At 72.5% G+C, this 55,247-nt stretch carries 49 protein-coding genes, 1 tRNA gene and 2 pseudogenes (1 of these 52 only partly in view); 34 read left to right on the top strand and 18 right to left on the bottom strand.

Translation table 11 applies throughout. The features are described 5' to 3' along the window. Nucleotides 1–181: 181 nt before the first annotated feature. Both IAI58_RS03235 and IAI58_RS03230 read right to left on the bottom strand, forming a co-directional pair. Nucleotides 182–832, bottom strand: coding sequence for a CoA transferase subunit B (locus IAI58_RS03235; RefSeq protein WP_208776014.1), 651 nt, complete (start codon nt 830–832; stop codon nt 182–184). A gap of 12 nt (nt 833–844) precedes the next feature. Continuing rightward, nucleotides 845–1,582: a CoA transferase subunit A gene (locus IAI58_RS03230; RefSeq protein WP_207451575.1), complete on the bottom strand. Its 738-nt coding sequence runs from the start codon at nt 1,580–1,582 to the stop codon at nt 845–847. A gap of 169 nt (nt 1,583–1,751) precedes the next feature. On the opposite strand from IAI58_RS03230, the gene IAI58_RS03225 reads away from it, so the two are divergent. The 5 genes from IAI58_RS03225 (at nt 1,752) to aptA (ending at nt 6,959) form a co-directional block, all read left to right on the top strand. After that, a tRNA-Ala gene (locus tag IAI58_RS03225) sits at nt 1,752–1,827 on the top strand. Between the two features lie 67 nt (nt 1,828–1,894). Continuing rightward, entirely contained in the window at nt 1,895–3,670 is a 1,776-nt protein-coding gene (locus tag IAI58_RS03220) for an adenine deaminase (RefSeq protein ID WP_207451531.1), read from the top strand. A gap of 148 nt (nt 3,671–3,818) precedes the next feature. Then, entirely contained in the window at nt 3,819–4,640 is an 822-nt protein-coding gene (locus IAI58_RS03215; protein WP_208776004.1) for an IS5 family transposase, read from the top strand. 33 nt (nt 4,641–4,673) lie between these two features. Continuing rightward, nucleotides 4,674–5,558 carry a diacylglycerol/lipid kinase family protein gene (locus IAI58_RS03210; RefSeq protein WP_207450656.1) on the top strand — a complete coding sequence of 295 codons (885 nt, stop codon included), beginning with the start codon at nt 4,674–4,676 and terminating at the stop codon, nt 5,556–5,558. A 72-nt stretch (nt 5,559–5,630) separates the two neighbouring features. Then, on the top strand, nt 5,631–6,959 hold the full coding sequence (gene aptA, locus IAI58_RS03205) for an omega-aminotransferase AptA (RefSeq protein WP_207450659.1): 1,329 nt from the start codon (nt 5,631–5,633) through the stop codon (nt 6,957–6,959). 223 nt (nt 6,960–7,182) lie between these two features. Here aptA and IAI58_RS03200 read toward each other — a convergent pair whose 3' ends face one another. From IAI58_RS03200 to IAI58_RS03190, 3 genes are all read right to left on the bottom strand, one after another. Then, nucleotides 7,183–7,701 (bottom strand): chromate transporter, encoded by a 519-nt coding sequence (locus IAI58_RS03200; protein WP_207450661.1) that lies wholly within the window; start codon nt 7,699–7,701, stop codon nt 7,183–7,185. Beyond that, nucleotides 7,698–8,273, bottom strand: coding sequence for a chromate transporter (locus IAI58_RS03195; RefSeq protein ID WP_207450663.1), 576 nt, complete (start codon nt 8,271–8,273; stop codon nt 7,698–7,700). The genes IAI58_RS03200 and IAI58_RS03195 overlap by 4 nt, the downstream gene beginning before the upstream one ends. A gap of 79 nt (nt 8,274–8,352) precedes the next feature. Then, entirely contained in the window at nt 8,353–11,109 is a 2,757-nt protein-coding gene (locus IAI58_RS03190; protein WP_237182659.1) for an SLBB domain-containing protein, read from the bottom strand. Between the two features lie 87 nt (nt 11,110–11,196). Between IAI58_RS03190 and IAI58_RS03185 the strand changes: the two genes are divergently transcribed. From IAI58_RS03185 to IAI58_RS03135, 11 genes are all read left to right on the top strand, one after another. Next, nucleotides 11,197–12,909 carry a heparinase II/III family protein gene (locus IAI58_RS03185; RefSeq protein ID WP_237182660.1) on the top strand — a complete coding sequence of 571 codons (1,713 nt, stop codon included), beginning with the start codon at nt 11,197–11,199 and terminating at the stop codon, nt 12,907–12,909. After that, the gene (locus tag IAI58_RS03180) at nt 12,909–13,895 is read left to right on the top strand and encodes a hypothetical protein (protein ID WP_207450667.1); all 987 of its coding nucleotides are present in this window, start codon (nt 12,909–12,911) and stop codon (nt 13,893–13,895) included. Before IAI58_RS03185 ends, IAI58_RS03180 begins: the two co-directional genes overlap by 1 nt. Continuing rightward, a complete protein-coding gene (locus tag IAI58_RS03175) occupies nt 13,892–15,115 on the top strand; it encodes an O-antigen ligase family protein (RefSeq protein WP_207450669.1) in 1,224 nt (407 codons plus the stop codon). The genes IAI58_RS03180 and IAI58_RS03175 overlap by 4 nt, the downstream gene beginning before the upstream one ends. Continuing rightward, nucleotides 15,108–15,716, top strand: coding sequence for a sugar transferase (locus IAI58_RS03170; RefSeq protein WP_207450671.1), 609 nt, complete (start codon nt 15,108–15,110; stop codon nt 15,714–15,716). The genes IAI58_RS03175 and IAI58_RS03170 overlap by 8 nt, the downstream gene beginning before the upstream one ends. A 96-nt stretch (nt 15,717–15,812) precedes the next feature. Beyond that, entirely contained in the window at nt 15,813–17,033 is a 1,221-nt protein-coding gene (locus IAI58_RS03165) for a DegT/DnrJ/EryC1/StrS family aminotransferase (protein ID WP_207450673.1), read from the top strand. A gap of 8 nt (nt 17,034–17,041) precedes the next feature. After that, a complete protein-coding gene (locus IAI58_RS03160) occupies nt 17,042–18,289 on the top strand; it encodes a glycosyltransferase family 4 protein (protein WP_237182898.1) in 1,248 nt (415 codons plus the stop codon). After that, nucleotides 18,290–19,411, top strand: coding sequence for a non-hydrolyzing UDP-N-acetylglucosamine 2-epimerase (gene wecB, locus IAI58_RS03155; protein WP_207450677.1), 1,122 nt, complete (start codon nt 18,290–18,292; stop codon nt 19,409–19,411). After that, a complete protein-coding gene (locus IAI58_RS03150; protein ID WP_207450679.1) occupies nt 19,411–20,634 on the top strand; it encodes a glycosyltransferase in 1,224 nt (407 codons plus the stop codon). The genes wecB and IAI58_RS03150 overlap by 1 nt, the downstream gene beginning before the upstream one ends. 80 nt (nt 20,635–20,714) lie before the next feature. Continuing rightward, nucleotides 20,715–22,640, top strand: coding sequence for a polysaccharide biosynthesis protein (locus IAI58_RS03145; RefSeq protein WP_207450681.1), 1,926 nt, complete (start codon nt 20,715–20,717; stop codon nt 22,638–22,640). A 5-nt stretch (nt 22,641–22,645) separates the two neighbouring features. Further along, nucleotides 22,646–24,022: a nucleotide sugar dehydrogenase gene (locus IAI58_RS03140; RefSeq protein ID WP_207450689.1), complete on the top strand. Its 1,377-nt coding sequence runs from the start codon at nt 22,646–22,648 to the stop codon at nt 24,020–24,022. A gap of 57 nt (nt 24,023–24,079) precedes the next feature. Then, nucleotides 24,080–25,240: a DegT/DnrJ/EryC1/StrS family aminotransferase gene (locus tag IAI58_RS03135; RefSeq protein WP_207450691.1), complete on the top strand. Its 1,161-nt coding sequence runs from the start codon at nt 24,080–24,082 to the stop codon at nt 25,238–25,240. Between the two features lie 45 nt (nt 25,241–25,285). Here IAI58_RS03135 and IAI58_RS03130 read toward each other — a convergent pair whose 3' ends face one another. Continuing rightward, nucleotides 25,286–25,462 carry a hypothetical protein gene (locus tag IAI58_RS03130; RefSeq protein WP_207450693.1) on the bottom strand — a complete coding sequence of 59 codons (177 nt, stop codon included), beginning with the start codon at nt 25,460–25,462 and terminating at the stop codon, nt 25,286–25,288. Further along, nucleotides 25,459–25,692 carry a hypothetical protein gene (locus IAI58_RS03125; RefSeq protein ID WP_207450695.1) on the bottom strand — a complete coding sequence of 78 codons (234 nt, stop codon included), beginning with the start codon at nt 25,690–25,692 and terminating at the stop codon, nt 25,459–25,461. The genes IAI58_RS03130 and IAI58_RS03125 overlap by 4 nt, the downstream gene beginning before the upstream one ends. A gap of 270 nt (nt 25,693–25,962) precedes the next feature. Between IAI58_RS03125 and hrcA the strand changes: the two genes are divergently transcribed. Continuing rightward, nucleotides 25,963–26,991 (top strand): heat-inducible transcriptional repressor HrcA, encoded by a 1,029-nt coding sequence (hrcA, locus tag IAI58_RS03120; protein ID WP_207450703.1) that lies wholly within the window; start codon nt 25,963–25,965, stop codon nt 26,989–26,991. A gap of 17 nt (nt 26,992–27,008) precedes the next feature. After that, nucleotides 27,009–27,641, top strand: coding sequence for a glutathione S-transferase family protein (locus IAI58_RS03115; RefSeq protein ID WP_207450696.1), 633 nt, complete (start codon nt 27,009–27,011; stop codon nt 27,639–27,641). Between the two features lie 181 nt (nt 27,642–27,822). On the opposite strand, the gene IAI58_RS03110 is transcribed toward IAI58_RS03115, so the two are convergent. After that, a complete protein-coding gene (locus IAI58_RS03110) occupies nt 27,823–29,415 on the bottom strand; it encodes a hypothetical protein (protein ID WP_207450697.1) in 1,593 nt (530 codons plus the stop codon). 298 nt (nt 29,416–29,713) lie between these two features. Between IAI58_RS03110 and IAI58_RS03105 the strand changes: the two genes are divergently transcribed. From IAI58_RS03105 to IAI58_RS03080, 6 genes and pseudogenes are all read left to right on the top strand, one after another. Then, nucleotides 29,714–30,691: a CobW family GTP-binding protein gene (locus IAI58_RS03105; protein WP_207450698.1), complete on the top strand. Its 978-nt coding sequence runs from the start codon at nt 29,714–29,716 to the stop codon at nt 30,689–30,691. Further along, nucleotides 30,688–31,728 carry a WD40 repeat domain-containing protein gene (locus IAI58_RS03100; protein ID WP_207450699.1) on the top strand — a complete coding sequence of 347 codons (1,041 nt, stop codon included), beginning with the start codon at nt 30,688–30,690 and terminating at the stop codon, nt 31,726–31,728. Before IAI58_RS03105 ends, IAI58_RS03100 begins: the two co-directional genes overlap by 4 nt. Nucleotides 31,729–31,736: 8 nt before the next feature. Next, a complete protein-coding gene (locus IAI58_RS03095) occupies nt 31,737–32,567 on the top strand; it encodes an aldo/keto reductase (protein ID WP_207450700.1) in 831 nt (276 codons plus the stop codon). 196 nt (nt 32,568–32,763) lie between these two features. After that, nucleotides 32,764–33,027, top strand: a complete 264-nt coding sequence (locus IAI58_RS03090) for a hypothetical protein (protein WP_208776013.1) — start codon at nt 32,764–32,766, stop codon at nt 33,025–33,027. A 60-nt stretch (nt 33,028–33,087) separates the two neighbouring features. After that, nucleotides 33,088–33,552 (top strand): annotated as a pseudogene (locus tag IAI58_RS03085) (IS5 family transposase); the annotation flags it as partial. A 104-nt stretch (nt 33,553–33,656) separates the two neighbouring features. Continuing rightward, nucleotides 33,657–34,003: pseudogene (locus IAI58_RS03080) on the top strand (transposase); the annotation flags it as partial. Between the two features lie 176 nt (nt 34,004–34,179). On the opposite strand, the gene IAI58_RS03075 reads toward IAI58_RS03080, so the two are convergent. Beyond that, nucleotides 34,180–34,824 carry a class I SAM-dependent methyltransferase gene (locus IAI58_RS03075; RefSeq protein WP_207447092.1) on the bottom strand — a complete coding sequence of 215 codons (645 nt, stop codon included), beginning with the start codon at nt 34,822–34,824 and terminating at the stop codon, nt 34,180–34,182. Continuing rightward, nucleotides 34,821–35,750 (bottom strand): 4-hydroxybenzoate octaprenyltransferase, encoded by a 930-nt coding sequence (gene ubiA, locus IAI58_RS03070; RefSeq protein ID WP_207447095.1) that lies wholly within the window; start codon nt 35,748–35,750, stop codon nt 34,821–34,823. The genes IAI58_RS03075 and ubiA overlap by 4 nt, the downstream gene beginning before the upstream one ends. Here ubiA and IAI58_RS03065 point away from each other — a divergent pair. Together IAI58_RS03065 and IAI58_RS03060 are read left to right on the top strand one after the other, a co-directional pair. Then, entirely contained in the window at nt 35,749–36,477 is a 729-nt protein-coding gene (locus tag IAI58_RS03065; protein ID WP_207447097.1) for a 16S rRNA (uracil(1498)-N(3))-methyltransferase, read from the top strand. The genes ubiA and IAI58_RS03065 overlap by 2 nt on opposite strands. A 67-nt stretch (nt 36,478–36,544) precedes the next feature. Further along, nucleotides 36,545–37,906 (top strand): glutamate--cysteine ligase, encoded by a 1,362-nt coding sequence (locus IAI58_RS03060; protein WP_207447099.1) that lies wholly within the window; start codon nt 36,545–36,547, stop codon nt 37,904–37,906. A 239-nt stretch (nt 37,907–38,145) separates the two neighbouring features. On the opposite strand, the gene IAI58_RS03055 is transcribed toward IAI58_RS03060, so the two are convergent. Next, nucleotides 38,146–39,243: an ABC transporter ATP-binding protein gene (locus IAI58_RS03055; protein ID WP_207447101.1), complete on the bottom strand. Its 1,098-nt coding sequence runs from the start codon at nt 39,241–39,243 to the stop codon at nt 38,146–38,148. A gap of 106 nt (nt 39,244–39,349) precedes the next feature. On the opposite strand from IAI58_RS03055, the gene IAI58_RS03050 reads away from it, so the two are divergent. After that, nucleotides 39,350–40,357 carry an enoyl-CoA hydratase/isomerase family protein gene (locus tag IAI58_RS03050; protein WP_207447103.1) on the top strand — a complete coding sequence of 336 codons (1,008 nt, stop codon included), beginning with the start codon at nt 39,350–39,352 and terminating at the stop codon, nt 40,355–40,357. Beyond that, the gene (locus IAI58_RS03045) at nt 40,354–41,736 is read left to right on the top strand and encodes a CoA transferase (RefSeq protein WP_207447105.1); all 1,383 of its coding nucleotides are present in this window, start codon (nt 40,354–40,356) and stop codon (nt 41,734–41,736) included. Before IAI58_RS03050 ends, IAI58_RS03045 begins: the two co-directional genes overlap by 4 nt. A 192-nt stretch (nt 41,737–41,928) precedes the next feature. Here the strand turns inward: IAI58_RS03045 and IAI58_RS03040 are convergent, their stop codons facing one another. Continuing rightward, the gene (locus tag IAI58_RS03040; RefSeq protein WP_207447107.1) at nt 41,929–43,020 is read right to left on the bottom strand and encodes a S1C family serine protease; all 1,092 of its coding nucleotides are present in this window, start codon (nt 43,018–43,020) and stop codon (nt 41,929–41,931) included. A gap of 84 nt (nt 43,021–43,104) precedes the next feature. After that, nucleotides 43,105–45,558, bottom strand: a complete 2,454-nt coding sequence (hrpB, locus tag IAI58_RS03035; RefSeq protein ID WP_207447109.1) for an ATP-dependent helicase HrpB — start codon at nt 45,556–45,558, stop codon at nt 43,105–43,107. A gap of 79 nt (nt 45,559–45,637) precedes the next feature. Here hrpB and IAI58_RS03030 point away from each other — a divergent pair, with 79 nt between their 5' ends. From IAI58_RS03030 to IAI58_RS03005, 6 genes are all read left to right on the top strand, one after another. Then, nucleotides 45,638–46,462: an isocitrate lyase/PEP mutase family protein gene (locus IAI58_RS03030; protein WP_207447111.1), complete on the top strand. Its 825-nt coding sequence runs from the start codon at nt 45,638–45,640 to the stop codon at nt 46,460–46,462. A gap of 97 nt (nt 46,463–46,559) precedes the next feature. Next, nucleotides 46,560–48,674 carry a protein-disulfide reductase DsbD family protein gene (locus IAI58_RS03025; protein WP_237182403.1) on the top strand — a complete coding sequence of 705 codons (2,115 nt, stop codon included), beginning with the start codon at nt 46,560–46,562 and terminating at the stop codon, nt 48,672–48,674. A gap of 38 nt (nt 48,675–48,712) precedes the next feature. Beyond that, on the top strand, nt 48,713–49,345 hold the full coding sequence (locus IAI58_RS03020; RefSeq protein ID WP_207447113.1) for a thioredoxin family protein: 633 nt from the start codon (nt 48,713–48,715) through the stop codon (nt 49,343–49,345). A 300-nt stretch (nt 49,346–49,645) separates the two neighbouring features. Next, nucleotides 49,646–50,263 (top strand): regulatory protein RecX, encoded by a 618-nt coding sequence (locus IAI58_RS03015; RefSeq protein ID WP_207447116.1) that lies wholly within the window; start codon nt 49,646–49,648, stop codon nt 50,261–50,263. After that, a complete protein-coding gene (locus IAI58_RS03010) occupies nt 50,256–50,963 on the top strand; it encodes an AzlC family ABC transporter permease (RefSeq protein WP_237182897.1) in 708 nt (235 codons plus the stop codon). The genes IAI58_RS03015 and IAI58_RS03010 overlap by 8 nt, the downstream gene beginning before the upstream one ends. Next, nucleotides 50,963–51,265 carry an AzlD family protein gene (locus IAI58_RS03005; protein ID WP_207447118.1) on the top strand — a complete coding sequence of 101 codons (303 nt, stop codon included), beginning with the start codon at nt 50,963–50,965 and terminating at the stop codon, nt 51,263–51,265. Before IAI58_RS03010 ends, IAI58_RS03005 begins: the two co-directional genes overlap by 1 nt. A gap of 7 nt (nt 51,266–51,272) precedes the next feature. Here the strand turns inward: IAI58_RS03005 and IAI58_RS03000 are convergent, their stop codons facing one another. The 5 genes from IAI58_RS03000 to IAI58_RS02980 form a co-directional block, all read right to left on the bottom strand. Next, entirely contained in the window at nt 51,273–52,523 is a 1,251-nt protein-coding gene (locus IAI58_RS03000; protein WP_207447120.1) for a molybdopterin molybdotransferase MoeA, read from the bottom strand. Beyond that, nucleotides 52,511–53,011 (bottom strand): molybdopterin-guanine dinucleotide biosynthesis protein B, encoded by a 501-nt coding sequence (gene mobB, locus IAI58_RS02995; protein WP_207447122.1) that lies wholly within the window; start codon nt 53,009–53,011, stop codon nt 52,511–52,513. The genes IAI58_RS03000 and mobB overlap by 13 nt, the downstream gene beginning before the upstream one ends. A 99-nt stretch (nt 53,012–53,110) precedes the next feature. Beyond that, nucleotides 53,111–54,376 carry a formate dehydrogenase subunit gamma gene (locus IAI58_RS02990; RefSeq protein ID WP_207447123.1) on the bottom strand — a complete coding sequence of 422 codons (1,266 nt, stop codon included), beginning with the start codon at nt 54,374–54,376 and terminating at the stop codon, nt 53,111–53,113. After that, nucleotides 54,376–54,972 (bottom strand): formate dehydrogenase FDH3 subunit beta, encoded by a 597-nt coding sequence (gene fdh3B / locus IAI58_RS02985; protein ID WP_207447124.1) that lies wholly within the window; start codon nt 54,970–54,972, stop codon nt 54,376–54,378. The genes IAI58_RS02990 and fdh3B overlap by 1 nt, the downstream gene beginning before the upstream one ends. Before the next feature lie 15 nt (nt 54,973–54,987). Continuing rightward, a protein-coding gene (locus IAI58_RS02980; protein WP_207447125.1) for a formate dehydrogenase subunit alpha crosses the window boundary here: on the bottom strand, nt 54,988–55,247 show its end. Its footprint extends 2,635 nt past the window's final position; the window shows 260 of its 2,895 coding nt (coding positions 2,636–2,895); its start codon lies beyond the right edge, outside the window; it ends in the stop codon at nt 54,988–54,990.

Here is a 55,247-nt window from a genome sequence, read left to right as displayed (position 1 = left end):
ACGCTCGCGGGTCCGGGCACCCCGCAGGGCCACCCGGCGGGCCTTATGGACCGTGCGGAGGGGTTGCGCCATGGAAAAATGCCGGCACGCCGGCCCGGCGGGCGCCCGGCCAGCATGGCCCTGGCCATTCCGGGCGCCCCTGGAAAGCCCCACGGCAGGGGGCCGCCCCCCTGCCCCGGCCTCAGGCCTGCACGGCCAGCGCGACCTCGTATTCGGCCTCAGTCTTCTCGCGCACCTCTTCCAGGCTGACGCCGGGCGCCAGCTCCATCAGGGTCATGCGGCCGAGCGCGCGGTCGATGCTGAAGACGGCCAGTTCCGTCACAACCAGGTCCACCACGGCCTTGCCGGTCAGCGGCAGGGTGCATTCCCGCAGCAGCTTGGGCTTGCCGCCGGCGGTGTGCTCCATCAGCACCACCACCTTCTTCACCCCGGCGACGAGGTCCATGGCCCCGCCCATGCCCTTCACCATCTTGCCCGGGATCATCCAGTTGGCGAGGTCGCCGTTCTGGGCCACCTGGAGGGCGCCGAGGATGGAGATGTCGATATGCCCGCCACGGATCATGGCGAAGCTGTCGGCGGAGGAGAAGAAGCTGGTGGTCGGCAGCGCCGTGACGGTCTGCTTGCCGGCATTGATCAGGTCCGGGTCCTCGTCCCCCTCATAGGGAAAGGGACCCATCCCCAGCATCCCGTTCTCCGACTGGAGCTGGACGGAAATGCCGTCGGGGATGTGGTTGGCCACCAGGGTCGGGATGCCGATGCCGAGGTTGACGTAGAAGCCGTCCTCCAGTTCGCGCGCGGCGCGGGCGGCCATCTCGTCGCGGGTCCAGGCCATGTCCGTTCTCCCTCAGGCCACGTTGCTGTTGGCGGGGTTCAGATCCGTCACCCGCTTGCGCACGGTGCGCTGCTCGATCCGCTTCTCATAGGCGGCCGGCAGCTTGACGATGCGCTTCACATAGATGCCGGGGGTGTGGATGTGGTCGGGGTCGATCTGGCCGGGCTCCACCAGCTCCTCCACCTGCACCACCGTCACCTTCGCGGCCGTCGCCATCATCGGGTTGAAGTTGCGCGCGGTCTTGCGGAAGACCAGGTTGCCCTCGGTATCCGCCTTCCAGGCATGGATGATGGCGAGGTCGGCCATGATGCCGCGCTCCATCACGTAGTGCTCGCCGTCGAATTCCCGGGTCTCCTTCCCCTCGGCCACGGCGGTGCCATAGCCGGTCTTGGTGAAGAAGGCGGGGATGCCGGCGCCGCCGGCGCGGATGCGCTCGGCCAGGGTGCCCTGCGGGTTGAACTCGATCTCCAGCTCGCCCGCCAGGAACTGCTTGGCGAAGGTGGCGTTCTCACCGACATAGGAGGAGATCATCTTCCTGATCTGCCGCGTCTGCAGCAGCAGGCCGAGCCCGGCGTCGTCGATTCCGGCGTTATTGGAGACCACGGTCAGGTCCTTCACCCCGGAATCGCGGATCGCCTCGATCAGCGCCGCGGGGATGCCACAAAGCCCGAAGCCGCCGGAATGGATCAGCATGCCGTCGCGCAACAGGCCGTCCAGCGCCGCGCGTGCATCGGGATAGACTTTCCGCATTGGTTTGCTCCCTCGCCCTGAAGGCGACAGGCTAGCCCTCGCATGGAAGGGGGAAAAGGCCCCCCCGGCACGGCCGGAAAATACCGGGAAAGAATCAGCGCGGGGGGCTTGCGTGGCTCAAGGGCCGCAGTTATACCGCGCCACCTCGTTGAAAGACGAGAGCGACTGCGGGGCCATAGCTCAGTTGGTAGAGCGCTTGAATGGCATTCAAGAGGTCAGGGGTTCGACTCCCCTTGGCTCCACCAGATTTCCCGAACAGGGCGCCCGGCGACGGGCGCCCTGTTCTGTTTTGCGCTCTCCGGAGGCCGCCGCATGACCCGTGAACCGCAGGACCTGCATGAAAGGGCACTGCGTGACCGCGCGGTGCGCGCCGCACGCGGCCAGGCCCCCTTCGATATCCTGATCACCGGCGCCGAGGTGGCGGACATGGCCACCGGGGAGCTGCGCGCCGCCGATATCGGGCTGGTGGGCCCGCTGATCGCCAGCGTCCATGCCCCTGGCAGCCGCGCCGACGCCGCATCGGTGCTGGATGCCCGCGGGCTGGTGGCCGCGCCTGGGTTGATCGACGCGCATATGCATATCGAAAGCTCGATGGTCACGCCGCGCCGCTATGCCGAGGCCGTGGTGCCCGCCGGCACGACCACCATCTGCTGGGACCCGCATGAGCTGGGCAATGTCTCCGGCCTCGCCGGTGTGCGCTGGGCGGTGGAGGCCATGCGCGGCCTGCCGCTGCGCGCCCTGGTGCTGGCCCCCTCCTGCGTGCCCTCCGCCCCCGGGCTGGAACGTGCCGGCGCCGATTTCGGCCCGGCCGAGCTGGAGGAAATGCTCTCCTGGCCAGAGGTCGCCGGCGTGGCGGAGGTCATGGACATGCGCGGCGTGCTGGACCGCAGCCCCCGCATGGCCGGCATCGTCGGCGCCGGCCTCGACGCGGAAAAGCTGCTCTGCGGCCATGCCCGCAGCCTGACGGGCCCGGACCTCCAGGCTTTTGCGAGTGCCGGCATCGGCTCCGACCACGAGATCGTCTCGGCCGAGGATCTGCTCGAAAAGCTGCGCGCCGGCTTCACGGTGGAGTTGCGCGGCAGCCACGACTACCTGCTGCCTGAGGCCGTGGCCTCCCTGGCCACCCTGCCCCACCTGCCGCAGACCCTGGTGCTCTGCACCGACGATGTCTTCCCCGACGACCTCGCGGAGAAGGGCGGCATGATCGACCTGCTACGCCGGCTGGCGCGCTACGGCATGCCGCCGATGCAGGCCCTGCGTGCCGCCACCCTGCATGCCGCGACGCGCATCAACCGCCCCGACCTGGGCCTGATCGCCCCCGGCCGCCGCGCCGACCTGATGCTGCTGGACGGGCTGGAGACGCTGGGCGTCGCGCATGTCTTCGCCTCCGGCCAGCATGTGGCGGAGGCCGGCCGCCTGCGTGCGCCCCTGCCGCCCGAGCACCCCGCCGGCCCGCTGCGCGACACCATGAAGCTGGCGCCCCTGGCGGCGGAGGATTTCCTGATCCACGCCCCCGGCCCTCGCGCCACCCTGCGCACCGCCGTGAACCCGCGCTTCACGCAATGGGGACAGGCCGAGGTGCCGGTGGTGGATGGCGTTGCCCAGTTGCCGGAGGACGGCATCCTGATGGCCGTGATCCACCGCCACGGCCTGGCGCCCGCCACCCCCGTGCTGGGCGTGCTGCAAGGCTGGAGTCGCTGGCGCGGCGCCCTTGCCACCACGGTGGCGCATGATTCCCACAATCTCTGCGTCTTCGGCCGCGGTCCCGAAGACCTCGCCGCCGCGGCCAATGCGGTGATCGCGGCGGGCGGCGGCATGGCCGTGGCGCAGGGCGGCGCGGTGACGGCGCTGCTGCCGCTGCCGATCTGCGGCCTCGTCTCCGATGCGCCGGTGCCGGAAGTGGCGGAAGCCTTCCGCGCCCTGAAGGCGGCGGCCGACCGGGTCGCGGATTGGAAGCCGCCTTACCTGGTCTTCAAGGCAATCGTGGGTGCGTCGCTGGCCTGCAATGCCGGGCCGCATGTGACCGACCTGGGTGTGGCGGATGGGGCGACGGGGGAACTGATCCCGGCAGCGCTGGTGGAAGCCTGAGGCTGGGGCGCTACCCAAGACCCTGCGGGGATGACAGTGTCACCTCGCACCCGACATCAATTTGGAGTAGAATACCGGTTTCTTAGAGCCCGTTTGAGAATGCTGCGGGTGAGGTGTTCAGGCGTCCTCGCGTGCCCAGATGGGCTGGATGTGGACCAAGGAACATCGCGCACGGCAGGCTGGCTTTGAGCGGCGCCGCTACCCGACCGATCTGACGGATCAGGAATGGCGGGTTATTCGGCCTCTGCTGCCGCCCAGCAGCACCCGCGGCAGGCGGCCAGGCGTTGACCTGCGCGAGGTGCTGAACGCGATCCGCTACCTGGCACGGGCCGGGTGTGGCTGGCGCATGCTGCCGGTCCATTTCGGACCATGGCAGACGATCTATTGGTGGTTCCGGCGGCTCGCACGACGGTTCCTGTTCGCCACTCTGCACAACATCGCGCTGATGCTGGATCGTGAGCGGGTGGGGCGCGAGGCCAGCCCTTCCGCCGGGGTTCTGGACAGCCAGACGGTCAAGTCGCCCCAAGCACTGGGCGGCGGCGGCTTTGATGCCGCCAAGCGCCTCAAGGGCCGCAAGCGCCACATTGCGGTCGACACTGATGGCCGCCTGCTGATGGTCAACCTAACGACGGCCGACGTGCAGGATGCTTCCGGGGCGGAGCAGATCGTCAAGGCGATCCGCAAGCGCTGGCCCTGGTTGAAGCACCTCTTTGCCGACGGCGCCTATGACCGCGGCAAGCTGATGAGCGCTGCCGCCTTCCATGACTTCGTCATCGAGGTGGTGCGCAAGCTGACGGACCAGCAAGGCTTCCAGGTGCTGCCACGCCGCTGGGTGGTGGAGAGAACCTTTGGCTGGATGACCCGCTGGCGCCGCCTGGTCCGCGACTATGAACGCCGCTGCGACGTCTCCGAAGCCATGATCCACGTCAGCATGGGCGCGCTCCTCGTCCGGCGCATTGCTCACCCATGACCATTCTCAAACGGGCTCTAAGGGAAAGCGCGCATGCTGATCGTCTTCAATCCCACCGCCGGCAGCCGCCGCCGCTCCCGCCTGGAGCGCGCGGCCGCCTGGCTGCCGGGCGCCCGCCTCGCCGAGACCCGGGGCCCCGGCCATGCCGGGCACCTGGCCCGCCAGGCCGCCGCGGCCGGAGAGGATTGCGTGGTGGCCGCCGGCGGCGACGGCACCGTCGCCGAGGTAGCGGCGGGGCTGGCGGGCTCGGCCACCGTGCTGGGCATCCTGCCGCTGGGCACCGCCAATGTGCTCTCGCTGGAACTGGGCCTGCCGCGCGGGCCGGAGGCGGCGGCGGCAGTGCTGCGGACCGGGCGGGAGGCCGCCTTCTGGCCGGGGATCGCCCGCTTCGCGGACGGGCGGCAGCTGCTTTTCGTGCAGATGCTGGGCCTGGGCCTGGATGCCGAGGTGGTGCGGCGGCTGGACCCGCGGCTGAAGCGCGCCATCGGCCGTGCCGCCTATGTCTGGCAGACCGCGCTGACGCTGCCGCGCTACGCTTTCCCGCCCGTCACGGCGCGGCTGGATGGCGGGGCGCCGTTGCGGGCCAGCGCGCTGGTGGTCAGCAAGGGGCGGCTTTATGCCGGGCCTTTCCCACTGGCCCCGGAGGCGACGCCGCTGCGGCCCGGCTTCCATGTGGCGCTGATGACCGGGCGCGCGGGGCAGGCGGCGCTGGCGGCGGCGCTGCTGCCGCTGGGGCTGTTGCCGCGCCTGCCGGGGCTGTCGCTGCGGCGGGCGAACCACGTGACGCTGGAAGGCGCCGGCGTGCCCGCCCAGACCGATGGGGATTTCCACGGCTGCCTGCCCGTGACGGTGGAGGATGCGCCGGCACCGTTGCGGATCCGTCTTCCGGCGATGGACGAGGGTGATGTTTCTGACTAGCCTTCCTTCCCGCTCGTCTCCGCCCCGCTCGCAGGGGCCTCCGCTCCAGCCGTTCAGGGTCACCTTTCCATCATGAACCAGTTCTCGCCCGTGTCGCGCCCGAACAATCTCGATGCGTTCTGGATGCCGTTCACCGACAACCGCTACTACAAGTCGCATCCGCGCCTGCTCGCGCGCGCCGAGGGCATGAACTACTACACCGCCGATGGCATGGAGGTGCTGGACGGCACCGCCGGCCTCTGGTGCTGCAATGCCGGCCATGGCCGGCGCGAGATCACGGAAGCCATCCAGAAGCAGGCGGCGGTGATGGATTTCGCGCCGACCTTCCAGCTTGGCCATCCGCTGGCCTTCGAGGCGGCGGCGCGCGTGGCGGATATGACGCCGGACGGCATGGACCGCATCTTCTTCACCAATTCCGGCAGCGAGAGCGCCGATACCGCGCTGAAGATCGCGCTGGCTTATCAGAAGGCGCGCGGCCAGGCCCAGCGCGTGCGGCTGGTGGGGCGGGACCGCGGCTACCACGGCGTCGGCTTCGGCGGCATGTCGGTCGGCGGCATCGGCGGCAACCGCAAGCAGTTCGGTGCCATGCTGCCCTATGTGGACCACCTGCCGCATACGCATCTGCCGGCGCGCAATGCCTTCACCCGCGGCCTGCCGCAGCACGGCGCGGAACTGGCGGATGCGCTGGAAGGGCTGGTGACACTGCATGGCGACACCATCGCCGCCGTGATCGTGGAGCCGATGGCGGGCTCCACCGGCGTGCTGGTGCCGCCCACGGGCTACCTGCAGCGGCTGCGCGAGCTGTGCGACAAGCACGGCATCCTGCTGATCTTCGACGAGGTCATCACCGGCTTCGGCCGCGTCGGCACCAATTTCGGCGCCGAGCGCTTCGGCGTCACGCCGGATATCATCACCATGGCCAAGGGCCTGACCAATGCCGCCGTGCCGATGGGCGGCGTGGCCGTGAAGAACGACATCTACGAGGCCGTCGTGAATGGCTCGGCGGATGGGATCGAGCTGTTCCACGGCTATACCTATTCCGGCCACCCGCTGGCCTCGGCGGCGGCGATCGCGACGCTGGACCTGCACCGCAGCGAGGATCTGCCCGGCCGCGCCCGTGTCATGGAGGGCTATTTCGAGGATGCCGCCCATTCCCTGAACGGCACCGACAAGGTCATCGACATCCGCAACATCGGCCTGGTCGCCGGCATCGAGATGGCGCCCCGCCCCGGCAAGCCCGGCGCCCGCGCGATGGAGGTGTTCCGCACCTGCTTCGACAGCGGCGTGCTGACGCGCGTGACGGGTGACATCATCGCCATCTCCCCGCCGTTGATCGCGGAGAAGCAGCATATCGACCGGATCTTCGGGACGCTGGCGGACGCGATCAAGGCCGTCGACTGACCTGCTTGCAGGAAGGCCAGGGGGTGCCGCCCCTGGACCGGGCAGAGGGCTCTGCCCTCTGCACTCCCGCTGGGGTGACAGTGTCACCCCAGACCCCGCCATCTGTTTTACGCTTGTGGCACGGTGGTTCCGCCGGAGGTCGATGACCTCCGGCGATCGCGGCCTCAGCCCGCTGGCCTGTTGAAGATTTTGAATACGCTCCTCTGCCTCGGTCAGGGACGCATCAGGCCAGCAGCCATCCCCCCAGCGCCCCGCCCGCCAGCATCCAGAGCGGGTGCCATTTCGTCCAGATCATGGCCGCCGCCACCGCGGCGGTGATGCCGGCCAGCCCCCAGCTGGTGCTGGTGGCGCTGCCGATCAGTGCGGCGCTGGCGGCGACCAGCCCCACGGTCATGGGCACCAGCCCGGTCTGGATGATGCGGCGCCAGGGCCGGTCCTGGAAACGTCGCCAGAGGCCCAGCACGATGGCCGTCACCAAGGAGGAGGGGCCGAATTTCGCCAGGGAGGACACCAGCAGCCCGCTCCACCCCGCCACTTGCCAGCCGATCAGCGGCACCACCATCATGTTCGGCCCCGGCGCTGCCTGGGCCAGTGCGAAGAGGGCGCTGAACTCCTGCGCCGACATCCAGCGGTGCACCTCCACCACGCGGCGCTGCATTTCCGGCAGGATGGTATTGCCGCCGCCGAAGGCCAGCAGGGAAAGCTCGGTGAAGAGCAGCGCCAGGGCCAGCAGCGTGCTCATCGCGCCGCCCGGCCATTCACGAGGATGCTGAGGGGCGCCAGCACCAGCATGCTGGGCAGCAGCGGCAGGCGCAGGATGGCGATGGCCAGGAAGCAGAGCGCCACCACCGCCAGCGCCAGCGGCCTGCGGCGTAGCGGCGCCAGCATCTTCAGCGCGGTGGCCACCAGCAGGCCGGCGGCGGCGGCGGCCAGCCCGGCGAAGACACGCTGCACCTGCGGGTCGTCCTGGTAGCGCTCGTAGACGACGCCGAGGCCGACCACCACCGCCGTCGGCCCGGCGATCAGCCCCAGCAGTGCCGCGATGGCCCCGGCCACGCCCCGGAACTCCAGCCCGACGGCGACAGAGAGGTTGATGACATTGCCGCCCGGCAGGAACTGGCAGAGGCCCAGGATCTCCGTGAAGGCCTCCCCCGAGAGCCAGCGGCGCTGCTCCACCAGCATGCGGCGGGCCAGGGGCAGCACGCCGCCGAAGCCCATCAGCCCGAGCGTCAGGAAACCGAGGAACAGTTCCCAGCAGCCCGGCGGCGGCGCCAGGGCCGGTGGGTCGGGCAGGATGGCGCAAGAATCGGGCATGGCGGGGCCTCATCCTTGTGGAAACGGAAGGATGCGGCGCGGCGGCCGGGGAAGCCAGGGCGGGCCGTCTCCGCCCCCGTCAGCGCGACTGGCGCGAGATCACGGAAAGCGCCGCCGCGCTGATGCTGACCTGTCCGAGCACCTGGGTCAGGTCGCGGACGAAGCCCCAGGTCTCGTAAGGGCTGGGGTCCTGCGGCACCACGACCAGGCTGCCCGGCGGCACCGGCGGCCCGCCCGCCTGCCAGGCGCCGAGCCCGGCCGGCACGCTTTGCCCGTTGGGCAGCACGATGAAGGCGCGGCCGCCATCGGCGAAGCGCTGCTGCCCGCCGGAGGCACGCACATAGTCGGCGGCATGCCAGCCGGTGGTGAATTGCAGGCTGCCGGGGTTGAGGATGGCGCCGACCACCGTCACTTCATTGGGCCGCTTGGGGATGGCGATCAGGTCGCCCGGTTCCAGCAGCACGTCCAGCTCGGGCCGGGCGGCGAGGATGACGGGATTGGCCTCCACCACCATGCGGCCGGCGGCGCGGGCCTCGCGTAGCGCGCCAGCCAGTTCCCGCCCCGCCGTGATGGCACCGCCGAGGTCGAGGCCGCTGGAGCGGCTGCCCGCCACCGCCTGCCCGGCGGCGACCTGGATCAGGCTCTGCTCCAGTTCCCGCGCCGTGCGGGCGAAGCCTTCCTGCTGCCGCTGGCGCACGCTCTCCCGCGTGAAGACGGTGCCATAGGGATAGGCCTGAGGGGAAAGCCCGCCGGCCCGGGCAATCAGTTCCGACAGCCGCTCGCCACGGCGGATGTCATAGATGCCCGGGCGCAGGAACTCGCCCGTGAGCGTCACCGGCCCGGTCTCCCGATCCGCGAAGCCGCGTGGCAGCCGCACCACGTCGCGCGGGGAGAGGCGGATGGCGGCGAAGTTGCGGCTGCGCAGGTCCAGCAGGGTGCGGGAGAGGGTGGTGGCGCCGGCCTGCTCCTGCGGCTCCCGCGCGAATTCCACGGCGGAGAGGTCGGCCGTCTCGGTGGCGCCCCCGGCGGCGGCCAGCACCTGGTCCAACCCCGTGTCGTCGAGGATGGGATAGAGGCCGGGCATCCGCGCCTCGCCCGAGAGCAGCACGGAATGGTCCAGCAGCCAGGGCAGCAGCGGCGGATATTCGGCGAAGACCTGCGGGCAGGGCGGCGTGCCGAGATCGGGGAAGCCGGCGGCGCGCGCATGGGCGAAGCGGGTGGGGCTGGCGCGGGCGGCCACGGCCAGGGCCTGCAAAGCCGGGCATTCGGCGGCGATGGCGGCGCCGGGCAGTGGGGGAACGGCCTGCGGCGCCTCTCCGCGCAGGGCGCGCTGCACCGGCGGGCTGGCCAGCCAGAGCATATCGGCCTGGGAGAGCAGGATGATCTCGTCGCCCTCGGCCAGGGGCAGGTCGGTCTCGCCGCGCAGCACGCGGCCGAGGTCGAAGCCGATGAAGCGGCGCACCCGCGTCTGCCCGTCCACGCGCCAGACCACGCCCATGCGGAGATAGGGGTCCGGCTTCACCAGCCGGGGGTCGTTCAGCATGGTACGCAGGCTGCCCAGGCGGGGCGCGCGCAGCAGCGGCGCCGTCACATGCCCGGCCAGCCGGGCCTGGCCGGCGGCGACATCCGCGCCCGGCTGCACCAGCACCGCGTCGCCGCGCCGTACCATTCCGGCGGGCCCGGTCTCGCTGAAGCTGCGGCGGCCACCCGCGTCGGTGCCCTGTAGCAGGAATCGGTTGCCGGCCGGGCGCAGGGGCTGCCCGGCCAGCCGCAGCAGCATGGCCAGCGGCGCCTGCGCGACGCCCGCCGGAAGCTCATAGATGCCGGGGCGCGTTACCTCCCCCGCCACGGCCACGGTGGCGCCGAGGGCGGGCACCACCACCCGCTCTCCCTCCCGCAGGGTCAGGTCGGGCTCGCCGGCCTCCCCCGCGATGATGGCATAGAGGTCGATGACGCGGCGGCCGTGGGGGCCTTCGATGCGGATGGCGCGCAGTGAGCCGGTCCGGCGCACGCCCCCCGCCAGCGCCAGGGCATCCAGCGCCGATGCCAGGGCGGGCAGGTTCTGCATGCCCGGCCGCACCACCTCCCCGGCCACCAGCACACTGATCTGGCGGATCTGCCCGATGGAGATGAAAGCTTCGGACCCACCCAGCTCCTGCGCTACCCGCGCGCTGATATCGGCCCGCACCGCGCCCAGGCTGCGTCCGGCGGCGGGAAAGGGCGGCAGGTCCGGCAGCAGCAGCGTGCCGTCGCGGCTGACGCGAAGGGTCATGCTCTGCCGGGTGCGGCCGCGGATGGCGATCATCACCTCGTCGTCGCGCCCGAGGATATAGCTCTCCGGCAGGCCGCCGAGCACGGCCGGGGCGGCGCCCGTGGCCGCCATGCCATGGAAGGTGTCGTAGCCGAACTGGCGCAGCGGCTGGTCCAGCCGAGCGGCATAGAAGGCCTCGGTATGGGAGAGTGCCTGCTCGGGTGCGGGTTGCTGCAGGGCGGCCGGAGGGGCGGCGCGTGGAGGCGGCGGCGGCGGTGGCGGGGCGGGACCGATGGCGCTGGCCTGCCCGGCGCCGGCGGCGTCGAGGATGCGTTGAAGGATATCCTGCTGCACGGCCGGCGGCAGCATGGGCACGGGAATGCCGCCGGGCAGGGTGGAAGGCAGCGAGGGCGGCAGCAACAGCGGGCTCGGGGTCACGCCGCCCGGCGGGTTCTGCGCCAGGGCGGGCGGAGCGGCGCCGGCCGGGCCCAGCAGCATGGCCAGCAGCGCCAGCGGCAGCCTGCCGGACCGCAGATGGCGATGCGCCGATGTCACGGTGGGCCGGGAATGGTCCAGGCGTCTCATGCAGGGGCGACCAGATGCTCGCAAAATCGTGATTGCGGCTTTATCATTATTGCAATGGCGATCCAAGCTCATATCCGAGGACCCTTGTTGCTGGCCGATGCCGCTTGGCGCCTGGGGCCGCGTGCGCTGGGCCATTACGGGCTGCACCGGCTGGCGCTGCTCTCGGGCGGCGCCGCGCAGCGGCTGCGGGGGGCGGAAATGCCGGAAGGTCCCTTCCTGACGGCCGCTCCGCCGCCGGCGGCGCCGGATATGCCGGCCGCATGGCAGGCGCGGCTGCGCGGGGCCCTGGAAATCCTGCCCCCGGCCCGCCACCACGGCCCCTTCGATGCCACGACCCCGGCACTCGGGATGGATCTGTTCGGCCCTGGCGATATCCGCCCTGTCTGGGAAGCCGGTAGGCTGGCCTGCCTGCCCCGTCTGGCCCAGGCCGCCTGCCTCTGGCCGGAGGAGGGGCATCTCGCGGCGCTGGAGGCCCGCATCGCCGCGTGGTGCGCCGCCAACCCGCCTTTTCAGGGCCCGCATTGGGCGTGCGGGCAGGAGGTGGCGCTGCGGGCGCTGCATCTCGGCCTGACCCTGGCCCTGCTGGGGCAGGACTTCGCGCCCGCGCCGGCTGCGCGCGCCCTGCTGGCGCTGCATGCACGGCGCATCGAGGCGACGCCGCACTACGCCCGGGCACAGGACAATAACCACAGTATCAGCGAGCCCGCCGGGCTCTATGCCTGCGGCCTTCTGCTGGGCGATGCCGGACTGCTGCGGCGCGGCGCGCGGGAGCTTTCCGCGGCCCTGGCGCGGCTGGTGGCGCCGGATGGCGGCTTCGCCCAGGTCTCCACCGGCTATCACCGGCTGCTGCTGGATGTGCTGGCGGTGGTGGAATGGCTGCGGCTGCGGCATGGGGCGCTGCCCTTCCCGGCGCCTTTCGCCGCGCGTGCGGAAGCGGCGGCCCATTGGCTCGCCCGGCTGGTGGCCCCTGATGGCGCCCTGCCGCGCCTGGGGCACCAGGATGGCTCCGCCTTCGCCGATCTGGCGCTGGCCGGCCCGGGAGATGCGCGGGGTAGCGCCGAGCGGGCGCTGCGGCTTTTCGCCGGCGCCTCCGCCGGCTTCGCGGAGGAGCATGGATGCCTGTGGCTGGGCCTGCCCACCCTCCCGGCAGCCGGGATCCCCGCCCGCTGGCGCGCCAGCGGCAGCATGGGCTGGCAGGCCGGTGGCGCCCGCGCCCTGCTCCGCACCGGACCGCTGCGCTTCCGCCCTGGCCAGGCCGACCTGCTGCATTTCGAGCTGTGGGACGGCGCCACGCCTGTCCTGACCGATGCCGGCACGGGCGCCTACAATCCCGCCCCGGGCGAGCGCTGGTGGCTGGATTATTTCCCGAGCGCCGCCGCGCATAACACCATCACCTTCGATGAGCGGGAGCCGATGCCCCGTGTCGGGCGCTTCCTGCATGCCTGCTGGCCGCGCCTGGCCGCCTTGCCCGGTGGCGCCGTATCGTGGGACGCCCACGGCCACCGCCACGGCCGGCAGGTCAGCGCCGAAGGCCGGCTCTGGTGGGTGCGGGATACGGTGGGCGGCGGTTTCTCCGGTCTGGCCCTGCGCTGGCGGCTTGGTCCCGGCGACTGGCGCGCCACATCCGGGGGTGCCAGCGGCCCCGCCGAGATCCATGTCACGGCCGATGCCCCTTTGGCCCTGACGATCGAGGAGGGTTGGGAAAGCCCGGCCTATGCGGCGGTCCGCCCCTGCCTTGTGCTGGTGGCCCGTGCCCGCGCCCCGGTCCGCAGTGTCGAGACCCGGATCAGGCTGCCCTGATGCCGCTGGACCAGTTGCTGCGTGGCGTCTGGGCGCTGAAATTCCGGCTGGCCACTCTGGCGCTGCTGCTGCTGCTGGGCGGGGCGGGGCTCATCCTCTCCTGGCCCCGCGCCTTTCTGGCGCAGGCGGTGATCGCCCCGGCCGAGACCACCGGCCTCGCCAATTCCTCCCTGATCTCGGCGAACGCCCTGGCGCCGGGCAGCCTGTTGGATACCCGCCCCTCCGGCAATTTCGCGGTCTACCTGGCGGCGCTGCGCAGCCCCGAAGCGGCGGCCATGCTGGCGCGCGACACACCGTTGCTGGCGGCGCTGGAGCGCCGTCGCGCCGAGGGTCTCGCCGGCTGGCTGCGGGAGAAGCTGGGACTGCGGATGCGGCCCGACCAGGATGACGTGGAGGGCTGGCTGGAACGCGCCCTGGCGGTGACGCAGTCCCTGGCCTCCGTCACCTGGACGCTGGAACTCGCCCTGCCCGACCGTGCCCTGGCGGCGGAGGTGCTGACCCGCCTGCACGGCTTCGGCGAGGCCAAGGTGCGGCGCGATCTGCTGGACCTCGTGAACCGCCGCATCCGCGTGCTGGAGACCCGGCTGATGAGCGAGCGGGACATCTACCTCCGCACGCCCATCTTCGAGCTGCTGGCCCAGCATCAGCGCGCCGCCATGGTGCTGGCGGCGGATGAGGTGGTGGCGGCGCGGCTGGTTTCAGGGCCGGGGGCGGAGCTGAAGCCCTCCCTCCCCAACCGGCCGCTGCTGCTGGTGCTGCTGGCCGTGGCAGCGCCGTTGACCTGCCTGTTCGGCGGTGCCTGCTGGGTGCTGCTGTCCGGCGTGCCGGCGGTGCGGAAGGCTCCCGGAGCTCCGCCTCCCTGGCCCCCCGGCCAAGTGGCCGGGTTGCCTGGCCCTTCCCCCCGCAGGCCAGGCCAGGGCCGGGCCCTGGGGAATGCCGTTTCGCCGGATGGGGCCCGGGCACGGCGCCCCTGGCCTGGCGCATGAGGGCCTGGCGCATCGACACGGCCGCCATCGCCTCCTTGTCCGGCGCCATCGCCGCGCTGCTGCAATTCGCTGGCGCGCTGAAGGGCGCGCCGCTGGTGGCCGCCCTTCCCTTCGACATCACGACTCTGTCCCTGCTTCTGCTGCCGCCGCTGCTCGCGCTGCTGCTGCTGACGCGGCGCTGGTGGCTGCATCCGCTGGTGGGGCCCCCGCTGGCAGGGGCCGCACTGCTCTGGCTCTGGCTGGTGCTGGCGGGCACCTGGAGCCCCAGCCGCGGCATCCTCGCCGCCAAGCTGCCGGAGGTGGTGCTGCTGGGGCCGCTGATGCTGCTGGCCGGGCTGGCGGTGGGCGCGGATGCCGGGGCGCGGCGCTGGCTGGTGGCGGTGGCGCTGGCGGCGGGGCCTTTCGTCGGTGCCTCGGTGGCCTGGGGTCTGGCCCATGGCGCGGTGGTGCTGGGCGGCGCCGTGGGGGCCAATCCGGAACTGGTGCGGGTGCAGTATCAGCTGGCCGGGCTCGCCATCGCCTGTGCGGCGGGGCTGGGCGGGGTGCGGGCGGTAGAGGCCAACCACTGGTCGGGGCGGCTGTTCTGGCTCGCTTTCACCGCCGCCACGGCGGCGGCGGCGCTGGTGCCGGGGGGGCGGATGGCGCTGCTCTCCCTGGCTCTTTGCGTGGCGCTGGTGCCGGCGCTGCGGCTCTGGTCGGCGATGCGGCCGCGCGCGGCGCTGTGCTGGCTGCTGCTGGTGGCGGCCTGCGGGGGGCTGGCCCTGGCGGCGCTGCTGCTCGACCCCGGCCGTGCCGAGGGGCTGCGGACGCTGGAGCGCTTCACCCAGGGCGATGTCGCCTCCTCCGCCCGCCCCATGCTCTGGGCGGCGGCCATGGCCTGGGGGAGCGAGGCGCTGCCCTTCGGCCTGGGCACCGGCGGCTTCACCATCGCCGCCGGCCATGGCGAGCGGCGCGGCCTCTATCCGCACAACCACCTGCTGGAAGCCTGGGCGGAGGGCGGGCTGCCCGGCCTGGGCTTCTGGCTGCTCTGTTTCGGCGGCGCGGCGCTGGTGCCGCTGCTGCGGCTGCGGCGGATGCAGCCGGCCCGGCTGGCGCGGATCGCCGCGCTGGCCCTGCCGGTGGCGCTGGCGGCCATGGTGTCCACCGACCTCGGCAACCGGATGGTCTGGTTCGCCCTGGGTCTGGTGCTGTCGACGGGGGTCGTGGCGCGACGTGTATGATGCTTTCGGCAAGCGGGCTCTGGATATCCTGGGGGCCGGGCTGGCGCTGCTGCTGCTCGCCCCCCTTCTCGCCCTGGTGGCGCTGGCGGTGGCGCTCTGCCTCGGCCGCCCCGTGCTGTTCCGGCAGGAGCGCGCCGGGCGGGGCGGCCATCCCTTCACGCTCATCAAGTTCCGCAGCATGCGGGAGGGGCCGGGGGATGACACGGCACGGCTGACGCGCTTCGGCCGGGCGCTGCGGGCCAGCGCGCTGGATGAGTTGCCGCAACTGGCGAATGTGCTGCGGGGGGAGATGAGCCTGGTCGGCCCGCGCCCGCTGCCCATGGCCTATCTGCCCCACTACACCGCGCGGCAGCGGCGCCGGCTGTCCGTGCGCCCGGGGCTGGCGGGGGTGGCGCAGGCGGCCGGCCGCAATGCCCTGCCCTGGGAGGAGCGGCTGGAGATGGATGCCGCCTATGCCGGCCCGCCCGCGAGCCTGCGGCGGGATCTGCGGGCCATGGCCGGCACGCTGGCCATCCTGCTGAGCGGCAAGGGCGTCAGCGCCCCCGGCCATGCCACGATGCCCGCCCTTGCGGCCGAATCTATCAACCAGAAGGTGAAATAGATTCCCGTTATGCAAGGAAACGGTAATGATTCCGCTTGCATTACGGTTTCGGACCTGTTTGGCTGAGCTTGCTGTTCACAAAATAGTGAGCTCTTCATGGCCTTGGCGCTGAGGCTCGGTGCGACCGGTGACGGCGCATTGGGCGAGAATGTCCGCCTCTTTCCAGGTCGCCCGGCCGCCGCGGCACAGCCCCGGCAGCGGATCCTGCTATCGCCGCCGCAACTGGCGGGAGGAGAGCTTGCCTCGCTCGACCATACCCTGGCGGCGGGCTGGATCGCCCCCGCCGGGCCGGTGCCCGAGGCCTTCGAGGGGGCGGTGCGCGCCGCCTCCGGAACGGGGCATGGGCTCGCCACTTCTTCCGGCACCGCCGCGCTGCATCTGGGCTACCGGGTGCTGGGGGTGGAACGGGGGGACGAGGTCTGGACCTCCACCCTCACCTTCGTCGCCACCATCGCCCCGGCCGTGCAGATGGGCGCCCGCCCGCGCTTCCTGGACGTCGATGCCGGGAGCTGGACGCTGGACCCCGACCTGCTGGAGAGCCGGCTGCGGCAGGCCGCCACCAAGGGCAAGCTGCCCCGCGCCGTGGTGCCTGTGGATCTCTATGGCCAGTCCTGCGACCTCGACACCATCGTCACCCTCTGCGGCCGCTGGGGCGTGCCGGTGCTCTGCGACAGCGCGGAGGCGCTGGGGGCCGAGTATCGCGGCCGCCCGGTGGGCAAGGGCGCGGCGCTGGCGGCCTTCTCCTTCAACGGCAACAAGATCGTCACCGCCGGCGGTGGCGGCGCGCTGGTCTCGGACGATGCCGCGCTGATCGCCCGCGCCCGCCACCTGGCGACACAGGCCAAGGAGGCCGCGCCGCATTACCAGCATGAGACCACGGGCTATTCCTACGGCCTCTCCTCCGTGCTGGCGGCGGTCGGCCTCGCGCAGATCGGCGCGCTGAAGGAACGGGTGGCGGCACGGCGCGCCACCTTCGCCCGCTACGCCCTGCGGCTGTCGGACCTGCCTGGGCTGGGCTTCATGCCGGAGCCAGGCTGGGGCCGATCCTCCCGCTGGCTGACCACCATCCTGATCGAGCCCTCGCGCTTCGGAACGACGCGGGAGCAGGTGCACAGGGCGCTGGACGCGGCAGGGGTGGAAAGCCGCCCGGTCTGGAAGCCGCTGCACCTCCAGCCCGCCTTCCGCGGCGCGCCCTTCCATGGCGCCGGCATCGCCGGACAGCTTTTCGACCGCGGCCTTTGCCTGCCTTCCGGCGCCATGACGGAGCAGGAGCAGGACCGGGTGATCGAGGCCATCCGCGCCTGCCACCGCGGCTGAGGGGCGGGATGATGCGTATCCTCTACCTGCACCAGCATTATTCCGGCCCTGCCGGCGCCACGGCCACCCGCAGCCATGCCATGGCGCGGGCGCTCTCGGCGGCGGGGCATCAGGTGACCATCGCCTGCGGGCAATATGCCGGCGCCGTCACCGGCCTGGCCGGCCCCTTCCGGGCCGGGCGGCGGGAGGGGGTGCTGCAAGGTGTGCGGCTGGTGGAATTCGCCATTCCCTGCGGCAATCACCAGGGTTTCGCCCGGCGGCTCTGCGCCTTCGGCCATTTCGCCGCCGCCGCCACCCGGCTGGCGCTGGCCGAGGGCTGGGACCTGATCATCGCCAGCTCCACGCCGCTGACGGTGGCCATCCCGGCGCTGCTGGCGCGGCGGCTGCGCGGCACGCCTTTTGTCTTCGAGATCCGCGACCCCTGGCCGGAACTGCCGCGCGCCATGGGTGCCGCGCCGCCCCTGGCCCTGGCGGCGATGGAGCCGCTGGCCAGCGCCGCCTGCCGTCAGGCCGCCATGGTGGTGGCGCTGAGCGAGGGTATGGCCGGAACCGCCCAGGCGCGCGGCGCCGACCCCGCGCGGGTGAGGGTGGTGCCGAATGGCTGCGACCTCGACCTCTTCGGCCCGCAGGTGGCGCCCTGGCGGCCGCCCGGCGTGGCGGCCTGGGAGATGCTGGCCGTCTATGCCGGGGCGCATGGACGCGCCAATGGGCTGGACCAGCTGCTGGATGCCGCCGCCATCCTGCAGGCGCGGCGGGAGCGTCGTATCCGCCTGCTGCTGGTGGGCGAGGGCGGGGAGAAGGCGCGGCTGCGGCTGCTGGCGGAGGCGCGCGGCCTCGGCAATCTCACCTTCCTCGACAGCCTACCCAAGCGGCGGCTGGCGGCGCTGCTGGCGGGCGCGCAGGTCGGTGTGCAGTGCCTGGCGCCAGTGCCCGAATTCGCCGAATGGACCGCGCCCAACAAGCTGATGGACTATCTGGCCGCCGGGCTGCCGGTGGTCGCCAATCTCTCCGGCCGGGCGGCGCGGCTGCTGGCCGATGGCCCCTGCGGCATCGCCGCCCCGCCGGGGGATGCCGCCGCCCTGGCCGATGCCCTGGTCTGGATGGCCGACAACCCCGCGCGCCGGGCCGAGCTGGGCGCCGCCGGCCGCGCTCAGGCGCTGCGCCGCTGGGACCGCCGCCTCCTCGCCGCCGATTTCGTCCAGGCGGCGGAGGCGGCTGGCGCCACCTCCGCCGCGCCCATGCTGGTGACCGCCTGAATGCCTTTTTCGCCTGAACCGCTCCTGCCCGAGCTGCATCTGGTCGCCTGCGCGCGGCCCAACCTGCCCAAGCTGGCCGCGCTGTGGCACGCCCTGGCGGAGGTGCCGCCCTTCTGCCGCCCGGTGCTGCTGCATACCGGCCAGCATCATGATGCCCTGATGTTCCAGGCGCATCTGGAGGATCTGGGCCTGCCGGCACCACATGTCTCGCTCGGTGTCTGGGGGGGCGCGCATGCCTCCCTGACCGGCCGCACCATGATGGCCTGCGAGGCGCTGTGGGAAGGCCGCCGCCCCGCCATGGTGGTGGTGCCCGGCGATGTCGATGGCACGCTGGCGGCGGCGCTGGCCGCGCGCAAGCTTCGCATCCCCGTCGCGCATCTGGAGGCCGGGCTGCGCTGCGGCGACCGCGACATGCCGGAGGAGATCAACCGCCGCGCGGTGGATGCCGTCAGCGACCTTCTCTGGGCGCCGGACGAGGCCACCGCCGCCCGCCTGCTGGCCGAGGGGCATGCGTCCTGCGCCGTGCGCGCGGTCGGTAACAGCATGATCGATACCCTGCTGCGCCGCCTGCCCCTGGCCTGTGGCCGGCCCCTGCCCGCCGGGTTGGCGCCCCAGGCCTATGGCGTGGTGACGCTGCACCGCGCCGCCAATGTGGACCAGCCGGAGATGCTGGCGGCCCTGCTCACCGCCGTGGCGCGGGTGGCCCGCCGCCTGCCCCTGGCCTGGCCGCTGCACCCTCGCACCTCCCGGCGGATGCGGGAATTCGGTCTGGCCATGCCGGCCGGCGTCACGGTGCTGCCGCCGCTCGGCTATCTCGATTTCCTCTCCCTGCTCAGCCGCGCGCGGCTGGTGGCCACCGACAGCGGCGGGGTGCAGGAGGAGGCGGCGGGGCTGGACGTGCCCTGCCTGACGCTGCGCCCCTCCACCGAGCGGCCGGTGACGTTGGAATCCGGCGCCAACCAGCTGGTCACCCCGGCCGGGCTGGCGGCGGCGGTGGAGCGCGTGCTCTCCGGCGGCTGGCCGCCGGCCCGGCCCATCCCGCTCTGGGATGGCCAGGTGGGCGCGCGCATGGTGGCGCATCTGGCCGAGATCCTGGCCATACCGGCGCGGGAGGCCGCCTGATGCCCGCCCCCCTGGTCTGCATGCTCTCGGCCGCGCATCCGCCGGCGGATGTGCGGGTGGTCGGCAAGGAAGGCGCCGCCCTGGCGGCGGCGGGCTGGCGCGTGCTGCATCTCTGCCCCGCCCCGGCGCGGCAGGATGCCTCCGCCCCGCTGCCCGAGGGCGCCGCGCCCGCCGGCGGCAGCGCGCCGGAGAGCCATGCGGGGGTGGCGATCCGCACCTATCGCCGACGGCCCGGCTGGCGCGGCCGGCTGCTCGGCATTCCCGCCCTGGCCCGCCGGGCCGGCGCGACCGGCGCCAGCGTGCTGCATGCCAGCGAGCCCGATGCCTGGATCGCCGCCATCCTGGCCGCGCGGCGGGGTGGGGCGCGGGTGGTGCTGGACGTGCATGAACACTACCCCTCCCGCCTCGACCCCCGCCTGCCGCGCTGGCTGCGTCCGCTGGGGCGCGCGGGCATCCGCTTGGCCTGCCGGATGATGGCGGCGGCGGCGGATGCGGTGGTGGTGGCCAAGGATGGGCTGGATGCCGATTTCGGCGTGCCGCACCGGACCATCGCCGTGCGGAACTATGCCGCCCCCGCCGCCGTCACGCCGCGCTGCCATGGCCCAGGCCCGGTGACGCTGGTGCATCTGGGGGCGCTGGGCCGCGCCCGCGGCGCGATGGAGATGCTGGACGCCCTGGCGCTCTGTCCGGAGGGCACGCGGCTGCGGCTGGTCGGCCGCTTCACCGATGGCAGCGAGGAGAGCTTCAGCGCGCGCGCCGCCGCCCTCTTCCTGCAGGGGCGGGTGGAGCGGCTGGGCTGGATGCCGCATGCCCGGGCGCTGCAGGCGGCGGCCGGGGCCGATATCGGGCTGGTGCTGTTCCAGCCGGGGGTCGAGAACCACCGCCTGGCGCTGCCGCACAAGCTCTTCGACTGCATGCTGGCCGGCCTGCCGGTCATCGCCCCCGCCTTCGCCACGGAGGTGGCGGCGGTGGTGCGGGAGGCCGGCTGCGGCCTGCTGGTGGATACCGCCGACCCCGCCGCCATCGCCGGGGCGGTGCGGCAGCTGGCCGACCCGGCCCTGCGGGCGCAGATGGGTGTCCGGGGCCGCGCCGCCGCGCAGGGCCGCTTCGGCTGGCGGGCGGAGGCCGCGCGGCTGGTGCGGCTCTACCATCAGCTCGCGCCGCAGCAGGGGGCAGCCGGCGCCCCTGCCCTGGCCGGAGGGCTGCCGCAGGGCGCGGCATGAACCAGCCCGTCCCCGTGCTGCTGGCAGCCATGCCTGCTGACGCTTCACCATATGGCTTGCTGCGCCTATACGGCCCTTTCATGGCCCCCCAACGCATTCTGATGAATCTCGGTATCGACGCGCTGCTGGCGGCGGCATCGCTGCCCGTGGCCGTCTGGGCGGCGGCGCCTGGCACCTGGCCGCCGGGCGGCTGGTGGGCAGGCGCCGTGCCGGGCGCCGTCGCCTCCCTGCTGCTGGCCGGGCTGCCGCTGCGCCTGCCGCAGCAATACCTGCGCTTCGCCGCGCTGCGCGACCTGATGGGGGTGATCGGCGCCGGCATCGGCGGGGCGGCTATCTTCTCGGTGGCCTTGCATGCGGTGGGCGCCTGGGTCTCCCCCAACCCCGCCTTCCCGCTGCTGCACGCGGGCGTGCTCTCCGCCGCCCTGCTGGCGCCGCGCGTGCTGGGCCGGCTCAGCCAGGCGCACCGTGTCGGCCGCCTCAGCGAGGCGCCGCCGCAGCCCGTGCTGCTGCTCGGCACCGGGGATGCCGCAGATCTCTTCATCCGCGCCCTGATCCAGCAGCGCGGCCCCGGCTATCAGGTGATGGGCATCCTGGCCCCCCGCTCCCGCGCCGCCGGGCGGCGCATCCACGGCTATCCCATCCTCGGTGCCATCGAGGATGCGGGCGCGCTGCTGGACCGGCTGCGCGCCGCCGACCGCCTGCCCGCGGCCCTGGTGCTGGCCGATCCTGACCTGCATGGCGAGGCACTCGAAGAAGTTCTGGATGCGGCCGACCGCCATGGCGTGCCGGTCAGCCGCGCCCCGCGCCTGACGCGCCTCGACCCCGCCATCCGTCAGACCGCCGCCAGCACCCGCCGCTTCGACCTGCGCCCGGTGGTGATCGAGGAGCTGCTCGACCGGCCGCAGGTGCCGCTGGACCGCGAGGGCATGGCGCGGCTGGTGCAGAGCCGGCGCGTGCTCGTGACCGGCGCCGGCGGCACCATCGGCGGGGAGCTGGCGCGGCAGGTGGCGGCGCTCGGCCCTTCCCAGCTGACGCTGCTCGACCACGGCGAATTCGCCCTCTACGGCATCGACCTGGAGCTGACGGAGCTGCACCCCAACGTGCCGCGCCGCGCCATGCTGGCCGATGTGCGCGATGCCGAGCGCATCGGCCGGCTGATGGAGGAGGTGCGGCCCGAGCTGGTCTTCCACGCCGCCGCGCTGAAGCATGTGCCGATGGTGGAGAACGACCCGCTGGAGGGCCTGCTGACCAATGCGCTGGGCACCCGCGTCATCGCCGATGCCGCCCGCGCGGTGGGCTGCCGCGCCATGGTCTTCATCAGCACCGACAAGGCGGTGAACCCGACCAGTGTGATGGGCGCCTCCAAGCGGCTGGCGGAGATGTACTGCCAGGCGCTGGATATGGAGGCGCGGCATGGGCCCGAGGGCAACCGCTCCCCCATGCGCTGCGTCACCGTGCGCTTCGGCAATGTGCTGGGCTCCACCGGCTCGGTGGTGCCGCTGTTCCGCCGGCAGCTGGAGCGCGGCGGGCCACTGACCGTGACCCACCCGGATATGCGCCGCTACTTCATGACGGTGCGGGAGGCCGTGGGGCTGGTGCTGCAGGCCAGCGTCGTCGGCGCCGAGGACCGGCAGGACCAGCCGCCGGAGCTGGCTGATGGCGGCATCTTCGTGCTCGACATGGGCAAGCCGGTGAAGATCGTGGACATGGCGCGGCGGATGATCCGCCTGGCCGGGCTGCGGCCGGACGAGGATGTGGAGATCCGCTTCACCGGCCTCCGCCCCGGCGAGAAGCTGTTCGAGGAGCTGTTCCACGGGCAGGAGCCGCCGCGCCCCACGCAGTTCCCCGGCCTGCTGGTGGCGACGCCCCGCACCGCCGATGCGGCGCGGATGGGCGCCGCCATCGACGAGATCGCCGCCAGCGCCCGCGCCGGCGACCGCGCGGCGGCCCTGGCGCAGCTGGCCCGGCTGGTGCCGGAATTCGACCACAACGCCGGCGGCGGCTGACACGCATGGACACGGCCCAGGCACTGCTCGCACGCATCCAGGGCCGTCAGGCACGCATCGGCGTGGTGGGGCTGGGCTATGCCGGCCTGCCCCTGGCGCTGCGCTTCTCCGAATGCGGCTTCCCCGTCTCGGGCTTCGACATCGACGCCGCCAAGGTGCGGGCCATCAATGCCGGGCAGAGCCCGGTGCATGGCATCCCCGATGCCCGGGTGGCCGCCGCCCGCATCGCCGCGCATGGGGATTTCCTGGCGGCGCGGGACTGCGATGCCATCCTGATCTGCGTCCCCACCCCCGTCGGCGCGCATAAGGAGCCGATCCTGGAGCCGGTGCGGCAGACCCTGGCCTCGCTGGCGCCGCATCTGCGCGGCGGCCAGGCCATCGCGCTGGAAAGCACCACCTATCCCGGCACCACCGAGGATTTCGTGCTTCCCGCCCTGGCCGCGGCGGGCCTGCGCGTGGGGGTGGATGCCTTCGCCTGTTACAGCCCGGAGCGCGAGGACCCCGGCAACCCCGACGGCACCTTCGGCCGCGTGCCGAAGCTGGTGGCCGGCGCAACCCCGGCCTGCCTGGAAGTGGCGATGGCGCTCTACGGCGCCGCCACGCCGCATCTCGTGCCGATGACCTCGCTGGCGGCGGCGGAGCTGACGAAACTCTACGAGAACGTCTTCCGCGCCGTGAATATCGGCCTGGTGAACGAGCTGAAGCGCATCAGCCACGCCCTGCATCTCGACGTGCATGAGGTGATCGACGCGGCGCAGACCAAGCCCTTCGGCTTCATGCCCTTCCGGCCCGGCCCAGGGCTCGGCGGCCACTGCATCCCGGTCGATCCCTACTACCTCGCCTGGAAGGCGCGGGAGCTGGGCGTGCCCAGCGACTTCGTGGAACTGGCCGGGCGGGTGAACGACGCCATGCCGCATTACGTGGTGGACCGGCTGCGCGATGCGCTGGAGGCGCGGGGCCGCACCCTGCGCGGCGCCCGCGTGCTGCTGCTGGGCCTGGCCTACAAGCCCGGCGTGCCGGATACGCGGGAAAGCCCGGCGGTGGAGATCTTCCGCCTGCTGGAGGAGCGGCGGGCCGAGGTCGCCTATCACGACCCGCTGGTGCCCTGCTTTCCCGCCACGCGTCGCCTTGGCGGCGGGACGCCGGAGCTGGAGAGCCAGGAGCTGACCGCTGGCCTGCTGGCGGCGCAGGATGCCGTGCTGGTGGTGACGCCGCAGCCCGGCATCGACTTCGCCCTGGTGCGCGCCCACGCCATGCTGGTGGTGGATACGCGCGGGGTCTATCGCGACGCCGCCGTGCGGCTGGAGCCGTTGCAAGTTGAAACCCCCGGTGATTTCCCAACCACCCCTGCCCCGGCCTATCACCGCGTCATCCAGGCCTGAGCCCGCCCCGCGGGGGCGGCGCCGGCCCGACACAGACTGACCGGAGCAATCCGCATTATGACGACCGAGACTACGGCCCGCCCGATCACGCTCTTCGATATGAAGGCGCAGCAGGCGCTGATCCGCGCGGAGATGAACAGCCGGATCGCCAGGGTGCTGGACAGCGGCGCCTTCGTGAACGGCCCCGAGGTGCGGGAGGTCGAGGAGAAGCTGGCCGCCTTCGCCGGCGCGAAGCACGCCGTCGGCGTCTCCTCCGGCACGGATGCGCTGCAGATCGCCATGATGGCCGAGAGGATCGGCCCGGGCGATGCCGTATTCCTGCCCGCCTTCACCTATACCGCCACCGCCGAGGTGCCGCTGGTGCTCGGCGCCACCCCCATCTTCGTGGATGTGGCGGAGGATGGCTTCAATATCGACATCGCTGACCTCAAGCGCCGCATCGCGCTGGTGAAGCAGCAGGGCAGGCTGCGCCCGCGCGCCGTGGTGGGCGTGGACCTCTACGGCCTGCCCGCCGACTGGCCGGCGATCCTGGAGATCTGCCGCGCCGAGGGGATGTTCGCGCTGGATGACGCCGCCCAGGCCTTCGGCGGGGCGCTGGACGGCCGGCGGCTCGGCACCTGGGCCGATGCCACGGCGCTGAGCTTCTATCCGACCAAGACGCTGGGCTGCTACGGCGATGGCGGCGCCATCCTGACCGATGACGCGGACCGGGCGGAGCTGTATCGCTCGCTCCGCACCCATGGCGAGGGCAAGACCCGCTACGAGGTGGAGCGCACCGGCATGAACGGCCGCCTGGATACCCTCCAGGCCGCCATCCTGCTCTGCAAGCTGCCGTTGCTGGAGCAGGAGCTGGCCTCCCGCACCCGCATCGCCGGCTGGTATGCCGAGCGGCTGTCGCAGCATGTCATCACCCCGCGGGAGCGGCCGGGCGCGCAATCCGCCTGGGGCCTCTATACCGTCATCCTCCCCGAGGGCGTGTCGCGGGAGCGGGTGCAGGAGGCGATGAAGGAACGCGGCGTGCCCAGCGCCATCTACTACCCCAAGCCGCTGCACCATCAGCCCGCCTATGCCGGCGCCCATGCGGCCGGGCTGCCGGGCGGGCCGGAACTGGCGGTGAGCGAGAAGCTCTGCGGCCGCGTGCTGTCCCTGCCCATGCATCCCTATCTGGATGAGGGCCAGGTGGCGCGGGTGGCGGAAGCGCTGGTCGCCGGGATCTGAGGCATCGCGGGGGGGCGCCGCGCGCCCCCTGCCCGCCCCGCCGGGCTATTCGCCCAGCAGCAGCAGCCCGCCCCAGGAGAGGCCGAAGATCAGCATGGCGACCGTGGCGGTCGCCAGCCCCGGCGCGCGGGCGGCGCGGTCCAGCATCAGCCCGACCAGCCCCGCCAGCAGCGAGAAGAGGACGAAAGCGGCCAGCAGGCCGTTGAAGGCGGGGATGCTCATGACCCCTCCCGCCTCCGGCGCCGGCGCAGCGCCGCGCGCTCACTGGCCGAGAGCGGCGCGCCGGTGAACCGGGCATCACGTGAGACGCTCAGCGAGGTGCCGGCGAGCTGCGCTTCCGGCTGTGCTCCGCCCGGCGTGGCGGCCGAGGCATCGCGGCTCAGCGGTGGGAAAGCCGCCAGCCAGCCCATCAGGGCGAGGGGCCAGAGGCGATTTGGCGGGGTATCCGTCATGCGACCTCCTGCTCCATCTGCTGGCTGTGCGGTCTCACCAGCTTAGTGCAGCCCTATCGTGGCGAGGGTATGACAAGATGGTGGAAGAATAAGCGTCGCATTGCAGCACGAAGCGGTGAATGCCGGCTGTGCTCTAGCTTGACGCAGCAGGCTCCGCGCCCCTAGCGTTTTCGGTTGTCCTTCTGGGAGTTAGCAACTTTGGGCCCGCCGCCTTTCTCCCGTGCCGGTTTTTCCCGTGGGGCGCTGCCGCGCGACCTGGGTGGTACCGCCATGTTGCCGGGGCTGGACAGCCGGGGTGCCGCCATTCTGCGGCAGGTGGTGGAACTGTATGTCGAGACCGGGGAGCCGGTCGGCTCCCGCACCCTCTCCCGCCGCCTGCCCCAGGCCCTCTCCCCCGCCACCATCCGCAATGCCATGGCGGACCTGGAGGAGGCGGGGCTGCTCTACGCGCCGCATACCTCCGCGGGCCGCCTGCCGACCGAGCAGGGGCTGCGGCTCTTCGTCGACGGCCTGCTGGAATTCGGCGACCTGACGGAGAAGGAGCGCGAGGCCATCGCCCTCCGCTGCGCCGCCTCCGGCCGCAGCTACGAGGAGACGCTGGCCGAGGCCGGGCAGATGCTCTCCGGCCTCGCCGGGGCTGCCGGGCTGGTGGTGGCGCCGAAGAACGAGGCGCCGATCCGGCATATCGAATTCGTCGCCCTCTCCCCGGGCCGGGCGCTGGTGGTGCTGGTCAATGCCCATGGGCAGGTGGAGAACCGCGTCATCGACGTGCCGGCCGGCCTGCCGCCCAGCGCCTTCACCCAGGCCTCCAACTTCCTCAATGCCCGCCTTTCCGGCCGCACGCTGGAGGAAACCCGCTCGCTGGTGGAGCAGGAGATCGAGGCCAACCGCACCGCGCTGGACGCGCTCAGCCAGCAGGTGATCCAGGCGGGCCTCGCCACCTGGTCCGGTGGCGGCGGCTCCCTGATCCTGCGTGGCCAGGCCAAGCTGCTGGAGAACCTGGACCAGCTGGAGCGGGTGCAGGAGATCCAGGCGCTGTTCGAGCGGCTGGAGGCGCAGGAGACCATGCTGCGCCTGCTCGAGCTCTCCCAGCGCGGCCAGGGCGTGCAGATCTTCATCGGCGCGGAAAGCGGGCTTTTCAACAGCGCCGGCCTTTCCATGGTCGTCGCCCCCTTCCGCGACGGGGAGGAGCGGATCGTCGGCGCCATCGGCGTGATTGGCCCCACGCGAATCAATTACGGGCGCGTGATTCCCGTGGTGGATTATACCGCGCAGGTCATCGGCCGGCTGCTCGGCTGACCAACGGAGAGAAACGCGTGTCCCTGACGATCTATGGCGTGCTGCGCTCCCGCGCCTCGCGTCCCATCTGGCTGGCCAAGGAACTGGGGCTGGAATACCGCCATGTGCCCGTCATCCAGGGCTACCGCCTGGCGGATGCCACCAGTGCCGATGCGCCGCTGAACACCGCCTCCCCCGCCTTCCGCGCCGTCAATCCTAATGGGCTGGTGCCGAGCATCGAGGATGACGGCCTCGTGCTGCATGAGAGCATGGCCATCACCCTCTACCTGGCGCGCAAGCATGGCGGGCCCCTCGCCCCGCGCGACCTGGCCGAGGAGGCGCTGGCGACCATGTGGAGCTTCTGGGCCGTGACCTCCGTCGAGGAGCAGGCGCTGTCAATGCGCGCCGGGCCGGAGGCCGTGGCGCGCGTGCTGCCGGGGCTGGACCGCCAGTTCGGCATCCTGGCCGATGCGCTGCGCCAGGGCAGCGGCTGGCTGGTGGGCGGGCGCTTCACGGTGGCCGACCTGAACGTGGCGGAAGTGGTGCGCTACGCCCAGTCCCAGCCGGGCCTTTTCGAGAAGCACCCGGCAGTGCGGGACTGGCTGGCCGCCTGCCATGCCCGGCCCGCCTTCCAGGCGATGTGGGCGGAGCGGGAGGCGGAACCGGCCTGAGCGGCATGCAGGCCGGAGATGGGGCGAAGGCCGGAGAAGGCATTCCCCGGACTCTATCTACGCCGGCGGCCGATGGCCTTTGGCGGCTGCCCTTCCGGCCCTGACACTCAACGCGAAGAAAGAAGATGGGGTCCGGGGAATTCCTTCCCCGGCCTGCCCACCCCTGGATTGGCGGTCCCTCCTAAGGCGCGGGGCGGATGATCACCAGCGAGAAGCCCGCCGCCGCGCCCTCGACCCCGCTCGCGCGCAGGAAGGCCGGGCGCGGCTGCGGCCCGGCCAGAAGGCGGGAACCGAGGCCGCCATCGGCATCGTCGTTCTGGTCCAGCACCTGACCATCGGCGTCCAGCAGCTCCAGCAGCGTATCGGCGCCGTCCTGCAGGTCGAAGGTCAGGGCCAGGGAGGGGCGGCCATCCTGCGGCAGGCCGAAGACCGCCGCCTCCCCCGCCTCAAGCCGCACCGCCACCGCCTCGCCCGGCAGCAGGGTAGGGCGGCGCGCCGCGTCCCCGATGCTGCCGGCCTGACGCACACCCCCGGCGGCGGCCCCGACCGCGCGCACCACCAGGTCGAAGCGCCCCGGGCCGCCGTTCATCGTGCCGGCGCGCAGGAAGGCGGCCCGGCCCGGCGCCTTGGCCGTGGCGATGCGGGAGGCGAGGCCGGAGCCGCCGTCATCATCCTCCAGCAGCACCTCGCCATCCTCGTCCAGCAGCGCCAGCACGGTGTCGGTGCCCTCCTCCAGCCCACGGGTCTGGATGACCAGCGAGGCGCCGGGCGGCAGGGCGAAGATGGCCTGCTGCCGACGGTGCAGCGTGATGGCGCGCGTGCCATCGGCCGGCAGCGGGTCCTGCCGGCGGGCCTCCTCCAGCGTCGTCGGGAAATCGGGCGGCGGCGGCGGCGCCTCCTGGCGCAGCACGAGGTCGAAGCTGCCGGCGTCATCGCCGAGGATGGAGGCGCGCAGGAACAGCGGGCCGGCCGGCGCGCCGTCCAGCGGCAGGGCGGAGGCAGTGCCGCCGCCACCGTCGTCGTCCTCGCTCACCGGCTGGCCATTACCATCGAGCAGGGCCAGCACCGTATCGGTGTCGCCTTCCAGGTTCAGGGTGCGGGCCACCAGCCCGTCGCGCGCCTCCGGCATGGCGTAATAGGCGGCCTGGCCACGGCGCAGGCGCAGCCGTGCCATCTGCCCCGATGCCAGCGGCGGCTGGGCCGCGGCCTGGATCAGGCTGGTGGGGAAATCGGGCGGCGGGCGGGGCGCGTCGCGCACCAGCAACAGCTCGAAGCCGCCGCCCTGGCCTTCCAGCGTGCCGGCGCGCACCAGGGCGGCGTTGAACTCCGGGCCGGCCTCGATGCTGGAGGCCAGGTTCTCGCGGGCGCCGTCGTCATCCTCGGCCAGCAGGCGGGCCTGGCTGTCCAGCAGCGCCAGCACCGTGTCGGTTCCCTGCGCCAGGTTGCGGGTGGAGACGGTGTAGAAATCCCCCGCCTCCGGCGCGATGCGGAAATAGGCGGATTGCCGTGGCCGCAGCCGCAGGCAGACCGGCTCGCCCGGTCGCAGCGGCGGCGTGCCGGCCGCCTCCTCCGCCCGCAGGGCGACGGGGCCGGTGCGGCCGCCGGGACAGGCCTCGGCACTGCCGGCCGGGCGCTGCTTCGGCATGCCGGTGGGGGCTGCCGCCGGGTCGGTGGCCAGGGCGGCGGCGGGCAGCGTCAGGCCCAGTGCCACCGCCATGGCCCATTTCGCCACGGGGTGGCGGCTCGTCCCTCGGGTATGGCCGGCTCGCGGCATGACGCTTCCTTCATGGATTCGAAGCGTCAGCTAAAGCGCCATCCGCCGGCAAGCCAAGCCCCCGCATGGGGCAGGGCCGGCGCTCCCGCGTCCATCCCCCGCTTCACCGCCCTTCCGGCAGGGGCCGCGCTGTCCGCGCTGGCCGGCGATCCGCCGGCCCGGCTGTTTCCAGGCCTGGCGGCCGAGGGCCATGGCTGCGGAATAGCTGCCCCTTGCCCCCGTGACCTGGGCAGGCCAGCGTATCATATAACGTCCTGACAGAAGACCGCCCTCACCACCGGCAGGAAGAGACTCCCCCATGAGCGACACCGTTCCCGTCACCGTGCTGACCGGCTATCTCGGCGCCGGCAAGACGACGCTGCTGAACCGCATCCTCAGCGAGGAGCACGGCAAGAAATACGCCGTCGTCATCAACGAATTCGGCGAGCTGGGCGTCGACAACGACCTCGTCATCGATGCCGACGAGGAAGTCTTCGAGATGAACAACGGCTGCATCTGCTGCACCGTGCGCGGCGATCTCGTGCGCATCCTCGGCAACCTGATGAAGCGCCGCCAGAAGCTCGACGGCATCATCGTCGAGACGACGGGCCTGGCCGATCCCGCCCCCGTCGCCCAGACCTTCTACATGGATGACGACGTCAAGCGCGCCACGCGGCTGGATGCCATCGTCACGCTGGTGGATGCCAAGAACCTCCCGGCCCGGCTGGATGACAGCAAGGAGGCGGCGAGCCAGATCGCCTTCGCCGACATCGTCGTGCTGAACAAGATGGACCTGGTGACGGAGGCCGAGGCCGCCGAGGTCGAGCGCCGCATCCGCGCCATCAACCCCTATGCCGAGATCCGCCGCGCCACCAAGTCCGAGGTGCCGATCGAGGCGGTGATGGGCCGCGAGGCCTTCAAGCTGGAGCGCATCCTGGAGCGGGAGCCGGAATTCCTCTCCGGCGAGGACAACCACTCCCACAACGAGGACATCATGAGCCTGTCCTTCGAGGTGTCGGAGCCGCTGGACGAGGCCAAGTTCAACGCCTGGATCGGTGAGCTGCTGCAGACCAAGGGCGCCGACCTGCTGCGCACCAAGGGCGTGCTGGCCTTCAAGGGCGAGGACCGCCGCTTCGCCTTCCAGGCCGTGCACATGATCGCCGACGGCGATTACATCGGCCCCTGGCCGGAGGGCGCGGAGCGCAAGTCGAAGATCGTCTTCATCGGCCGCGACCTGAACCGCCCCCGCCTGCGCCGCGGCTTCGAGAGCTGCATCGCCTCCCAGGGGGCGGCATGAGCGCGACGGCGGTGTCCGAGGCCGATTTCCTGCTGAGCCAGCGCGGCCATTCCAACGACCTCGGCGCCTGGGTGGTGAATGCCGCCTTCTCCCGCGACGGGAAGGCGGCCGCCTTCGCGCTGGGCGACGGCACGCTGCGGCTGGCCTCCACGGCGGATATCGGCGGGGAATGGCGCAGCGTCGCCGTGCATGACGGCGCCTGCCTCTCCATGGTGCCGGATATCGCCAGCGGCTTCCTGACCGGCGGCGATGACGGGCTGATGGCCCGCACCGCCAATGACGGCAGCGTGGAGACGATCGCCAGTCTCGGCGCCATGAAGTGGGTGGACCATGTGGCCAGCCACCCGGACGGGCTGCGCGCCGCCTCGGTCGGCAAGAAGCTGCACGTCTTCGGCAAGGGCGGCCCGCTGAAGGTGCTGGAGCATCCCTCCTCCGTCGGCGGCATCGCCTTCGATGCCAAGGGCAAGCGGGTGGCGGCGGCGCATTACAACGGCGCCAGCCTCTGGTTCGTGAACAGCAAGGAGGACAAGCCGCGCGTCCTGCCCTGGAAGGGCAGCCACCAGGGCGTCTGGTTCAGCCCCGACGGCACGCATGTCGTCACCACCATGCAGGAGAATGCGCTGCATGGCTGGCGGCTGACCGACGCGCAGGACATGCGGATGTCCGGCTATGCCACCAAGATCAAATCTGTCTCCTTCACCGCCAAGGGGCGCTGGCTGGCCACTTCGGGCGCCGATTGCATCGTGCTCTGGCCCTTCTTCGGCGGCGGGCCGATGGGCAAGCCGCCGGTGGAGCTGGCGGGCGGGGACGGCATCCTCTGCACCCGGGTCGCCTGCCATCCGCAGCATGAGGTGGTGGCCGCCGGCTTCGATGACGGCCTGGTGCTGATGGCCGAGATCGGCTCCGGCAAGGTGGTGCCGATCGCGGCGCCGGGGCGGGGTGCCATCTCGGCCCTGGCCTGGAACCCGGCGGGCACGCAGATTGCCTTCGGCACCGAGTCCGGCTTCGCCGGGCTGGTCGATCTCTCCAAGAGGTAGCGTCCCGCATGAGCATTCCCATCGAGACCACCCCCCGCCTCTCCATCCCCAAGCTCGGGCTGGGCACTTTCAGGCTGACGGGGTCAGAGGGCCAGAAGGCCATCGAGCGCGCGCTCGGCCTCGGCTACCGGCATCTGGACACGGCCGCGCGCTACGAGAACGAGGTGGAGGTCGGCGCCGCCGTCAAGGCCAGCGGCCTGCCGCGCGGGGATCTCTTCGTCACCAGCAAGGTCTGGTGGGACAGCCTGGAGCCGGAGCCGCTGCACCGCTCCCTGGAAGGCTCGCTGAGCCGCCTGGGCACGGATTACCTGGACCTCTTCCTGATCCATTGGCCGAAGCCGGCCATGGACCTGGAAGGCGCCGTGAAGGTGCTGAAGGCGGCGCAGGCCAGCGGGCTGATCCGGGCCTGGGGCGTGGCCAACTTCCCCGTTGCGCTGATGCGCGAGCTGGAGGAGATGGGCGAGACCCCGGCGGCGCTGCAGGTGGAATATCACGTGCTGCTGTCTCAGAAGAAGCTGCTGGACTGGTGCCAGCCGCGCCAGATCGTGCTGGAAGCCTATACGCCACTGGCCAAGGGCTCCCTGCAGGAAGACCCGGTGCTGAAGGGCATCGGCGCCAAATACGGCGCCACCGCGACCCAGGTGGCCCTGGCCTGGCTGCTGCGGCAGCAGGGCGTGGTGCCCATCCCCAAGGCCAGCCGCCAGCAGACCCAGCAGGAAAACCTGGACGCCGTGCCGCTGGCCGCCAAGCTGACCGCCGAGGACGTGGCGGCCATCGACGCGCTGCCGAAGGACCAGCGCATGGTGAACCCGGACTTCGCGCCGGCCTGGGATCGCTAAGAGCTCTCGGTCGAGGCCAGAGGGGGCGCCGCCCCTCTGGACACCTCCGCTGGGGTGACGCCGTCACCCCAGACCCCGCGGAAATGGATCTTCGGCAGCCTAACTGGGTGCCAGAGCAGCAACTGCACTATTCAATTGGGCTACAGCGTAAAGGGATCTGGTCACCGAATCCGAAGGTCGTTAGCCTGTCGAGACCATGGCTAACTTCGCCGCAGCAACTCCGGTTGTGCCGTTAGGTGTAGGCTTCTACACCGTACCGGATGCCGCGCGCCTGCTGAAGGTGCCTGCCCGGAACATCAATCGCTGGCTTGGGGGCTATCGTTACGGAAAGGGCGAGAAGCAGAAGGATCTTCCGCCACTCTGGTCACCGCAACTGCCACAGATCGAAAACCATATCGAACTCGGCTTTCAGGACTTAATTGAGTTGCGGTTTGTGGCAGCCTTCTTAGAGCCCGTTTGAGAATGCTGCGGGTGAGGTGTTCAGGCGTCCTCGCGTGCCCAGATGGGCTGGATGTAGACCAAGGAACATCGCGCACGGCAGGCTGGCTTTGAGCGGCGCCGCTACCCGACCGATCTGACGGATCAGGAATGGCGGGTTATTCGGCCTCTGCTGCCGCCCAGCAGCACCCGCGGCAGGCGGCCAGGCGTTGACCTGCGCGAGGTGCTGAACGCGATCCGCTACCTGGCACGGGCCGGGTGTGGCTGGCGCATGCTGCCGGTCCATTTCGGACCATGGCAGACGATCTATTGGTGGTTCCGGCGGCTCGCACGACGGTTCCTGTTCGCCACTCTGCACAACATCGCGCTGATGCTGGATCGTGAGCGGGTGGGGCGCGAGGCCAGCCCTTCCGCCGGGGTTCTGGACAGCCAGACGGTCAAGTCGCCCCAAGCACTGGGCGGCGGCGGCTTTGATGCCGCCAAGCGCCTCAAGGGCCGCAAGCGCCACATTGCGGTCGACACTGATGGCCGCCTGCTGATGGTCAACCTAGAGCAGATCCCGATCAGGTGGAATCACCTGATCGGGTGAAGATGCTCACAAAAACAAAAGCCTAGAGCAGTTGAAGTGAGCCAGGGCGAACGGAAATTGCTCTAACGGCGGCCGACGTGCAGGATGCTTCCGGGGCGGAGCAGATCGTCAAGGCGATCCGCAAGCGCTGGCCCTGGTTGAAGCACCTCTTTGCCGACGGCGCCTATGACCGCGGCAAGCTGATGAGCGCTGCCGCCTTCCATGACTTCGTCATCGAGGTGTGCGCAAGCTGACGGACCAGCAAGGCTTCCAGGTGCTGCCACGCCGCTGGGTGGTGGAGAGAACCTTTGGCTGGATGACCCGCTGGCGCCGCCTGGTCCGCGACTATGAACGCCGCTGCGACGTCTCCGAAGCCATGATCCACGTCAGCATGGGCGCGCTCCTCGTCCGGCGCATTGCTCACCCATGACCATTCTCAAACGGGCTCTAAGCGCAGCATGCGGGGAGCCGCCGCATTCCCTTCGGCACCATGCGGGATTCGCCTGTCACTCACGCAGGGAATCCGGTCGCGGCATCCGGCGGCAGCCCGGGGCAAAGCCATGGATGATGATCTCCGCGTCACGGCGCTACCAGCCGCCGCGCCATTCAGGCCAGGACGCGGTAGATCGTCACCTCCCGGCTGTCCCGGTCCTCCAGTTCCCGCGTCGTCGGCACGGAAAAGGTGGACAGCGCGGCGAGGCCGTCCTTCGGCAGATAGGCGCGGCCGGGGTCCGCCAGCAGGACTTCGGCGCCATCGGCGGCCATCCGCCGCAGCCAGGGCATGATATGGCCGGTCATGGGGGCTTCGTAGCAGACATCGCCGGCCAGGACCGTGTCCCAGCGGCGGGGCTGGCCGACCACATCGCCTTCCGCGGCCGTGACGGCCACGCCGTTGTGGCGGGCATTCAGGCGGGTGGCGGCCAGGGCGAGGGGGTCGATCTCGGCAGCCTCGGCGCTGGTGGCGCCGGCCAGCATGGCGGCGATGGCGGCCAGCCCGCCACCCGCGGCGAAATCCAGCACCCGGCGGCCCCGCACGGCCACGGTGCCGTCCAGCATCAGCCGGGCCAGGGCCTGGCTGCCCGGCCAGGCGAAGGCCCAGAAGGGTGGTTCGAGGTCGCGCGCGGCCAGCCATTCCTCGGTGGCCTGCCAGATGGGGGTGATGGCGGTGGCCAGATGGAGTTCCACCTCCGGCACCAGAGCCGGGCGGCCCAGGGCCGTATGGGCGGCGATGAAGCCCTCCGCGTCCCTCACAGCCGTCCCGCCAGGAAGGCGAGGACGATCAGCAGTCCGACATCACGGTTGCTCTGGAACAGCCGCAGGCAGAGCACGGGATTGTGGATATCGAGCATGACCACCTGCCGCGCCAGCATGGCGGCGGGGAGCAGCAGCGCCGGCCAGAACCAGGGGCCAGCGCCGCCCAGCCAGCCCGCCAGGGCCAGCAGCAGCACGGCGCCGGCATAGCAGGCGGCCAGGAAGGGCTTGGTGCGCTCCCCGAAGTAGCGGGCGGTGCTGCGGATGCCGACGAGGATGTCGTCCTCCCGGTCCTGGTGGGCGTAGATGGTGTCGTAGGCCAGGATCCAGAGGAAGGCGGCGGCGTAGAGGGACAGGCCGGCGCCATCCAGCCGGCCGGTCGCGGCCGCGTAGCCCAGCGGTGCGGCCCAGGAGAAGGTGAGGCCCAGCACCGCCTGCGGGAAATCCGTCACGCGCTTGGCCGCCGGGTAGAGCGCGACCGGCACCAGGGAGAGCACGCCGAGCCCAATGGAGAGCGGGTTCAGCATCAGCAGGATGGCCAGCCCCAGCATCAGCAGCACGCCCAGGAAGATGACGGCCCGCCGGATGCTGACGGCGCCCGAGGCCAGGGGGCGGGCGGCGGTGCGGCTGACCTTCCTGTCCAGCTCCCGGTCCCAGAGGTCGTTCACCACGCAGCCGGCGCCGCGCATGATGGTAGCGCCGAGTGCAAACAGCAGCGTCAGCCAGAGTCCGGTGCCCCAGCCCGGCGCCGCCAGGGCAAAGGCCCAGAGCCCCGGCAGCAGCAGCAGCCAGACGCCGATGGGCCGGTCCAGCCGCATCAGCAGCGCATAGGGTTGCCAGGCGGCAGGCAGTTGCGCCACCCAGCCACGGGCGCGGATATCGGTATGAGGAGCCGCGCCTGTGCCCGTTCCTGTGGAGCCGCCCATGTCTGTCCCCCGTCTCTATGTCGAAGCCGAACTCGCGGAAGGGATGGATGTGCCCGCTTTGCCCGGCCAGGGCCACTACCTGGGCCAGGTGATGCGGAAGGGGGAGGGGGATTCCGTCCATCTCTTCAACGGGCGGGACGGGGAATGGCTGGCGCGCATCGCCTCCATCCGCAAGGACCGCGCCGTGCTGGTGCCGGAGCGGTGCCTGCGCCCGCAGGCCGCGGGCCCGGATATCCGCCTGCTGCTGGCGCCCCTGAAGCGCGACGCCATGGAATGGGTGGTGGAGAAGGCGACAGAGCTGGGCGTGGCCAGCATCCACCCCGTGCTGACGGCGCGTGGCGTGGTGGGGCGGGTGAACGAGGCGCGGCTCGCCACCATCGCGCGGGAGGCCGCCGAGCAATGTGAACGGCTGGACCTGCCCCGCATCGCCCCCGCGCAGGACCTGCACGCGGCGCTGGATGCCTGGGACGGCACGCCCGTCTTCATCGGGCAGGAGCGGGGCGCGCCGCCGCCGCTGGCCGCCCGGCTGCCCGGCCGCACCCCGCCCCTGGCCCTTCTGGTGGGGCCGGAGGGCGGTTTCACCCGGCCGGAGCTTGACGCCGTTACGCGGCGACACTTTGTTTTCCCGGTCGGGCTCGGCCCCCGTATCCTGCGGGCGGAGACGGCGGCGGTCGCGGGGCTGGCGGTGCTGCAAGCACTGGCCGGTGACTGGACCGTTCCCTCCTGATACGGCAAACCCCGTTCCCAGGACGGGCTTTTCCGGCCCACGCTCGAACGGATCGCAGGTTTCCAGAATGTCCAATCCCGGCGAGGCCGATCTCACGCCGATTACCTCCGTGCGGCAGCCCGCCGAATGGTTCTCCAAGGGCTCCAAGCCGCCCTCGGAATGGCGCATCGGCACGGAGCACGAGAAGTTCGGCTTCTACCACGGCGACCTCTCGCCCCCGCCCTATGCGCCGGGGCCGGAACGGAAGGGCGGCATCCGCGCCCTGCTGGAGGGGCTCCAGGCCAAGGGCTGGGCGCCCATCCTGGACAATGGCAACCCGATCGGCCTGACGCGCGGCCAGGCCAGCATCAGCCTGGAGCCGGGCGGGCAGTTCGAGCTTTCCGGCGCGCCGCTGCCGGACCTGCATGCCGGCTGGGCCGAGCTGCAGAACCACCTGGAGGAGACGCGGGAGGTCGCCGGCCCGCTCGGCATGGGCTTCGCGCCGCTGGGGTTCCACCCGCTGGCGACGCGCGACGAGATGCCCTGGATGCCCAAGGGCCGCTACGCCATCATGCGGCAATACATGCCCCGCGTCGGCGCCATGGGGCTGGACATGATGCTGCGCACCTGCACCGTGCAGGTGAATCTCGACTTCGGCGATGAGGCCGACATGGTGGAGAAGCTGCGCGTCAGCCTGGCGCTGCAGCCGCTGGCCACCGCGCTCTTCGCCAATTCCCCCTTCGCCGAGGGCAAGCCGAACGGCTTCCGCACGCTTCGCGGCCGCGTCTGGACCGAGACCGACCCGGACCGCACCGGCATCCCCGCCGTGGCCTTCGAACAGGGCTTCGGCTTCGAGCGCTTCGCGGAGCATGTGCTCGACGTGCCCATGTATTTCATCATGCGGGAGGGGCGCTGGATCGACTGCGCCGGCGCCAGCTTCCGCCAGTTCATCGCGCGCGGCCTGCCGGACCGGCCGGATATCCAGGCGACCATGGGCGACTGGGCCGACCACGTCACCACCGTCTTCACCGATGTCCGCCTCAAGCGCTTCCTGGAGATGCGCGGCGCCGATGCCGGCAGCCCCGAGATGCTGCACGCCCTGCCCGCCTTCTGGACCGGGCTGCTCTACGACGCCGCTGCCCAGAAGGCGGCCGCCGCCCTGGTGCGGGACTGGCCGGTGGTGGACCTCCAGGCGTTGCGCCTGGCCGTGCCGGCGGGCGGGCTGACCACCCCCTTCCGTGGCCGCGGCCTGCGGGAGGTGGCGGCGGATGCCCTGGCCATCTCCCGCGACGGGCTGCGCGCGCGCGGGCTGGGGGAAGAGGTGTATCTGGCGCCGCTGGAAGAGATCGTGGCGACGGGCGAGACCCAGGCCGACCGTTGGCTGCGCCGCTGCGCCGAGGAATGGGGCGGCGATGTCTCCCGCATCTTCCCGGAGGCCGCCGCGGCCTGAGGCAAGGCTGGGGCTCCGCCTCAGACCCGCCGGGGTGGAAACTCCACCCCGGACCCCGTTTCGCATTTGCGTGCCGCTACGGTGCCGCCGCCAGTGCATTCAAAATTCTTGAAAAGGGCCACGCGGGCTGAGGCCGAAGTCGCCGGAGGTCGATAACCTCCGGCGGAACCACCGTGCCGCAAGCGCCAGACGGATGGCGGGGCCTGAGGTGGTTCGGAGGGGCAGCGCCCCTCCGGTTGCTAGGACGCCGCCGCGAAGGCCAGCGCGTGCCCCGGCTCCCAGGCCACCGCCGCCACGGTACCCGGTTCCGGCAGGGCGCCGCCGCCCACCGGGCGCTTGGCCAGCACCTCGCCGCCATCGCCCAGCGCCAGCTTCAGCCGCACATGGTCGCCCTGGAAGATCGCCTCGCGCAGCATCGCGGGCATGGCGCCCTCGCCCAGCTCGGCGGCCGCCACGGCGGCGACCGCCACGCGTTCCGGCCGGATGGTGACGATGCAGCGGCTGCCGGCGGGCAGGGCCTCGGCGGCGCGGGCCATCACTTCCGGGCCGCAATCCAGGGCGATGCGCGCCTCGCCGTCCTCCCGCGCCAGGACCTTGCCGGGCAGGCGGTTGTTCTCGCCCACGAAGCCCGCGACGAAGGCGCTGGCGGGGTTGTCATAGATGGCGCGCGGCGGGGCCAGCTGGCGGATCAGCCCGCCCTCGAAGACGGCGATGCGGTCGGAGAGGGTCAGCGCCTCCTGCTGGTCGTGGGTGACATACATCATCGTCACGCCCAGGCGCTGATGGATGTCGCGGATCTCGAACTGCATCTCCTCCCGCAGCGCCTTGTCCAGCGCGCCAAGGGGCTCGTCCAGCAGGACGATGGGCGGCTCGAAGACCAGGGCGCGGGCCAGGGCCACGCGCTGCTGCTGGCCGCCGGAGAGCTGCGCCGGGCGGCGGTCGCCATAGCCTTCCAGCCGCACCGCGGAGAGGGCGCGGGCCACGCGGGCGGCGCGATCGGCCCTGGAGACGCCGCGCACCTCCAGCGGGAAGGCGACATTCTCGGCCACCGACATATGCGGGAAGAGCGCATAGGACTGGAAGACCACGCCGATGCCTCGCTTATGCGGCGGCAGGCGGGCGATGTCCTGGCCGGCCAGCAGGATGCGGCCCTCGGTCGGCTGCTCGAACCCCGCCAGCATCATCAGCGTGGTGGTCTTGCCGGAGCCGCTGGGGCCGAGCAGGGTCAGCAATTCCCCGCGGAATACATCCAGGTCCAGGTGCTGCACCGCGTAGCCCCCGGCCGCGCCGCCATAGGCCTTCCGTACGCCCTCGAACCGCACCAGCGCCTCGGCCATGCTCCCTCCAGCTCCCGCTGCCGGAGGTAGCGGGCATGGCCGGCCTCTTGTCAACCGCGCCGGGGGCGTCGAGGCTACCGGCTCAGACAAACCAGGGGAAATGAGCATGGACGTGGCCGAGAGCCTGATCATGGAGCGTGTGGGCGGCGTGGCGCATCTGCGGCTGAACCGGGTGCGCGCGCTGAATGCGCTGGATATGGCCATGATCACCGGCATCGCCCGCGCCCTGGCCGGATGGCGGGAGGACCCCACCATCCGCATGGTGCTGGTGGAGGGGGAGGGCGGCCGCGCCTTCTGCGCCGGCGGCGATGTGCGGATGGCCCGGCAGATGCTGCTGGACGGGAATCCCGAGGGGCTGGTCCGCTTCCTGGCCGAGGAATATGCCATGAACGGCGCCATCGGCGCGCTGCGGAAGCCCTGGATCAGCCTGATCGACGGCATCTGCATGGGGGGTGGCATCGGCGTCTCCGTCCATGGCAGCCACCGCATCGTCACCGAGGCGGCGGTGATGGCCATGCCGGAGACCACGATCGGCCTCTTCCCGGATATCGGCGCGAGCTACGTCCTCTCCCGCATGCCCGGGGCACTGGGCCTCTGGCTCGGGCTGACCGGCGCGCGGATGCAGGGGACGGAGGCGGTGGAATGCGGCTTCGCCACCCATTTCGTGCCGCGCGAGAGCCTGGCCCGGCTGCGGGAGGCGCTGCTGGCCGGGGAGCTGGATGCCATCGGCCGCTTCGCCCGGCCGGTACCGCCGGGGCGCGTGGCCGAACTGCAGCCGGTGGTGGACCGCTGCTTCGGCGCCGGCAGCGTGCCGGCCATTGTCGCGGCGCTGGAGGCGGAAGACACGGACTGGGCGCGGGAGCAGCTGGCGGTGCTGCGCCGCGTCTCCCCCACCAGCCTCTTCGTGACGCATGAGATGCTGCGCCGCGCCCGGCACATGGACCTGCCGGGCTGCCTGGCCATGGACGTGACCCTGGCCCGCAGCGTCACCCCCTATCCGGACTTCGCCGAGGGCGTGCGCGCCCTGCTGGTGGACAAGGACAACAACCCCCGCTGGACCCCCGCCTCCATCGAGGAGGCGGACCCAGCCCGCATCGAGGCCATGTTCGGATGACGACGACGCCGGCCGAAGCCACCGCCGCCCTCTGGCACCGCGCGGGCCTGCCGCGGGAGGCGCTGGGATGGCTGGACCTGGCCGGCGCGGAGCCGGCGCTGCCCTCCTCCTTCCGCGTCGGCACGGCGGCCCAGGCCAGCATCGCCGCCATGGCGCTGGCGGCGGCGGCGCTGCACCGCCAACGCGGCGGCCCGGCGCAACGCGTGGCGGTGGAGATGCGCCATGCCGCCGCCGAGTTCCGCTCCGAGCGCCTGCTGCGGATCGACGGGCATGAGGCGCCGGAGCTCTGGGACGCCATCGCCGGCCTCTATCCCACGGCGGATGGCTGGGTGCGGCTGCATACCAACTTCCCGCATCACCGCGACGGCGTGCTGCGCCTGCTGGGCGTGGGGAATGACCGCGCGGAGGTCGCCCGCGCCCTGCTGGGCCGGCAGGCCCTGGCCTTCGAGGATGCGGCGGCCGCCGCGGGCCTCTGCGTCGCCGCGCTGCGCAGCTTCGCGGAATGGGACGCGCATCCGCAGGGCCGGGCCATCCCGGACTGGCCGCTGCGGATCGAGCGGATCGGCGATGCGCCGCCGCAGCCGCTGCCCGCCGGCACCCGGCCGCTGGAGGGCATCCGCGTGCTGGAGATGACGCGCATCATCGCGGGCCCCGTGGCCGGGCGGGCGCTGGCGGCGCACGGGGCCGATGTGCTTCTGGTGACGGGGCCGCACCTGCCCGCCGTGGCGCCGCTGGTCATCGATACCGGGCGCGGCAAGCGTTCCGCGCAGCTCGACCTGCGCGTGCCGGCCGACCTCGCGCGGCTGGAGGATCTGCTGCGGCAGGCCGATGTCTTCCTGCAATCCTACCGCCCCGGCGCCCTGGCTGCGCGCGGCCTTGGCGCGCAGAGGCTGGCGGCGCTGCGGCCGGGCATCGTCTGCGCCAGCCTCTCCGCCTATGGCACGGAAGGCCCCTGGCGGGACCGGCGCGGCTTCGACTCCCTGGTGCAGACCGCCAGCGGCTTCAATGCCGCGGAGGCCGAGGCGGCGGGCGAGCGGAAGCCCCGCCCCCTGCCGGCCCAGGCGCTGGACCATGCCTCCGGCTATCTGCTGGCCTTCGGCATCCTGGCGGCGCTGCACCGGCGCGCGGTGGAGGGGGGCTCCTGGCAGGTCAGCGTCTCCCTGGCCGGCACCGGGCGCTGGCTGCGTGGGCTGGGGCGGCTGGAAGGCGGCTTCGCGGCCCCCGATCCCACGCGCGCGGAGCTGGCCGACCTGCTGGAGGAATCCGATTCCGGCTTCGGGCGGCTCAGCGCCGTCCGCCACGCGGCGCGGATGGAGGCGACGCCGGCCTTCTTCGCCCGCCCCTCGGTGCCACTGGGGACGGATGCGCCGGAATGGTAAGGGCGGGGCGGGGCATTTCCTGACCTCGGGCCGCTCCGCAGAAGCGGCATCGCCTGTCCTCGCCCACCATGGAGGCGCGGCATCCGGGCAGCGCGTCCGGCCGGGATCGCGCCGCCGGGCTTCCTCCCGCCGGCCCGGCCCATAAACGGCTCTGGCGGCAGGGCCGCGGGGGAGGGGCCTCCCCCGCGCCGGTCAGGAGGCGGAGGGTGGCCGCCGGCCCACCTGCACCGCGATCTCCTGCTGCCGCCCGTCGCGGAGCAGCGTCAGCCGGATGGTCTGCCCGGGCGGCGTGCCCGCGACATTGCGGATGAGGCTGCGGGAACTGTCGATCCGCTCCCCGTTCAGCGCCACCAGGATATCACTGTTGCGCAGCCCGGCGCGGGCGGCGGGGCTGCCACGCTCCACCCCCTGCACCTGCGCGCCACGGCGTCCGCCGGGCTCCGGCCCGAAATCCTGCACGGCGATGCCCAGCCAGCCCCGCTCCACCTTGCCGTCGCGGCGCAGCTGCTCGATCACGCCGCGCGCCAGGTCGGACGGCGTGGCGAAGCCGATGCCGGCGGAGGCATTGGTGGGGGAGAAGATGGCGGTGTTGATGCCGATCACCTCCCCCGCCGCGTTGAAGAGCGGGCCGCCGGAATTGCCGGGGTTGATGGCCGCATCAGTCTGGATGAAATCGTCGAAGGGCCCGGCGCCGATCTCCCGCCCGCGGGCGGAGACGATGCCGGAGGTGACGGTGCCGCCCAGGCCGAAGGGATTGCCGCAGGCCAGAACCCACTGGCCGACGCGCGTGCCGGCGCTGCTGCCCCAGGGGACGGAGGGCAGGCTGGTCTTGGCCTCCACCCGCAGCAGGGCGAGGTCCGTCAGCTCATCCGTGCCGACCACGCGGGCCGGCAGCTCCGTCCCATCCTGCAGCGAGACGACGACGCGGGAGGCATTGCCGACCACGTGGTTGTTGGTGACGATGAAGCCGGCGGGGTCGATGATGAAGCCCGAGCCCGCGCCCTGCACCTGCTGGCGGCCGCGCCGCTCCCGGAAATAACGCTCGAACGGCGTGCCGCGCAGCTCCGGCGGCACCTGGGTCGTGGTCTGCTCGCTCAGCACGGCGATATTGACCACGGCGGGCATCACGCGCTCCGCCAGGTCGGCGAAATCGGGCAGCATGCCGCGCTGCGCCTGGGCAGGCACGGAGCCGCAGGAAATCAGCGGCAACGCGGCCAGGGCGGTGAGGCCACCCAGGAAGAAGCGGCGTGAAGCGGGGGAAGACGGGGGGCGAATCGACGGCATGGCGGGGGGAATCCTGACGATGGCGTTACTCTGGCGCCGGAGTGGTCCTGGCTTCAACGGGGGCGCTCAAGGCCTGGGTGGTCCTCAGATGGGGCGGGAAGGGTCCTCTGGCCAGTCATGCTTCGGATAGCGTCCGCGCATCTCCTTCCGCACATCCGCCCAGGCCCCGCGCCAGAAGCCCGGCAGGTCCGCGGTGACGGCGACGGGCCGCCCGGCCGGGGAGAGCAGCGCCACCTGCAGGGGAATGCGCCCCTGCGCCAGGGGCGGCAGCGTGGCCAGCCCGAAGAGCCATTGCGCCCGCGCCTCCAGCCTCGGCACCTCGCCGGTATAGTCGATGGCGGCGGAGCGGCCCCTGGGCAGGTCCAGGCGCGGCGGCAGGGCGGCATCCAGCGCGCGCGCCCGGGCATGCGGCACCAGCGAGCGCAGGATGCCCGTGGCCTCCAGCCCCTTCAGCTCCGACAGTTTCGTCAGCCCTGAGAGCCAGGGGGCGAGCCAGGCGCCACCATCCGCCGCCAGCGCGGCGTCGGAGACATCCGGCCATTCCCCGGGCGCCAGCCTGTGCATCCAGCCCAGGCGGGCGCGGGTCTGCTTCGCCGCCTCGCTCCAGTCGAGGTCGCGGAAGCCGCGCCCGGCGGCGGCCCTGGCCAGCTCCACCGCCACGGCGGCGGGGTCGGCATGGGCCAGGGTGGCTTCCTCCAGCACCAGCGGCCCGAAGCGCAGACGGCGGCGCGCCACCACGGCGCCGGCACGGGCATCGAAGGCGGCGCCTTCCTCCCGCACCAGGCGCTCGGGGAATCGGCTCTCCAGCACCGCGCGCTCCAGCGGCGCGGCCATGCGGATGCGGGCCTCCGTGCCCGCCAGCTCCAGGTCGGCCACCGCCAGCAGCGGCGCCTTGGCCAGCTTGTCGGTGGGGGGCAGGCGGGCGCCCTGGCCGGAGGCCAGCCGGAAGGCGCCATCCATCACCCCGCGCTTGGCGGCGATGCGGTCGGGGAAGCCGGCGGCCAGCAGCAGGCCGGGGTCGCCCGCGGCCTCCGTGCCGCCGGGCACGCCCAGGCGGCGGCGGTGCAGCGTCACGGCGCGGCGGATGCGCCCCAGCGCGGCGCGGTCGACATTGGGGTCGTCGGCGCCGTGCAGCAGGTCGAGCCGTAGCTGGATATCGGACGGCGCCTCCCGCCCCCGGATGGGGTCGCGCTCCTCCAGCAACGCGGCCAGCTCGGCGGCCAGGGCGGCTTCCTCCGCGCTCTCCGCCGCCGTCATCATGCGCGCGAGGCGCGGATGCGTGCCGAGGCGCGCCATGCGCCGCCCGGTGGCGGTGACGCGTCCTTCGGCATCCAGCGCGTCCAGGTCCCGCAGCAGGGCGCGTGCGGCGGCCAGGGTGCCGGCGGGGGGCGGATCCAGGAAGGGCAGCGCATCCGGCTCCGCCCCCCAGGCGGCGCAGTCGAGCGCGAGGCCGGAGAGTTCGCTCTCCAGGATCTCCGGCCGGTCGGAGAGCGGCAGGCCCCGGTGCAGCGCCTCGGTCCAGAGGCGGATCGCGACGCCGCTCTCGGTGCGGCCGGCGCGGCCCGCGCGCTGCTCGGCGGCGGCGCGGGAGATGCGGAGCGTGGCGAGGCGGGAGAGGCCCGTGGCGGGGTCCAGGCGCGGCGCGCGGCGGAAGCCGCCATCCACCACGATCCGCACCCCCGGCACGGTCAGCGAGGTTTCGGCGATGGAGGTGGCCAGCACCACCTTGCGGCGCGGGCCGGGGTTGAGGGCGCGGTCCTGCTCGGCCGGCGGCATCTCGCCATGCAGGGGCAGCACGTCGGCGTCCAGGCCGCCCAGCCGGTCGGCGGTGCGGCGGATCTCGCCCCAGCCCGGCAGGAAGGCCAGCACGTCGCCGGGATGGGCGCGCAACGCCTCACGGATGGCGCTGGCCATGGCCTCGGGCAGTTCGCGCGCGTCCTTCAGCTCCCGCTGCCGATACTGCACCGCCACCGGAAAGGCGCGGCCGAGGCTCTCCACCACGGGGGCATCGCCCAGCAGGGTCGAAAAACCCTCGGCCTCCAGCGTCGCGGACATGGCCAGCAGCCGCAGCTCCGGCCGCAGGGCGCGTTGCAGGTCCAGGCAGAAGGCCAGCGCCAGGTCGGTATCGAGGTTTCGCTCATGCGCCTCGTCGAAGAGCACCGCCGCCACCCCTTCCAGCCCGGGGTCGGATTGCAGGCGGCGGACCAGCAGGCCCTCGGTGATGACTTCGATCCGCGTGGCCGCCGAGGTCGCGCGCTCCAGCCGCGTCACCAGCCCGACGGTCTGGCCGAGTTCCTCGCCCAGCAGGCTCGCCATGCGGCGGGCGGCGGCACGGGCGGCGACCCGGCGCGGCTCCAGCACCAGGATCTTCTGCCCGCCCGCCCAGGGCTCGTCGCGCAGCACCAGGGGGACCAGCGTCGTCTTGCCCGCGCCCGGCGGCGCCACCAGCACGGCATTGGAGCCGGCGCGCAGGGCTTCCGCCAGGCGCGGCAGGGCCTCGGTGACGGGCAGTTCAGGCAGGGCGAGGGCAGAGGACATGCGCCCCCTCTACAGCAGCGCGGCTTGCGGCGCAGCCTGGTTCCTGATCTGTTCACGACCAAACCCGGAGGAGCGACCCATGGACCAGAATGAACGCGCCGCCCGCTTCCGTGCCCTGCATGCCCGGCCCGGTGCCTTCGTCATCCCCAATCCCTGGGATGCCGGCAGCGCCCGCATCCTCGCCGCGCTGGGCTTCGAGGCCCTGGCCACCACCAGCGCCGGCCTCGCCTTCTCCCTGGGACGGCGGGACGGGGAAGGCGCCCTGACGCGGGAGGAGATCCTGGCCAATGCCGCCGCCATCGTCGCCGCCACGCCACTGCCAGTCTCGGCCGACCTGGAGAACGGCTTCGGCGACGCGCCGGAGGATTGCGCCGCGACCATCCGCGCCGCCGCCGCGACCGGCCTGGTCGGCGGCTCCATCGAGGATGCCAGCGGCGACCCCGCGCGCCCGATCTATGACTTCGCCCATGCGGTGGAGCGCGTGGCCGCCGCCGCCGAGGCGGCGCGCGGCCTGCCCTTCGTGCTGACCGCCCGCGCCGAGAACTTCCTGCATGGAAGGCCGGAGCTGGACGACACCATCCGCCGCCTCCAGGCCTTCTCGGCGGCGGGAGCGGAAGTGCTCTATGCCCCCGGCCTGACGCGGCTGGAGGATATCCGCACCCTCTGCGCCGCCCTGGACAAGCCGGTGAATGTGGTGATGGGGCTGGCGGGAAAGCCCTTCACCGTGGCGGAGCTGGCGGAAGCCGGGGTGAAGCGCATCAGCCTCGGCGGCTCCCTGGCCCGCGCGGCGCTGGGCGCGCTGGCGCGGGCGGGGCGGGAGATCCTGCGTGACGGGCATTTCGGCTTCGCCGGACAGGCCCTCAGCGGCGCCGAGGCTGCTGCCTTCATGGCGCCACGCGGCTGAGGCGCGCGGGTGCCGCCGGTGGTATTCCCTGCGGCGCGACACGATTTGTCACCCGGAAGCGCTTGGCCCGGTGCCGCAGAAAGGTTTCTCTCCGTCCATGTTACGCACGACCCTCCTGACCGCCGTGCTGCTGGCAGCCGCCACCCCCGCCTGGGCGGGGGAAAGCGCGCCGGTGCGGTCGGAGCGCGCGACCATGACCCTGGCGGCGGAGGTGGCGGCCATCGCCCCCGGCGAGCCCTTCCGCATCGGGCTGCGGCAGCGGCTGGCGCCGGGCTGGCACACCTACTGGCAGAACCCCGGCGATGCCGGCACCCCGCCCGAGATCGCCCTCGCCCTGCCTGAAGGCGCCAGCGCCGGCGCCATCCAGTGGCCGGCGCCGCAGCGCATCCCCTATGGCCCGCTGGTCAATTACGGCTACGAGGGCGCCACCCTGCTGCCGCTGGAGGTGACGCCGCCCGCCACCCTCGCCCCCGGCCAGAGCTTCACCATCGAGGCCCAGGCGAGCTGGCTGGTCTGCGAGCAGGTCTGCATCCCCGAGGAAGGCCGCTTCACCCTGACGCTCCCGGTGGAGGCCAGCCCGCGCCCGGATCCCGCCATGGCGGTGCTGTTCCAGCGGGCGGAAGCCGAATTGCCGCGCCCCTCACCCTGGCAGGCCAGCCTCGGCTTCCAGGGCCCGCAGGGGGCGCTGCTGCTGACGGGCGAGGACCTCTCGCCCGCCACGGTCAGGGAGGCCTTTTTCTTCCCCCTGGAATGGGGCGTGCTGGACCATGCCGGGGCGCAGCCGCTGGAGGTGACGCAGGGCGCGCTGCGCCTAGGCCTGCCGCGCGGCAGCGCGGAGCTGCCGGCCCGGCTGGCCGGCGTGGTGGCCATCACCGACGGCGCGGGGCTCCGCAGCGCCTATAGCCTTTCCGCCACCCCCGGCCCGGTGCCGGCGGCCTTGCCGGGCGGTGGCACCGGCAGCCTGCCCCTGGGCCAGGCGCTGCTCTGGGCCGCGCTGGGCGGGCTGATCCTGAACCTCATGCCCTGCGTCTTCCCCATCCTGGCGATGAAGGCGCTGGGCATCGCCCGCCTCTCCGGCGCCGCGCGCGCCACGGTGCGGGCGCATGGCGCCAGCTACACGGCGGGCGTCGTGCTCTGCTTCCTGGCGCTGGGCGGGGCGCTGATGGCGCTGCGGCTGGCCGGGCAGACGGCGGGCTGGGGCTTCCAGTTCACCTCCCCCCTCTTCGTCGCGCTGACGGGCTGGCTGATGCTGGCGGTCGGGCTGAACCTATCCGGCGTCTTCCAGACCGGCGGGCCGGTGGGCGCGGGCGGGGGTCTGACCGCGCGCGGCGGGCATCTCGGCAGCTTCGCCACGGGCGCGCTGGCGGTGCTGGTGGCCACGCCCTGCACCGCCCCCTTCATGGCCGCCGCCATCGGTGCCGCCATGGCCCTGCCGCCCGCCGGCACCCTGGCGGTCTTCGGTGCCCTCGGCCTCGGCATGGCCGCGCCTTATGCGCTGCTGGCGCTGGCCCCCGGCCTGGCGCGCCTGCTGCCGCGCCCCGGCGCCTGGATGGAGCGGCTGAAGCAGGCCCTGGCCTTCCCGATGTATGCGGCGGCCCTCTGGCTGCTCTGGGTTCTGGCGCAGCTGACCGGGCCCGAGGGGCTGGCGGCGGCCCTGGCCGGTGGCCTCGCCATCGGCTTCGGCGCCTGGGCGCTCGGCAGCGCGCAGGGCGCACGCGGCCGCTGGCGCCTCCTCGGGCGGGGCGGCGCCGTGCTAGCCCTGCTGCTGGCCGCCGCCACCCTGCCGCGCCTGGCCGAGGCCCCGCCCCCCGCCGCCGCCCAGGCCGCCGAGGGGGGCGCGGAACCCTGGTCCGAGGCACGCGTCGCCGCCGCCCGCGCCGAGGGCCGGCCAGTCTTCGTCAACCTCACCGCCGCCTGGTGCATCACCTGCAAGGTGAATGAGCGCGTGGCGCTCGACACCCCCGCTGTGCGGGAGGCCTTCGCGGCCCGCGATGTCGCCTATCTGACCGGCGACTGGACCCGGGGCGGCGAGGAGATCGCCGCCCTGCTGCGCGCCCATGGGCGGGAGGGCGTGCCCCTCTACCTCGTCTATGCCCCCGGCACCGGGACGCCGGAGGTGCTGCCGCAGATCCTGACCGAATCCATCGTGCTGCGCGCCCTGGAATCCCAGGCGCCGCAAAAGGCCGCCGCCCGGACCAGCCAGCCGGGCTGACCCCCTGTGCTACGCCGTTGAGAGAGGAAACCATGTCCATGCCCTTCCCCCTCCGCCGCCGTGCCCTGCTGGCCGCCGCCGGCAGCCTGCCCCTGCTGCCCCGTGCCGCCTGGGCCGTGGCGCCCAGGATCGACGCGCCCGCGCCCGCCTTTTCCCTGCCCGACCAGGACGGCCGGACGCACAGCCTGGCCGACTACCGGGGCAAGACCGTGGTGCTGGAATGGACCAACCACGAATGCCCCTTCGTGCGGAAACACTATTCCAGCGGCAATATGCAGCGCTTCCAGAAGGAGGCGACGGAGCGCGGCATCGTCTGGCTCTCCATCGTCTCCTCCCCACCCGGTGAACAGGGCCATGTCACGCCCGAGGAAGCCCGCGCCCTGACGGCCGAGCGCGAGGCCAGCCCCGCCGCCGTGCTGCTGGACCCCCGCAGCCAGGTGGCCCGCGCCTATGGCGCCACCACCACGCCGCATCTGTATGTCATCGATGCCGAGGGGCTGCTGCGCTACATGGGCGGCATCGACAGCATCCCCTCCGCCCGCGTGGAGGATATCGCCCGCGCGAAGCCCCTGGCGCGTGACGCCATGCTGGCCGTGGCGGAAGGCCGGCGGGTGGAACAGCCGGTGACGCGCAACTACGGCTGCGCGATCAAATACGCCCCGGCGGTCTGAGGGATTTTGGCTGGGGACAGAGGGGGCGCCGCCCCCTCTGGACACCCCCGCCCGGGTGGAAAGTCCATCCCGGCCCCCGCTTCGGTGCCCCGACGCATTCAAAATCTTAAAGCGATGCAGGTTAAGGCCGCAGTCGCCGGAGGTCACCGACCTCCGGCGGAACCACCGCGCCACGGGTTTCAGACAGATGGCGGGGTCTGGGGTGACACTGTCACCCCAGCGGGGGTCACAGGGGGCAGCGCCCCCTGGCGCTTCCACGCCTTCCGGCCGGCCTGAGCTCGTGGCACATTCCGCCTCATCATGGAAACGCCTCCGGGCAAGAGTCCCGCGCGCCCCCGGCGCGACATTCCGGCCGGCCCTGCCCCCACCGCCGAAAGGCTGCGGGAGGCGGCACTGGCGCATCTGGCGCGCTTCGGCACCACTGAGGCCGGGTTGCGCCGTGTCCTGCAGCGCCGGGTGGACCGCTGGGCCCGGCGCGCCGAGGCGGAGGGGCAGCTGGCCGAGGTGGTCGCGCCGGCCGCCGCGCGGGCCAAGGCCGCCGCGGCCGAGGTGGCGCAGGCGCTGGCCAGGGCGGGGGCGGTGGATGACACCGCCTTCGCCGCCGCGCGGATGCGCCGGCTGAACCAGGCGGGCCGTTCCCGCCGCGCCATTGCCGCGCATCTGGCCGCCAAGGGCGTGCCGGGCGAGACCGCCGCCAGCCTGCTGGAGGAGGCGGATGAGCTGGCCGCCGCGCTGGGGCATCTGCGCCGCCGCCGCGCCGGGCCTTTCGCCATCGAGCAGCCGCCATCGCCGGAGGCGCGGCTGAAGGCGCTGGGCGCGCTGGCCCGGGCCGGCTTCTCGCGTGATCTGGCCGAGCGGGCGCTGGACATGGAGCCCGAGGCCGCGACCGACCGCCTGCTGGCCGCCCGCCGTGGCTGAGCCGCGCGTGGTCTTCACCGGCGCCGGCATGCGGCGCGGGATACGGGCGGCCGCGCCGCTGATGATCGGGCTTGCGCCCTTCGGCGCGGTGGTCGGCGTGATGTCCCAGGGCAAGGGGCTGAGCCTGCTGGAGGCCCTGCTGATGTCCGGGCTGGTCTATGCCGGCGCCTCGCAGCTGCTGGCGCTGGAGCTCTGGGCGGAGCCGGCGCCGCTGCTGGCGGCCTGTCTGGCGGCCTTCGCGGTGAATATCCGCATGGCGCCCATGGGCGCGGCGCTGGCGCCCTGGATGGACCGGCTGCGCGGCTGGCGGCTCTGGTTCACGCTGGGCACCATCGTCGACCATTCCTTCGCCATGGGCGTGGCCGATATGCGCGCGGGCGGGCGGGATGCCGGCTATCTGCTGGGCATCGGTGTGGTGCTCTGGCTGACCTGGATGGTGGTGGTGGCCGCCGGGCATCTGCTGGGCAGCGCCGTGCAGCTGGCGCCGGGGCACCCCCTCTTCTATGCCGCCACGGCGACCTTCGTTGCGCTGCTGGTGCCGCTCTGGCGCGGGCCGCGGCGGGAGCTGCTGCCCTGGGCCACGGCGGCGCTGCTGGCCGTGGCGGCGGCGCGGCTCGGCCTGCCGCAGCCGGTGCCGCTGCTGGCCGGCGCCCTCTCCGGCGCGGCCCTGGCCGCCTGGCGGGAGCAGCGGGGCGCCTGATGCTGCGGCTCGATGTCCTGCTGGTCATCATCGGGATGGCCATCGTCACCTTCGCCTGCCGCGCGGGCGGCTACGCGGTGCTGCGGGTGGTGCGGCCCTCGCCCTTCGTGGATGCCATGCTGCGCAACATCCCCGGCCCGCTCTTCGCGGCCTATGTGGCGCTGGCGCTGTCGAACATGGGGCCGGCGGCCTGGGTGGCGGCGGCGCTGGTGGTGCTGACGCAGTGGAAGAGCGGCAGCGTCGGCCTGTCGATCCTGGTGGGCGTGGGGGCGGTGGCCCTGCTGCGCCCGGTGCTGGGCTAGCGCCGCGTCAGAAGATGGCGCTGAAGGGCAGCACCGGCAGGCTGTCGCCGGGGCGGACTTCCGTGATCTCCTCGCCCAGCTCGGCGAAGGCATCGCAGCGGGTGAGGGAGGTCAGCAGCCCCGCCCCCTCGCGCGGGTATTTCCGCGCCTCCGGCGGCAGCGTGCCGGGCTGGAGGGAGACCCGCACATATTCCCGCCGCCCGGCCTTCTTGCGGTAGGCGAAGCCCGCGACGGCGGCGAAGCGCGGCAGCGGCGCGGGGGTGGCGCCGGCCAGCCGCAGCGCCAGGGGCCGCGCCAGATGCAGGAAGGTGACGATGGCGGCGACGGGATTGCCGGGCAGGCCCAGCACGGGCGTGCCGCCCACCGCCCCCATGGCCGCCGGCCGTCCCGGCTTCAGCGCCAGCCGCCAGAAGACCAGGCTGCCGCCGGCCTCGATGGCAGTGCGGACATGGTCCTCCTCCCCCGTCGAGACGCCGCCGGAGGTCAGCAGCATGTCATGGCCGGCTGCGGCCTCGCGCAGCGCCCGGGCCGTGGCCTCGGCCTGGTCGGGCAGGATGCCGAGGTCGCATGCCTCCACCGGTAGCCCTTCCAGCAGGGCGAGCAGGGAGAAGCGGTTGCTGTCATAGGTCTGCGCGGGCCCCAGCGGCCCGCCCGGCGGCGCCAGCTCATTGCCGGTGCTGAAGACGCCGATGCGCGGCCGGCGGGTGACGGGCAGGCTGGCAAAGCCAAGCGCGGCGGCCAGCCCGATCTCGGCCGGGCCGAGCCGGGTGCCGGCGGGCAGCGCCACCTCGCCCAGTGCCACATCCTCTCCGGCCGGGCGGCAATTGGCGCCGCGCTTCAGGCCGGGGGGCAGCAGGATATGGCCATCCTCCAGCCGCGTATCCTCCTGCATCATCACGGTATCGGCGCCCGGCGGCATGGGGGCGCCGGTCAGGATGCGGAGCGCGGTGCCGGCGGGCAGCGGCGCCGCCGCGGCCTCCCCGGCAGCCAGGCGGCCTTCCAGCCGCAGGCGGCTCTCGCCCTCCGGCCCCAGGTCGGCATGACGGAAGGCATAGCCATCCACCGCGCTGTTGAAGAAGGGCGGCAGCGGCCGCGGCGCGCGCAGATCCTCCGCCAGGACACGGCCCCGCGCGGCGGTGAGGGCGAGCGTCTCGACCCCCGCCAGCGCCGGAACACGGGCGACGACCAGCGCCGCTGCATCCTCCACGGAGAGCAGCGCGCCGCCATGGGCGAAGCAGTCGTCGCTCAGCTGGGCCATGGCACGGCATGGGCGAGCATGAGGTCAGCCACCCGCTCCACCTCCTCCAGCCCGGCCAGGGGGATGGGACCGGGGGGCGGCGTATCGCTGGCGACGGCGCGGATGGTCGGGTCCTCCAGATGCAGCCAGGGCTTGCCATTGGCGGCGCGGTGCACCTCGATCTTCGGATGGGCGTCGCGCTTGAAGCCCTCGACGATGACGAGATCCACGGGGTCGAGCTTCGAGAGCAGATCAGCCAGCGGCGGCTCAGGCGCGCCGCGCAGCTCGGTCATCAGGGCCCAGCGGTTGGCGGAGGAGACCAGCACCTGCCGCGCGCCCGCCTGCCGGTGGGTATGGCTGTCCTTGCCGGGCTGGTCGATGTCGAAGGCGTGGTGGGCGTGCTTGACGGTCGAGACGACCAGCCCCCGCGCGTTCAGCAGGGGGATCAGCCGGGCCAGCAGGGTGGTCTTGCCGGCGCCGCTCCAGCCGGCCAGTCCGATCAGGCGCATGAGGACCGGCTTAGCCCCCTGTCCCCGATGCCGCAAGCCATGTGGCGGCACGGCAAAAAGGAAAGGGCCGGGAGGATGCCCCCCGGCCCTGTCTTCTGCTCAGTCCGCGCCCGCCGGTCGCGGGCTGGGCCCGCCGCTTCCGGGCCGGATCGTCTCATGCGCCTTGGCGAGTTCCTGCTCCACCCAGAGCTCGTGATGCTCGCGCGCCCAGTTGTAGTCCACCTTTCCGCTGCCCATGGCGGAGAAGGCGCCCTCCATGCCCAGGGTGCCGATATAGATATGGGCCAGGATGGCGGCCATCATGACGGCGGAGACGATGCCATGGGTCATGTGGGCCCATTGCTGGCCATTCACGTCCAGAAGCGTGAAGGGAAAGACCAGCAGGTAGCCGGAGACCGAGACCGCCGCGCCGCCCAGCACCGTGATCCAGAAGATGCCCTTCTGGCCGGCATTGAAGCGGTCGGCCTTGGGATGGTGGCTGCCCACCATGCCACCGCCCTGCATCAGCCAGACCATGTCGCCCCGCGTCGGCAGGTTGCCGCCCACCCACATGATGAAGAGCAGCAGGATGCCCAGCGTGAAGGGGAAGGCCAGGAAGTTATGCGCCGCCTTCCCCCAGTAGGAGAGGGTGGTGAAGGCTTCCGGCCCGATCAGCGGCCGGATCAGCTCCCGCCCGAAGATCAGGTTGAGGCCCGACAGCGCCAGCACGATGAAGCAGCTGGCCGTCATCCAATGCACCGCGCGCTCGAAGAAGTTGAAGCGCAGCATGGTGCGGCCGGAGAAGCCCTCGCGGATCCGCACGCGGCCGCGGAGCAGGAAGAACAGCGCCAGCAGCACCACGGTGCCGACCACGGCCGTGCCGGCCACCCAGGGCAGGGTGCGGTTGTGGAAGACGCGCCAGTCCCGCCCTTCCGGCTGCACCAGCACGCCGGCACTCTGGTTGGGGATGGAGATGCGGCCCTCGATGCGCTCGCCCTTCAGCGCCGCTTCCAGCTCCCGCTCCTCGGCCGTGGGGCCGCGCGTGCCTTCGGGCGGAGGCGCCGTCACGGGTGCCACGGGCGTGGGCGCGGCCTCGGGCTGCGGCGCGGCGGGCGCGCCGGTGGGGGCCGAGGTATCGGTGGTCTCGGGCACCTGCCGCTGCTGGTTCTGCCCGGCGGACTGGCTTTCCGGCGTCGCGTTCTGCACGTCCGGCGACCCGGCCGGCGGGCCGGCGCCGTTTTCCTGCGACTGCTGCTGGGCGGGCTGCGCCGATTGCGGCAGGGTCTGCTGCGTCTCGGGGCTCTGCGGGGCCTGCTGCTGCTGTGCCTGGGCAGTGCCAGCCAGCAGCGGCAGCGCGAGCGCGAGGGTGAGGGCTGCGCGCCGCATCACACGCCCACCGTCTCGCGGTAGGCGGTGCGCCAGCCCCAGGCGCCGGCACCATAGCCGCGCACCTGCACCCGTTCCTTGTAGATGCTGGCGATGATGTCGCCATCGCCCGCCAGCAGCGCCTTGGTGGAGCACATCTCCGCGCAGAGCGGCAGCTTGCCCTCGGCGATGCGGTTGGCGCCGTACTGGGCGTATTCCGCCGCCGAGTTGTCGGCCTGCGGGCCGCCGGCGCAGTAGGTGCACTTATCCATCTTGCCACGGCCGCCGAAATTGCCGACGCGCGGATACTGCGGCGCGCCGAAGGGGCAGGCGTAGAAGCAGTAGCCGCAGCCGATGCACAGGTCCTTGTCGTGCAGCACGATGGCATCGGCCGTGGTGTAGAAGCAGTTCACCGGGCAGACCGCCTGACAGGGCGCGTCGGTGCAATGCATGCAGGCCATGGAGATCGAGCGCTCCCCCGGCTTGCCGTCATTGAGCGTGATGACGCGCCGGCGGTTGATGCCCCAGGGCACCTCGTGCTCGTTCTTGCAGGCGGTGACGCAGGCGTTGCACTCGATGCAACGGTCGCTGTCACAGAGGAACTTCATGCGGGCCATATCTTCGGTCCCTCCTTACGCCGCGCGGATCTGGCAGAGCGTGACCTTGGTTTCCTGCATCGCGGTCACGGGGTCATAGCCATAGGTGGTCAGGGTATTCACGCTTTCGCCCAGCACGATGGGGTCGGTGCCCGCCGGGTAGTGGCCGCGCCGGTCCTCGCCCTGGTACCAGCCGCCGAAGTGGAAGGGCATGAAGGCCACGCCCTTGCCGACGCGGTCGGTGACCAGCGCCTTCACCCGCACCTTGGCCTGGTTCTCGGCACCATCCACCCAGA

Origin of the sequence: Roseomonas marmotae (assembly GCF_017654485.1) — a bacterium.
Classification (GTDB): Bacteria; Pseudomonadota; Alphaproteobacteria; order Acetobacterales; family Acetobacteraceae; genus Pseudoroseomonas; species Pseudoroseomonas marmotae.
This window is presented reverse-complemented; position numbering and strand designations above follow the sequence as displayed.

What these genes read in the sequence shown, in the direction of transcription:
- IAI58_RS03180 (WP_207450667.1), top strand. Translation starts at nt 12,909, where the DNA reads ATGCCGCTGGACCAGTTGCTGCGTGGCGTCTGGGCGCTGAAATTCCGG.
- IAI58_RS03165 (WP_207450673.1), top strand. Translation starts at nt 15,813, where the DNA reads ATGGCCTTGGCGCTGAGGCTCGGTGCGACCGGTGACGGCGCATTGGGC.
- IAI58_RS03215 (WP_208776004.1), top strand. Translation starts at nt 3,819, where the DNA reads ATGTGGACCAAGGAACATCGCGCACGGCAGGCTGGCTTTGAGCGGCGC.
- IAI58_RS03150 (WP_207450679.1), top strand. Translation starts at nt 19,411, where the DNA reads ATGCCCGCCCCCCTGGTCTGCATGCTCTCGGCCGCGCATCCGCCGGCG.
- IAI58_RS03125 (WP_207450695.1), bottom strand. Translation starts at nt 25,692, where the DNA reads ATGACGGATACCCCGCCAAATCGCCTCTGGCCCCTCGCCCTGATGGGC.
- IAI58_RS03145 (WP_207450681.1), top strand. Translation starts at nt 20,715, where the DNA reads ATGGCCCCCCAACGCATTCTGATGAATCTCGGTATCGACGCGCTGCTG.
- IAI58_RS03235 (WP_208776014.1), bottom strand. Translation starts at nt 832, where the DNA reads ATGGCCTGGACCCGCGACGAGATGGCCGCCCGCGCCGCGCGCGAACTG.
- IAI58_RS03030 (WP_207447111.1), top strand. Translation starts at nt 45,638, where the DNA reads ATGGACCAGAATGAACGCGCCGCCCGCTTCCGTGCCCTGCATGCCCGG.
- IAI58_RS03195 (WP_207450663.1), bottom strand. Translation starts at nt 8,273, where the DNA reads ATGCCCGATTCTTGCGCCATCCTGCCCGACCCACCGGCCCTGGCGCCG.
- wecB (WP_207450677.1), top strand. Translation starts at nt 18,290, where the DNA reads ATGCCTTTTTCGCCTGAACCGCTCCTGCCCGAGCTGCATCTGGTCGCC.
- IAI58_RS03095 (WP_207450700.1), top strand. Translation starts at nt 31,737, where the DNA reads ATGAGCATTCCCATCGAGACCACCCCCCGCCTCTCCATCCCCAAGCTC.
- IAI58_RS03230 (WP_207451575.1), bottom strand. Translation starts at nt 1,582, where the DNA reads ATGCGGAAAGTCTATCCCGATGCACGCGCGGCGCTGGACGGCCTGTTG.
- IAI58_RS03105 (WP_207450698.1), top strand. Translation starts at nt 29,714, where the DNA reads ATGAGCGACACCGTTCCCGTCACCGTGCTGACCGGCTATCTCGGCGCC.
- hrpB (WP_207447109.1), bottom strand. Translation starts at nt 45,558, where the DNA reads ATGTCCTCTGCCCTCGCCCTGCCTGAACTGCCCGTCACCGAGGCCCTG.
- IAI58_RS03130 (WP_207450693.1), bottom strand. Translation starts at nt 25,462, where the DNA reads ATGAGCATCCCCGCCTTCAACGGCCTGCTGGCCGCTTTCGTCCTCTTC.
- IAI58_RS03175 (WP_207450669.1), top strand. Translation starts at nt 13,892, where the DNA reads ATGAGGGCCTGGCGCATCGACACGGCCGCCATCGCCTCCTTGTCCGGC.
- IAI58_RS03190 (WP_237182659.1), bottom strand. Translation starts at nt 11,109, where the DNA reads ATGAGACGCCTGGACCATTCCCGGCCCACCGTGACATCGGCGCATCGC.
- IAI58_RS03110 (WP_207450697.1), bottom strand. Translation starts at nt 29,415, where the DNA reads ATGCCGCGAGCCGGCCATACCCGAGGGACGAGCCGCCACCCCGTGGCG.
- IAI58_RS03000 (WP_207447120.1), bottom strand. Translation starts at nt 52,523, where the DNA reads ATGGCCCAGCTGAGCGACGACTGCTTCGCCCATGGCGGCGCGCTGCTC.
- IAI58_RS03160 (WP_237182898.1), top strand. Translation starts at nt 17,042, where the DNA reads ATGATGCGTATCCTCTACCTGCACCAGCATTATTCCGGCCCTGCCGGC.
- hrcA (WP_207450703.1), top strand. Translation starts at nt 25,963, where the DNA reads ATGTTGCCGGGGCTGGACAGCCGGGGTGCCGCCATTCTGCGGCAGGTG.
- IAI58_RS03045 (WP_207447105.1), top strand. Translation starts at nt 40,354, where the DNA reads ATGACGACGACGCCGGCCGAAGCCACCGCCGCCCTCTGGCACCGCGCG.
- IAI58_RS03055 (WP_207447101.1), bottom strand. Translation starts at nt 39,243, where the DNA reads ATGGCCGAGGCGCTGGTGCGGTTCGAGGGCGTACGGAAGGCCTATGGC.
- IAI58_RS02990 (WP_207447123.1), bottom strand. Translation starts at nt 54,376, where the DNA reads ATGCGGCGCGCAGCCCTCACCCTCGCGCTCGCGCTGCCGCTGCTGGCT.
- aptA (WP_207450659.1), top strand. Translation starts at nt 5,631, where the DNA reads ATGAACCAGTTCTCGCCCGTGTCGCGCCCGAACAATCTCGATGCGTTC.
- IAI58_RS03015 (WP_207447116.1), top strand. Translation starts at nt 49,646, where the DNA reads ATGGAAACGCCTCCGGGCAAGAGTCCCGCGCGCCCCCGGCGCGACATT.
- IAI58_RS03100 (WP_207450699.1), top strand. Translation starts at nt 30,688, where the DNA reads ATGAGCGCGACGGCGGTGTCCGAGGCCGATTTCCTGCTGAGCCAGCGC.
- IAI58_RS03065 (WP_207447097.1), top strand. Translation starts at nt 35,749, where the DNA reads ATGTCTGTCCCCCGTCTCTATGTCGAAGCCGAACTCGCGGAAGGGATG.
- fdh3B (WP_207447124.1), bottom strand. Translation starts at nt 54,972, where the DNA reads ATGGCCCGCATGAAGTTCCTCTGTGACAGCGACCGTTGCATCGAGTGC.
- IAI58_RS03050 (WP_207447103.1), top strand. Translation starts at nt 39,350, where the DNA reads ATGGACGTGGCCGAGAGCCTGATCATGGAGCGTGTGGGCGGCGTGGCG.
- IAI58_RS03140 (WP_207450689.1), top strand. Translation starts at nt 22,646, where the DNA reads ATGGACACGGCCCAGGCACTGCTCGCACGCATCCAGGGCCGTCAGGCA.
- IAI58_RS03060 (WP_207447099.1), top strand. Translation starts at nt 36,545, where the DNA reads ATGTCCAATCCCGGCGAGGCCGATCTCACGCCGATTACCTCCGTGCGG.
- IAI58_RS03090 (WP_208776013.1), top strand. Translation starts at nt 32,764, where the DNA reads ATGGCTAACTTCGCCGCAGCAACTCCGGTTGTGCCGTTAGGTGTAGGC.
- IAI58_RS03040 (WP_207447107.1), bottom strand. Translation starts at nt 43,020, where the DNA reads ATGCCGTCGATTCGCCCCCCGTCTTCCCCCGCTTCACGCCGCTTCTTC.
- IAI58_RS03020 (WP_207447113.1), top strand. Translation starts at nt 48,713, where the DNA reads ATGCCCTTCCCCCTCCGCCGCCGTGCCCTGCTGGCCGCCGCCGGCAGC.
- IAI58_RS03210 (WP_207450656.1), top strand. Translation starts at nt 4,674, where the DNA reads ATGCTGATCGTCTTCAATCCCACCGCCGGCAGCCGCCGCCGCTCCCGC.
- IAI58_RS03005 (WP_207447118.1), top strand. Translation starts at nt 50,963, where the DNA reads ATGCTGCGGCTCGATGTCCTGCTGGTCATCATCGGGATGGCCATCGTC.
- IAI58_RS03025 (WP_237182403.1), top strand. Translation starts at nt 46,560, where the DNA reads ATGTTACGCACGACCCTCCTGACCGCCGTGCTGCTGGCAGCCGCCACC.
- IAI58_RS03200 (WP_207450661.1), bottom strand. Translation starts at nt 7,701, where the DNA reads ATGAGCACGCTGCTGGCCCTGGCGCTGCTCTTCACCGAGCTTTCCCTG.
- IAI58_RS03135 (WP_207450691.1), top strand. Translation starts at nt 24,080, where the DNA reads ATGACGACCGAGACTACGGCCCGCCCGATCACGCTCTTCGATATGAAG.
- mobB (WP_207447122.1), bottom strand. Translation starts at nt 53,011, where the DNA reads ATGCGCCTGATCGGACTGGCCGGCTGGAGCGGCGCCGGCAAGACCACC.
- IAI58_RS03220 (WP_207451531.1), top strand. Translation starts at nt 1,895, where the DNA reads ATGACCCGTGAACCGCAGGACCTGCATGAAAGGGCACTGCGTGACCGC.
- ubiA (WP_207447095.1), bottom strand. Translation starts at nt 35,750, where the DNA reads ATGGGCGGCTCCACAGGAACGGGCACAGGCGCGGCTCCTCATACCGAT.